Source organism: Rhizobium croatiense (assembly GCF_019793465.1).
GTDB classification, from domain to species: Bacteria; Pseudomonadota; Alphaproteobacteria; order Rhizobiales; family Rhizobiaceae; genus Rhizobium; species Rhizobium croatiense.
Genome location: NZ_JAILYJ010000016.1, coordinates 1 through 56,952, shown reverse-complemented (window position 1 = coordinate 56,952; position 56,952 = coordinate 1). Strand labels below are relative to the sequence as shown.

At 61.6% G+C, this 56,952-nt stretch carries 55 protein-coding genes, 2 pseudogenes and 1 riboswitch (1 of these 58 only partly in view); of the genes and pseudogenes, 15 read left to right on the top strand and 42 right to left on the bottom strand.

Going from position 1 to position 56,952, the window contains the following annotated elements:
• The 7 genes from fdhF to soxR all read right to left on the bottom strand — a co-directional run.
• Positions 1–1,961, bottom strand: the 5' portion of a protein-coding gene (gene fdhF, locus K6M89_RS23475; RefSeq protein WP_222141174.1) for a formate dehydrogenase subunit alpha. The gene continues 919 nt to the left of window position 1, outside the view; the window shows 1,961 of its 2,880 coding nt (coding positions 1–1,961); it begins with the start codon at positions 1,959–1,961; the stop codon falls past the left edge of the window.
• A gap of 63 nt (positions 1,962–2,024) precedes the next feature.
• Entirely contained in the window at positions 2,025–3,581 is a 1,557-nt protein-coding gene (locus K6M89_RS23470) for a formate dehydrogenase beta subunit (RefSeq protein WP_222141173.1), read from the bottom strand.
• Entirely contained in the window at positions 3,578–4,057 is a 480-nt protein-coding gene (locus tag K6M89_RS23465; protein WP_097580631.1) for a formate dehydrogenase subunit gamma, read from the bottom strand. The genes K6M89_RS23470 and K6M89_RS23465 overlap by 4 nt, the downstream gene beginning before the upstream one ends.
• 132 nt (positions 4,058–4,189) lie before the next feature.
• Positions 4,190–5,083: a LysR family transcriptional regulator gene (locus K6M89_RS23460; RefSeq protein WP_012485454.1), complete on the bottom strand. Its 894-nt coding sequence runs from the start codon at positions 5,081–5,083 to the stop codon at positions 4,190–4,192.
• Between the two features lie 79 nt (positions 5,084–5,162).
• Positions 5,163–5,504, bottom strand: a complete 342-nt coding sequence (locus tag K6M89_RS23455) for an ArsR/SmtB family transcription factor (protein ID WP_222141172.1) — start codon at positions 5,502–5,504, stop codon at positions 5,163–5,165.
• Between the two features lie 102 nt (positions 5,505–5,606).
• Positions 5,607–6,377, bottom strand: a complete 771-nt coding sequence (locus tag K6M89_RS23450; protein WP_097580699.1) for an SDR family NAD(P)-dependent oxidoreductase — start codon at positions 6,375–6,377, stop codon at positions 5,607–5,609.
• 121 nt (positions 6,378–6,498) lie between these two features.
• Positions 6,499–6,969 (bottom strand): redox-sensitive transcriptional activator SoxR, encoded by a 471-nt coding sequence (gene soxR / locus K6M89_RS23445; protein ID WP_222141171.1) that lies wholly within the window; start codon positions 6,967–6,969, stop codon positions 6,499–6,501.
• A 332-nt stretch (positions 6,970–7,301) separates the two neighbouring features.
• Positions 7,302–7,415: riboswitch (TPP riboswitch) on the top strand.
• A gap of 208 nt (positions 7,416–7,623) precedes the next feature.
• Here soxR and K6M89_RS23440 point away from each other — a divergent pair.
• From K6M89_RS23440 to K6M89_RS23420, 5 genes and pseudogenes are all read left to right on the top strand, one after another.
• Positions 7,624–8,430 (top strand): ABC transporter permease, encoded by an 807-nt coding sequence (locus tag K6M89_RS23440; protein ID WP_097580698.1) that lies wholly within the window; start codon positions 7,624–7,626, stop codon positions 8,428–8,430.
• Positions 8,427–9,238 (top strand): annotated as a pseudogene (locus K6M89_RS23435) (ABC transporter ATP-binding protein). The gene K6M89_RS23440 and the pseudogene K6M89_RS23435 overlap by 4 nt, the downstream one beginning before the upstream one ends.
• Positions 9,239–9,306: 68 nt before the next feature.
• Positions 9,307–10,317 (top strand): ABC transporter substrate-binding protein, encoded by a 1,011-nt coding sequence (locus K6M89_RS23430; protein ID WP_222141169.1) that lies wholly within the window; start codon positions 9,307–9,309, stop codon positions 10,315–10,317.
• Positions 10,318–10,406: 89 nt separating this feature from the next.
• Positions 10,407–11,627, top strand: coding sequence for an acyltransferase family protein (locus tag K6M89_RS23425; protein WP_222141168.1), 1,221 nt, complete (start codon positions 10,407–10,409; stop codon positions 11,625–11,627).
• A gap of 167 nt (positions 11,628–11,794) precedes the next feature.
• Positions 11,795–12,532: a sugar transferase gene (locus K6M89_RS23420; protein ID WP_222141167.1), complete on the top strand. Its 738-nt coding sequence runs from the start codon at positions 11,795–11,797 to the stop codon at positions 12,530–12,532.
• A 240-nt stretch (positions 12,533–12,772) separates the two neighbouring features.
• Here K6M89_RS23420 and K6M89_RS23415 read toward each other — a convergent pair whose 3' ends face one another.
• The 8 genes from K6M89_RS23415 to K6M89_RS23380 form a co-directional block, all read right to left on the bottom strand.
• Positions 12,773–13,180: a F0F1 ATP synthase subunit epsilon gene (locus K6M89_RS23415; RefSeq protein ID WP_010053653.1), complete on the bottom strand. Its 408-nt coding sequence runs from the start codon at positions 13,178–13,180 to the stop codon at positions 12,773–12,775.
• Entirely contained in the window at positions 13,180–13,419 is a 240-nt protein-coding gene (locus tag K6M89_RS23410) for a hypothetical protein (protein WP_222141166.1), read from the bottom strand. Before K6M89_RS23410 ends, K6M89_RS23415 begins: the two co-directional genes overlap by 1 nt.
• Positions 13,419–14,846, bottom strand: coding sequence for a F0F1 ATP synthase subunit beta (gene atpD / locus K6M89_RS23405; RefSeq protein WP_097605967.1), 1,428 nt, complete (start codon positions 14,844–14,846; stop codon positions 13,419–13,421). Before atpD ends, K6M89_RS23410 begins: the two co-directional genes overlap by 1 nt.
• A gap of 22 nt (positions 14,847–14,868) precedes the next feature.
• Positions 14,869–15,753 carry a F0F1 ATP synthase subunit gamma gene (locus K6M89_RS23400; protein ID WP_222141165.1) on the bottom strand — a complete coding sequence of 295 codons (885 nt, stop codon included), beginning with the start codon at positions 15,751–15,753 and terminating at the stop codon, positions 14,869–14,871.
• A 28-nt stretch (positions 15,754–15,781) separates the two neighbouring features.
• A complete protein-coding gene (gene atpA, locus K6M89_RS23395) occupies positions 15,782–17,311 on the bottom strand; it encodes a F0F1 ATP synthase subunit alpha (protein WP_222141164.1) in 1,530 nt (509 codons plus the stop codon).
• Positions 17,311–17,877 carry a F0F1 ATP synthase subunit delta gene (locus tag K6M89_RS23390; RefSeq protein WP_222141239.1) on the bottom strand — a complete coding sequence of 189 codons (567 nt, stop codon included), beginning with the start codon at positions 17,875–17,877 and terminating at the stop codon, positions 17,311–17,313. The genes atpA and K6M89_RS23390 overlap by 1 nt, the downstream gene beginning before the upstream one ends.
• 254 nt (positions 17,878–18,131) lie before the next feature.
• Entirely contained in the window at positions 18,132–18,521 is a 390-nt protein-coding gene (locus K6M89_RS23385; protein ID WP_222141163.1) for an AGROH133_08824 family phage infection protein, read from the bottom strand.
• A gap of 79 nt (positions 18,522–18,600) precedes the next feature.
• Positions 18,601–20,817: a primosomal protein N' gene (locus K6M89_RS23380; RefSeq protein ID WP_222141162.1), complete on the bottom strand. Its 2,217-nt coding sequence runs from the start codon at positions 20,815–20,817 to the stop codon at positions 18,601–18,603.
• Positions 20,818–21,004: 187 nt separating this feature from the next.
• Here K6M89_RS23380 and K6M89_RS23375 point away from each other — a divergent pair, with 187 nt between their 5' ends.
• Genes K6M89_RS23375 through K6M89_RS31900 form a run of 3 tightly spaced genes read left to right on the top strand, consistent with a single transcriptional unit; the run spans position 21,005 to position 22,255 of the window.
• Positions 21,005–21,937 (top strand): dihydrodipicolinate synthase family protein, encoded by a 933-nt coding sequence (locus tag K6M89_RS23375; RefSeq protein WP_222141161.1) that lies wholly within the window; start codon positions 21,005–21,007, stop codon positions 21,935–21,937.
• Complete coding sequence (locus tag K6M89_RS31905; RefSeq protein ID WP_246642642.1) at positions 21,930–22,073, top strand: hypothetical protein; 144 nt, start codon at positions 21,930–21,932, stop codon at positions 22,071–22,073. The genes K6M89_RS23375 and K6M89_RS31905 overlap by 8 nt, the downstream gene beginning before the upstream one ends.
• A gap of 23 nt (positions 22,074–22,096) precedes the next feature.
• Positions 22,097–22,255, top strand: coding sequence for a GMC oxidoreductase (locus K6M89_RS31900; protein WP_245443125.1), 159 nt, complete (start codon positions 22,097–22,099; stop codon positions 22,253–22,255).
• Positions 22,256–22,276: 21 nt separating this feature from the next.
• Here the strand turns inward: K6M89_RS31900 and K6M89_RS23365 are convergent.
• Both K6M89_RS23365 and K6M89_RS23360 read right to left on the bottom strand, forming a co-directional pair.
• Positions 22,277–22,752, bottom strand: a pseudogene (locus K6M89_RS23365) (GNAT family N-acetyltransferase).
• Positions 22,753–22,835: 83 nt separating this feature from the next.
• Positions 22,836–23,786, bottom strand: coding sequence for a lysophospholipid acyltransferase family protein (locus K6M89_RS23360; protein WP_097580618.1), 951 nt, complete (start codon positions 23,784–23,786; stop codon positions 22,836–22,838).
• A gap of 139 nt (positions 23,787–23,925) precedes the next feature.
• Between K6M89_RS23360 and K6M89_RS23355 the strand changes: the two genes are divergently transcribed.
• The gene (locus K6M89_RS23355) at positions 23,926–24,861 is read left to right on the top strand and encodes a tyrosine recombinase XerC (RefSeq protein WP_222141160.1); all 936 of its coding nucleotides are present in this window, start codon (positions 23,926–23,928) and stop codon (positions 24,859–24,861) included.
• Between the two features lie 161 nt (positions 24,862–25,022).
• Positions 25,023–26,099 (top strand): TraB/GumN family protein, encoded by a 1,077-nt coding sequence (locus K6M89_RS23350; protein WP_222141159.1) that lies wholly within the window; start codon positions 25,023–25,025, stop codon positions 26,097–26,099.
• A gap of 99 nt (positions 26,100–26,198) precedes the next feature.
• Here the strand turns inward: K6M89_RS23350 and K6M89_RS23345 are convergent, their stop codons facing one another.
• From K6M89_RS23345 to K6M89_RS23320, 6 genes are all read right to left on the bottom strand, one after another.
• A complete protein-coding gene (locus K6M89_RS23345) occupies positions 26,199–26,945 on the bottom strand; it encodes a ribonuclease activity regulator RraA (RefSeq protein ID WP_097580615.1) in 747 nt (248 codons plus the stop codon).
• A gap of 20 nt (positions 26,946–26,965) precedes the next feature.
• Complete coding sequence (locus K6M89_RS23340) at positions 26,966–28,129, bottom strand: mandelate racemase/muconate lactonizing enzyme family protein (protein WP_222141158.1); 1,164 nt, start codon at positions 28,127–28,129, stop codon at positions 26,966–26,968.
• A gap of 33 nt (positions 28,130–28,162) precedes the next feature.
• The gene (locus tag K6M89_RS23335; protein ID WP_222141157.1) at positions 28,163–29,260 is read right to left on the bottom strand and encodes an ABC transporter ATP-binding protein; all 1,098 of its coding nucleotides are present in this window, start codon (positions 29,258–29,260) and stop codon (positions 28,163–28,165) included.
• An 11-nt stretch (positions 29,261–29,271) separates the two neighbouring features.
• Positions 29,272–30,162: a carbohydrate ABC transporter permease gene (locus K6M89_RS23330; protein WP_222141156.1), complete on the bottom strand. Its 891-nt coding sequence runs from the start codon at positions 30,160–30,162 to the stop codon at positions 29,272–29,274.
• Entirely contained in the window at positions 30,159–31,118 is a 960-nt protein-coding gene (locus K6M89_RS23325; RefSeq protein WP_222141155.1) for a carbohydrate ABC transporter permease, read from the bottom strand. Before K6M89_RS23325 ends, K6M89_RS23330 begins: the two co-directional genes overlap by 4 nt.
• Before the next feature lie 73 nt (positions 31,119–31,191).
• The gene (locus K6M89_RS23320) at positions 31,192–32,670 is read right to left on the bottom strand and encodes an ABC transporter substrate-binding protein (protein ID WP_222141154.1); all 1,479 of its coding nucleotides are present in this window, start codon (positions 32,668–32,670) and stop codon (positions 31,192–31,194) included.
• 208 nt (positions 32,671–32,878) lie between these two features.
• On the opposite strand from K6M89_RS23320, the gene K6M89_RS23315 reads away from it, so the two are divergent.
• The 4 genes from K6M89_RS23315 (at position 32,879) to K6M89_RS23300 (ending at position 37,451) form a co-directional block, all read left to right on the top strand.
• Positions 32,879–33,589, top strand: coding sequence for a GntR family transcriptional regulator (locus K6M89_RS23315; protein ID WP_222141153.1), 711 nt, complete (start codon positions 32,879–32,881; stop codon positions 33,587–33,589).
• A 54-nt stretch (positions 33,590–33,643) separates the two neighbouring features.
• On the top strand, positions 33,644–34,810 hold the full coding sequence (locus K6M89_RS23310; RefSeq protein ID WP_222141152.1) for a mandelate racemase/muconate lactonizing enzyme family protein: 1,167 nt from the start codon (positions 33,644–33,646) through the stop codon (positions 34,808–34,810).
• A gap of 62 nt (positions 34,811–34,872) precedes the next feature.
• Complete coding sequence (locus K6M89_RS23305; protein ID WP_222141151.1) at positions 34,873–36,234, top strand: mandelate racemase/muconate lactonizing enzyme family protein; 1,362 nt, start codon at positions 34,873–34,875, stop codon at positions 36,232–36,234.
• Positions 36,235–36,251: 17 nt separating this feature from the next.
• The gene (locus tag K6M89_RS23300) at positions 36,252–37,451 is read left to right on the top strand and encodes a mandelate racemase/muconate lactonizing enzyme family protein (RefSeq protein WP_222141150.1); all 1,200 of its coding nucleotides are present in this window, start codon (positions 36,252–36,254) and stop codon (positions 37,449–37,451) included.
• A 104-nt stretch (positions 37,452–37,555) separates the two neighbouring features.
• Here K6M89_RS23300 and lpdA read toward each other — a convergent pair whose 3' ends face one another.
• The 18 genes from lpdA to sdhC all read right to left on the bottom strand — a co-directional run bounded on the left by lpdA (position 37,556) and on the right by sdhC (position 55,558).
• A complete protein-coding gene (gene lpdA, locus K6M89_RS23295; protein WP_222141149.1) occupies positions 37,556–38,962 on the bottom strand; it encodes a dihydrolipoyl dehydrogenase in 1,407 nt (468 codons plus the stop codon).
• Between the two features lie 26 nt (positions 38,963–38,988).
• Complete coding sequence (locus K6M89_RS23290; RefSeq protein ID WP_222141148.1) at positions 38,989–39,291, bottom strand: hypothetical protein; 303 nt, start codon at positions 39,289–39,291, stop codon at positions 38,989–38,991.
• A 20-nt stretch (positions 39,292–39,311) separates the two neighbouring features.
• Positions 39,312–40,064: an SDR family oxidoreductase gene (locus K6M89_RS23285; protein WP_097580605.1), complete on the bottom strand. Its 753-nt coding sequence runs from the start codon at positions 40,062–40,064 to the stop codon at positions 39,312–39,314.
• Positions 40,061–40,591, bottom strand: coding sequence for a hypothetical protein (locus tag K6M89_RS23280; protein WP_222141147.1), 531 nt, complete (start codon positions 40,589–40,591; stop codon positions 40,061–40,063). Before K6M89_RS23280 ends, K6M89_RS23285 begins: the two co-directional genes overlap by 4 nt.
• Positions 40,588–41,337 carry a DUF4241 domain-containing protein gene (locus K6M89_RS23275; RefSeq protein ID WP_222141146.1) on the bottom strand — a complete coding sequence of 250 codons (750 nt, stop codon included), beginning with the start codon at positions 41,335–41,337 and terminating at the stop codon, positions 40,588–40,590. The genes K6M89_RS23280 and K6M89_RS23275 overlap by 4 nt, the downstream gene beginning before the upstream one ends.
• An 11-nt stretch (positions 41,338–41,348) precedes the next feature.
• A complete protein-coding gene (odhB, locus tag K6M89_RS23270; RefSeq protein ID WP_097580602.1) occupies positions 41,349–42,611 on the bottom strand; it encodes a 2-oxoglutarate dehydrogenase complex dihydrolipoyllysine-residue succinyltransferase in 1,263 nt (420 codons plus the stop codon).
• 40 nt (positions 42,612–42,651) lie between these two features.
• Complete coding sequence (locus K6M89_RS23265) at positions 42,652–42,960, bottom strand: YciI family protein (protein ID WP_039622629.1); 309 nt, start codon at positions 42,958–42,960, stop codon at positions 42,652–42,654.
• A 15-nt stretch (positions 42,961–42,975) separates the two neighbouring features.
• Positions 42,976–45,960 carry a 2-oxoglutarate dehydrogenase E1 component gene (locus K6M89_RS23260; protein ID WP_222141145.1) on the bottom strand — a complete coding sequence of 995 codons (2,985 nt, stop codon included), beginning with the start codon at positions 45,958–45,960 and terminating at the stop codon, positions 42,976–42,978.
• A 170-nt stretch (positions 45,961–46,130) separates the two neighbouring features.
• Positions 46,131–47,033 (bottom strand): succinate--CoA ligase subunit alpha, encoded by a 903-nt coding sequence (gene sucD / locus K6M89_RS23255; protein WP_038691746.1) that lies wholly within the window; start codon positions 47,031–47,033, stop codon positions 46,131–46,133.
• 18 nt (positions 47,034–47,051) lie between these two features.
• The gene (gene sucC / locus K6M89_RS23250) at positions 47,052–48,245 is read right to left on the bottom strand and encodes an ADP-forming succinate--CoA ligase subunit beta (protein ID WP_097580601.1); all 1,194 of its coding nucleotides are present in this window, start codon (positions 48,243–48,245) and stop codon (positions 47,052–47,054) included.
• A gap of 34 nt (positions 48,246–48,279) precedes the next feature.
• Positions 48,280–49,242 carry a malate dehydrogenase gene (gene mdh / locus K6M89_RS23245; RefSeq protein ID WP_010034465.1) on the bottom strand — a complete coding sequence of 321 codons (963 nt, stop codon included), beginning with the start codon at positions 49,240–49,242 and terminating at the stop codon, positions 48,280–48,282.
• Between the two features lie 174 nt (positions 49,243–49,416).
• On the bottom strand, positions 49,417–50,580 hold the full coding sequence (gene zapE, locus K6M89_RS23240) for a cell division protein ZapE (protein ID WP_222141144.1): 1,164 nt from the start codon (positions 50,578–50,580) through the stop codon (positions 49,417–49,419).
• A 63-nt stretch (positions 50,581–50,643) separates the two neighbouring features.
• Positions 50,644–51,162: a protease inhibitor Inh/omp19 family protein gene (locus tag K6M89_RS23235; RefSeq protein ID WP_097580599.1), complete on the bottom strand. Its 519-nt coding sequence runs from the start codon at positions 51,160–51,162 to the stop codon at positions 50,644–50,646.
• A gap of 138 nt (positions 51,163–51,300) precedes the next feature.
• Positions 51,301–52,119 (bottom strand): nucleotidyltransferase domain-containing protein, encoded by an 819-nt coding sequence (locus K6M89_RS23230; RefSeq protein WP_313141257.1) that lies wholly within the window; start codon positions 52,117–52,119, stop codon positions 51,301–51,303.
• A 5-nt stretch (positions 52,120–52,124) separates the two neighbouring features.
• Positions 52,125–52,904, bottom strand: coding sequence for a succinate dehydrogenase iron-sulfur subunit (locus K6M89_RS23225; protein ID WP_088677571.1), 780 nt, complete (start codon positions 52,902–52,904; stop codon positions 52,125–52,127).
• A gap of 18 nt (positions 52,905–52,922) precedes the next feature.
• Positions 52,923–54,764, bottom strand: a complete 1,842-nt coding sequence (sdhA, locus tag K6M89_RS23220) for a succinate dehydrogenase flavoprotein subunit (protein ID WP_097580598.1) — start codon at positions 54,762–54,764, stop codon at positions 52,923–52,925.
• Positions 54,765–54,771: 7 nt separating this feature from the next.
• The gene (sdhD, locus tag K6M89_RS23215; RefSeq protein WP_097580597.1) at positions 54,772–55,152 is read right to left on the bottom strand and encodes a succinate dehydrogenase, hydrophobic membrane anchor protein; all 381 of its coding nucleotides are present in this window, start codon (positions 55,150–55,152) and stop codon (positions 54,772–54,774) included.
• 10 nt (positions 55,153–55,162) lie between these two features.
• A complete protein-coding gene (gene sdhC, locus K6M89_RS23210) occupies positions 55,163–55,558 on the bottom strand; it encodes a succinate dehydrogenase, cytochrome b556 subunit (RefSeq protein WP_097580596.1) in 396 nt (131 codons plus the stop codon).
• Positions 55,559–55,973: 415 nt separating this feature from the next.
• On the opposite strand from sdhC, the gene K6M89_RS23205 reads away from it, so the two are divergent.
• Complete coding sequence (locus K6M89_RS23205; protein ID WP_222141143.1) at positions 55,974–56,480, top strand: hypothetical protein; 507 nt, start codon at positions 55,974–55,976, stop codon at positions 56,478–56,480.
• Here K6M89_RS23205 and K6M89_RS23200 read toward each other — a convergent pair.
• The coding region (locus tag K6M89_RS23200; RefSeq protein WP_222141142.1) for a class I SAM-dependent methyltransferase at positions 56,477–56,952 on the bottom strand (476 nt) is incomplete at its 5' end. The two genes, K6M89_RS23205 and K6M89_RS23200, sit on opposite strands and share 4 nt — an antisense overlap.

The window sequence follows — 56,952 nt, the reverse complement described above, 5'->3', positions numbered from 1 at the left end:
TCCTCACCCTGGACATAGAGGCCCTTGAAGGAGCCGTCGACCGCCGCATCCAGCATGTTGGGAATGCGCAGGCCCGGCTCGTTGTCGAGCTTCACACCCCAGAGCTTTTCGAAGATGTCGCGTGTCGCATCGTCGGAAATATGCCGGTAGCCCGGCAGCTCGTGCGGGAAGGAGCCCATGTCGCAGGAGCCTTGCACGTTGTTCTGGCCGCGCAGCGGATTCACGCCGACGCCGGGACGGCCGATATTGCCGGTCGCCATCGCCAGATTGGCGATCGCGATGACGGTGGTCGAACCCTGGCTGTGTTCGGTGACGCCGAGACCGTAATAGATCGCGCCGTTGCCGCCCTTGGCATAGAGCCTTGCCGCGCCGCGCAGGTCCGCCGCCGGAACGCCGGTGAAAATCTCGGTCTCTTCGGGGCTGTGCGCCGGTTCGGCGACGAAGGCCGCCCAGTCCTCGAATTCCGACCAGTCGCAGCGCTCGCGGATGAAGGTCTCGTCATAGAGGCCTTCGGTGACGATCACATGTGCAAGCGCCGTCATGACGGCCACATTGGTGCCGGGCTGCAGCGGCAGGTGGTAGGAAGCCTCGATATGCGGCGATCGCACGATATCGGTGCGGCGCGGATCGATGACGATGAGCTTGGCCCCCTGGCGCAGCCGCTTCTTCAGCCGCGAAGCGAACACCGGATGGCCATCGGTCGGGTTGGCGCCGATGATGACGACGACATCGGACTGTTCGACGCTGTCGAAATTCTGCGTGCCGGCCGAGGTGCCGAATGTCTGGCCGAGGCCGTAGCCGGTCGGCGAATGGCAGACGCGGGCGCAGGTATCGACGTTGTTGTTGCCGAAACCGGCGCGGACCAGCTTCTGCACCAGATAGGTTTCCTCATTGGTGCAGCGCGACGAGGTGATGCCGCCGATCGCCTCGCGGCCATACTGGTACTGGATGCGGCGAAACTCCGACGCCACACGCGCGAAGGCCTCGTCCCAACTCACCTCGCGCCAGGGATCGCTGACCTTTTCGCGAATCATCGGGTTGAGGATGCGATCCTTATGGTTGGAATAGCCGTAAGCGAAGCGACCCTTGACGCAGGAATGGCCGCGATTGGCCTGGCCGTCCTTCCAGGGCACCATGCGCACCAGCTCCTCGCCGCGCATTTCCGCCTTGAAGGAACAGCCGACGCCACAATAGGCGCAGGTGGTGATGGCCGAATGCTCGGGCTGGCCGATCGCAATCACCGACTTCTCGGTCAGTGTCGCCGTCGGGCAGGCCTGGACGCAGGCGCCGCAGGAGACGCATTCGGAATCGATGAAGGCTTCATGCGCACCCGATGACACCTTGGAGCCGAAACCGCGCCCCTCGATCGTCAGCGCGAAGGTGCCCTGCACCTCCTCGCAGGCGCGCACGCAGCGCGAACAGACGATGCACTTGGAGGGGTCAAAGGTGAAATAGGGATTGGACTCGTCCTTCGGCGTCCATTTCAGATTGATCTCGCCATTGTTGCGCGCCCTGACATGGTTGTCGCCGTCATAGCCGTAGCGCACGTCGCGCAGGCCGACTGCGCCTGCCATGTCCTGCAATTCGCAATCGCCGTTGGCAGCACAGGTCAGACAGTCAAGCGGGTGGTCGGAAATATAGAGTTCCATCACGCCGCGACGGACATCCTTCAGCCGATCCGTCTGCGTGCGTACCACCATGTTGGCCGCCACCGGCGTCGTGCAGGAGGCGGGCAGGCCGGCGCGGCCCTCGATCTCGACGAGACAGAGCCGGCAGGAGCCGAAGGCATCCATCATGTCGCTGGCGCAGAGCTTCGGCACGGTGGTGCCGGCCTCCATCGAGGCGCGCATGACGGACGTGCCCTCCGGCACGCTGATCTGCTGCCCGTCGATGGTCAGCGTCACCATGGTTTCCGATTTCGAAGCGGGAGTGCCGTAGTCGATTTCATGGATGAGAGACATGGTCGGCCTCCTGTATGGACGTGGAAATGAGCAATTGGGAGGAAGTTAACGAGTGGATAGTCATCACTCAGCCGCCTCCGCGATCGGCGCCGGCGAAAAATCCTCCGGGAAATGCGTCATCGCGCTCATGACGGGATAGGGCGTGAAACCGCCGAGCGCGCAGAGCGAGCCGAATTTCATCGTATTGCAGAGATCGGCCAGCAGCGCCCGGTTCTTCTCCGGCTCGATGCCATGGGCGATCTTATCGGCCGTCTCGACGCCGCGCGTCGAGCCGATGCGGCAAGGCGTGCACTTGCCGCAGCTTTCGACGGCGCAGAATTCCATGGCGAAACGCGCCTGCTTCAGCATATCGGCGGTGTCGTCGAAGACGACGATGCCGGCATGGCCGATCAGCCCGTCCCGGGCGGCGAAGGATTCGTAATCGAACGGCGTGTCGAACAGGGCCCGCGGGAAATAGGCCCCGAGCGGCCCGCCGACCTGCACGGCCTTGACCGGCCGTCCCGTCGCCGTACCGCCGCCGATCCTGTCGACGATATCGCCGAGCGAAAGACCGAAGGCTGTTTCGTAAAGACCGCCATATCTGATATTGCCGGCGATCTGCAGAGGGATGGTGCCGCGCGAGCGGCCCATGCCGAAATCGCGATAGAAGGCGGCTCCCTTCTCCATGATCACGGGCACGGAGGCGAGCGAGATCACGTTGTTGATGACGGTCGGACAGTCGAACAGTCCCTTATGCGCCGGCAGCGGCGGCTTGGCGCGCACGACGCCGCGCTTGCCTTCGAGGCTGTTTAAAAGCGCCGTCTCCTCGCCGCAGACATAGGCGCCGGCGCCGGTGCGCACTTCGATATCGAAGGCGCGGCCCGAGCCGAGCACCGACCGGCCGAGGATCCCGGCCTGCCGCGCGATGCCGACGGCCTCGCTCATCGCAGCGATCGCATGCGGATATTCCGACCGCGTGTAGACGAATCCCTTCGTGGCGCCGGTCGCAAGTCCTGATATCGCCATGCCTTCGATCAGCACGAAGGGATCGCCCTCCATGATCATCCGGTCGGCAAAGGTGCCGCTGTCGCCCTCATCGGCATTGCAGACGATATATTTGCGGTCGCCGGCCGCATCGAGAACGGTCTTCCACTTGATGCCTGTGGGGAAACCCGCGCCGCCGCGTCCACGCAGGCCGGAATCGGTGACTTCCTTGACGATTTCGGCAGGCGCCATCGAAACGGCGCGGCGGAGGCCGGCAAGGCCGCCATGCGCCTCGTAATCCGAAAGCGAGAGCGGATCGATGACGCCGCAGCGGGCGAAGGTCAGGCGGGTCTGTTGCTTCAGGAACGGGAGGTCTTCAACCTCCCCGAGACAGAGCGGGTGATCGCCGCCATTGACGATCCCGGCGTCGAAAAGACCGGACACATCCTTTGCCTTCACCGGTCCGTAGCCGATGCGCTTGCCGGCAAGCTCGACCTCGACCAGCGGCTCCAGCCAGAACATTCCGCGCGAGCCGTTGCGCACGATCTCGGCATCGAGGCCGCGGGCGACGATCTCCTGGGCAATCGCCTTTGCCACCTTTTCGGCCCCGAGCGCCAGCGCAGCGGCATCGCGCGGAACATATATCTTGACTGTCATCGGCGCGCCTCCGCAACGAGTTCCGTCGCCATCTGATCGTCGACCCGACCATACACCTCGCCGTCGAGCATCGCCGACGGGCCGCAGGCGCAGAGCCCGAGGCAGTAGACCGCCTCCAGCGTCACGCTGCCGTCGAGCGTCGTCTGGTGAAAATCGATGCCGAGCAGCGCCTTGATGCGCTCAGCCAGCGCGTCGCCGCCCATCGACTGACAGGCCTCGGCGCGACAGAGCTTCAGCACATGCCGCCCGGCGGGGTGGTCGCGATAATCGTGATAAAAGCTCATCACGCCATGCACCTCGGCGCGCGAAAGGTTCAGTTCCTCCGCGATCACGGGCAGCGCTTGCTGCGGCACATAACCGAATTCCTGCTGAACTTGATGCAGAATGGGAAGCAGCGGCCCTTCAAGGAAACGAAGGTCGGCGACAATGGAACGCGTGCGCGCTGCGATATCGCCTTCGGCGATATGAATGGTCATAAGGCAGCCCTCCCAGCCGCTGGCTCGTTGCGGAATGGCGCCCTCCCCAGCTGAGGCCATCCCACACACAGCATCTCAAGGAAGCCGGCGACGATCAATAAAGCTATCTTGTGGATTGATAGGTTTTTCCTATCAGAGCTCTTCATCCCGCACGAGCACGCGCGCTTCATGCAACAAGGCCGACACGAGCGGCGTGAAGGGCTCGCGATAGGGCGCGACCAGGCCGACCAGATGGTGGGCCTCGGGTTCAACGATCGGAATCATGCGGATTTCTATTGGGAATCCAAATGATTTTGCGACGTTGCGCGGCATGATGCTTGCCCAGCGCCCGGTTCGGACATGCGAGAACAGCACGATCATCGAGTTGGATTCGAGGGTTGGATGCACGGTGGCGCCGGCTTCCGTCAGGTGCCGGTTGATGATGCGTCGGTTCTGCATGTCGGCAGTCAATAGACAAAGCCGAAGATCGCCGACCTCCTTCCAGGTCACGCTGTCGCGATCAGACAGCGGGCTACCCGCAGCCGTGATCAGATGATAGCGCTCGGCATAGAGGGGAACACTGGTGACACGGCCGAGCGGCTCATTTTCAAGATAGGTGATACCGGCGTCGATCTCGAGATTTTCGAGCATGCTCAGCACCTGCAGCGAATTGCGCGAGACGATCGAGAAGGTCACGCCCGGATGTCGTTCCTGAAAGGGCGTGGTGATGCGCGACAGCATGGCGAGCGCCGTCGGAATGGCGGCGAGTCGAATGTGGCCGGAAAGACCGCGCCGCGCCGCGCGCATTTCCTCGCGCATGGTGCGGGCATCGCCGACGATGCGCCGCGCCCATTCGAGCACGCGCTGCCCCTCCGGCGTCAGCCCCTGAAACCGCGACCCGCGCTGCACCAGCATGACGCCCAGCTGATCCTCCAGCTGGCGGATGGCGGCCGAGAGCGTCGGCTGCGAAATCCCGCATTCCTCCGCAGCGCGGCCGAAATGCTTTTCATTGGCAAGGGCGATGAAGAATTCCAGCTTGTCGATCATCCGGTCTCCCGACCCGGCATGATATCATCCGGATCCAGCCCATTTTCTGCGCGGCAGCCGCCGCGCGACCCGACATGCTTTAACCGCTTTCGGCAGCCGGAAAAAGATCGAACAGCGATTCGAGGAAGGCAAGCACGCTAAGATTGCCGATGCTGTAATAGACCAGCCTGCCCTGACGGCGCGTATTGACCAGCCCTTCGAGCCTCAGACGCGCGAGTTGCTGCGAGACCATTGCCTGTTGTATGCCGAGAATACTCTCGATTTCACCCACTGTCCGCTCCTCATTCGCGAGGATGCAGAGGATTAGAAGTCGGCTCTGATGCGACAATGCCTTCAGCAGATCGCTCGCTTCATGGGCTTTTGCAGCGAGTTTGTGCAATTCCTGGCCGGTCATCCCCGGCTCCGGTTTAGGCAACGGCATTCGGCATCTCGGAAGGGAAGCAAAAGGTAGATCAGCACAGTAGCATATTCGCACAAGCGAATTCGTCAAATGTGATGAAATGCCAAAAAAGGTCCAAGTAAATCAGCAGATAAGCTGACCGCCGTTGATCTCGAGGACCTGGCCCGTAATGTATCCGGAGAGCGAAGAAGCCGCCAGGAACAGATAGGCGGGAGCGCAATCCTCAGCCGTGCCGAGCCGTTGCAGGGGAATGGATTTTCGCGTCTGCTCCAGCTTTTCGCGGGAGGAATAGCGCTCATGGAAATCCGTCTCGATCGTTCCCGGCGAGACGCAATTTACCCGGATGCCATCCGGTGCCAGCTCACGGGCAAGCGCCTTGGAATAGGTGGAAACGAAGGCTTTCGAGGCCGAATAGACCGAAGAACCGGGACTGCCGCCGGTCAGCGCTGAAATCGAAACCGTGTTGACGATGGCCGCGCCTTCGGCCGCCTTCAATGCCGGCAACAGCGCCCGGGTCAGCGCCACCACCGACGTCTGGTTCAGCCGTACGATCGCTTCATAATCTGCGTCGGTCAGCGTCGCAGCCGGAAAACGGCCGAGCATGGTGCCGGCATTATTGACGAGCACATGCACCTTGTCGAAGAAGGCGAGAGCGTCCTCTGCAAATTGCGCAGCGCCGCCGACGGCGGTGAAATCGGCGTTCAGCAACAGCGCCCGTCTTTCCGATTCAGCCGTCAGCAGGAAATCCGGCAGATCCCGTCCCGGTTTGCGCCCGGTATGGACGATCACCTTCGCGCCGCAGTCCAGGAACTGCCGGGCCACCTCGAGGCCGATGCCCCGCCCGGCGCCGGTGACGACGACATTGCGATTTTCGAATAGTCTCGGATGGAACACGAAGCCGTCCTCCTCGCGGACGATGCCGCCGGTTGCGTCATTCGCCCTTAACATATGAGCGCGCCTTCCGAAAGAAAGGCACGCATCGATCTTTCCGCCGCAGGCGAGAGCTCCGGGAGGCTCAGCTTTCGTTCCCGCTCTCCAGAAGCCGCGCACCCGGCCCTTCCTCGCCAAGCCGATCGCAGGGATTGCGCAAGGGACAGCTTTCGATCGACAGACAGCCGCAGCCGATGCAGCCGGTCAGACGGTCTCGCAGCAGGCTGAGCCGTCTGATTCGCTCGTCGAGTTCATTCTTCCAGCGCGCCGACAGTGTCTGCCAGTCGGCGACCGTCGGCGTGCGCCCCTGCGGCAGGGAGGCAAAGGCCGTCTGGATTTCCGAAAGCGGAATACCGACACGTTGCGCCACCTTGATGATGCCGAGCCGGCGAAGCACGTCACGTCCGTAACGCCGCTGATTGCCGCGCGTGCGGATGCTGGAGATCAGCCCCTTGGCCTCATAGAAATGCAATGCCGAGACGGCAAGACCGCTGCGTTCCGCCACTTCGCCGACCGTCAAAAGCCTGCCGATCGGCGTAACGGTGATCGTATCCATCGCCTCTTGACCTCAATATTGGTTGAGGTTTTATAACGCCTGCTCCCCCGGGCGTAAAGCCCAGCTGCAGGAAGGAGCAACAGTGAGATCACCCGGTCGATAACCGACTGAAATCATGGCGCCGGCATTTGCCATCCTCGCCACGACCGCGTCCTGCCGATATAGCCGCCTGAGACGAGCTCGGGTTCCGTTCCCGGCAGGTACGGAACCTTGGAAAACACCCGGGCAGGACTCCGCCCGGGTGTTTTTTCGCGTCCGCGGTTCCGTTCCGGCCGGACGGACGGGTGTGTGATTTTGCGGTTGCGGTAACAAAACCCCGATGATAGTTTTCGCTGAAATAACAGGGGAGCTCCGTGTCGCCGGGGCTGAGATGAGAAGCGCAAGCCTCCGGACCCTTCAAAGCTGATCTGGGTAATGCCAGCGGAGCGAGGTTCAGATGTTTTCCGGCGCACAAGTGTCACCCTTTCCGATATCCGGCAGTCTTGCCGGCACCATTCCCGATGTCTTCGACAGGTTTGCGCATCTGCGGCGCCGCGCGGCTTTTCAAGCGTGCAAAGGGGGCCGCGGCACTTTGAATCGCTGCATGATTTTATCGTTGGATCGGTTCCGATCTGAAGAAGCATGCAGCCGGACGAAAGCCTGAAATCGACGCTGATGACATCGCCACCACCATCGGATTCGCGTCTTGCCGCGCTCGGTGCCGCCCTATACCGGGCGATCCCCGCCCTGCTCGCCGGTTTTGCCTTTCTGGCCGCATGGGAACTTTATGTCGATCTCTCCGGCATCAAACCGTCCATCCTGCCGGCGCCTTCGCGCATCCTGACCCAGGGCTGGCTGAACCGCGAAGCGTTGATATCAAACACCTGGCCGACGCTCGGCGCCACACTCGGCGGCTTCGCCCTGTCGCTCGCCTTCGCTTTCGTCTCGTCGATCCTGATGGATTTCATGCCCTTCATGCGCCGGGCATTGCTGCCGATCTTCATTGCCAGCCAGACCCTTCCGCTGGTGGCGATCGCGCCCCTCGTCGTCCTCTGGTTCGGTTTCGGCCTGCTGCCGAAGATATTGCTGGTAGCGCTCGTCACCTTCTTTCCGCTGCTCGTCGCTTTGCTGCAGGGTTATGAGGCGACCGACCGCGACATCGCTGAGCTCTTGAACTCGATGAAGGCAAGCCGCTGGCGCATTTTCCGCCTGGCCCGGCTTCCCTCCTCGCTGCCCTATTTCTTCGCCGGCCTCAGGATCTCGATCACCTATGCCGTCGTCGGCGCGATCTTTGCCGAATATGCGGGAGCGGCGCGCGGCCTCGGCATCTATATCCTCAACGCCAAGAACAATTTCCGGCCGGATCTCGTCCTCGCCGCCGTCGTCGTCAGCGCCGTGCTGACGCTCTGCCTCTTCGGAGTGACGCTGATGATCGAGCGCCTCGTCATGCCCTGGCAACCGTCCGGGGAGCGCCGCCGATGACCGATGAACTGGTCGAACTGCGCAAGATTTCGAAATCCTTCGACGGCATGCAGGTGCTCGGCGACATTTCGCTCGCTGTCGCAAGCGGCGAGTTCGTCTCGATCGTCGGCCCCTCCGGCTCCGGAAAATCGACGGTGCTCCGATTGCTGACCCAGGCGCTTCGACCCGATTCAGGCACCTTGCTCTTCAAGGGCGCCCCGCTGGAACAGGCGCCGCATTCCTTTGCCTTCATGCCGCAACGCGATGCGCTGATGCCCTGGCGCCGGATCATCGACAATGCCGCCCTCGGCCTGGAGGTGGGCGGCATGAGCCGTCGCGCCGCCCGCGCCACCGTGGTGCCGCTGTTCGAGCATTTCGGCCTTGCCGGCTTTGAACACCATTATCCCGCCGAACTCTCCGGTGGCATGCGCCAGCGCGCTGCGCTGTTGCGCACCGTCGTCCAGAGCCAGGACATGCTGCTGCTCGACGAGCCTTTCGGCGCGCTGGACGCGCTGACACGCACGCAAATCCAGGAATGGCTGCAGGGCATGTGGACGCAACATCGCTGGACGGCCTTGTTGATCACCCACGATGTTCGCGAGGCGGTGTTCCTCTCCGACCGGATCTACGTGCTATCGGCCCGCCCGGCGCGTATCATCCGCCAATTCCGCGTTCCCCTGCCCCGCCCGAGAAGCATCGCCGATCTCGGCTCGCCGGCGGCCCAGGCGATCGAGACCGAAATCCTGCAAACCCTGCTTCATCCGCTAGAACAGGATGATTTTAAGCCGGTCGGCCCAAATCAGAATCCTGTTCCAATTTAAAGAGTTAGAGCATGATGTCGCCGAAAGACCGCTCACACTTTTCGGCATCATGCTCTAGAGACCTGAGGAGGTCACCATGCTGCTTCTCACCCGTCGACAGACGATCCTCGCCGCCCTCGCGACAAGCCTCGCCGGCCGCACCGCCCTCGCCCAGTCAGCGCCGGCAAAGGTTCGCATTGCGCTCGACTGGACGCCCAACACCAACCATATCGGCATCTATGTCGCCAAGGCGAAGGGCTTCTATGCCGCCGCCGGCCTCGACGTCGAAATTCTACCCTTTACCGACACCAGCGCCGGCACGCTGGTGTCGAACGGGGTCGCCGATTTCGGCATCAGCAGCGAGATCGAGGCCATGACGCAGCGCGCCGGCGGCGGTGACGTCAAGATGGTCTACGGCGTCGTCCAGACCGAAACCGCGCGTCTGATCTATAAGGCCGGACGCGACGACATCAAGAGCCCTAAAGATCTCGACGGCAAGACCTATGGCGGCTTCGGCGGCACCTGGGAGAGCGCGCTGATCTCCGCGATGATCCGCAATGACGGCGGCACGGGCGACGTCAAGACCGTCACCCTCGGCACCTCCGCCTACGAGGCGCTGGACAATGGCTCGATCGATTTCACGCTGGAGATCTACACCTGGGAAGGCATCGCCGCCGAGCTGGAAAACCGCAAGCTCGGCCGCTTCCACTATTCCGATTATGGCATTCCCGACGAGCAGACGACCGTCATCGTTTCCAGCGACGCCTATCTCGCGGTGAGTCGGGAACACGCCCGCGCCTTCATCCAGGCCACGCGCCAGGGTTATGCCTATTCCGTCGACCATCCTGACGAAGCCTGCGACCTGCTGATTTCCAACAGCAATGGCGCACTGATGAATACGGAACTGGTAAAAGCGTCCCAGAAGGCATTGATCGACGGGCATTTCCTCAAATCCGAGGCCGGCGTGATCGGCACAATCGACCCGGCGAAGGCCGATGCCATCGGCGCCTTCCTGCTCGAGAACGGCATCCTGGTCGATGCGAATGGCGCAGCACTCAAGGAGAAGCCGGACTTTTCCACCTATTATACCAACGAACTCCTCGGCTGAACCCGCCCCGGCCTTGCCCGAGGCGGCGTTCCGCGGCAAGTTTCGGATCGGGACGGTTTGAGCCGGATCGGGCAGGTGGGGAATGAGACATGCGACCACAGGAGAAACTGGCCGGAGCGGACTTTCTGCGCGCGACGGCCTGCCTGCTGGTGCTTGCTCATCATCTCGTGCTCCGGCTGGATATGCGCCGAATTCCCGATGAATTGGCGTCGACGGCGCACATCCTCCGCTTCGGCAATTTCGGCGTCGCCATTTTCTTCGTGCTCAGCGGCTTTCTTCTGGCCCGTCCCTTCTGGCGCGCGCTCGATGCCGGCAGCGACATGCCGAGCCTCGGGAGCTACGCCATCCGCAGGGCAGCGCGCATTGCCCCCGGCTTCTGGGTCGCCGCCACCGTCAGCTTCGTTGTCAGCCTGACGCTGCTTGCCGTGCCGCTGACACCGGAGCTTGCGCTGCGCTACGTTTCCGGACTGCTGTTCATGAGCCAATGGCATTGGCGCACGTTTTTCCCTGTCGAAGCCGACGGACCGCTCTGGTCCATCCCCTTCGAGGTCACCAGCTATGTGCTCCTGCCGGCCTGTTTTCTCCTGCTGTTTCGCCTGCCGCGGCTGCGGCAGCGCCGGTTGCTGGCCCGTTCCGCCTGGCTCTGCGTCATTGCCGTCGTCCTCATTGCCCATCTGGCAATCCTGAGGCTCTTTGCGCTCGACGACATCGGGCGCGGCTGGGCCTATGGCCTGCAGGGCGGGGCGAAGGAATGGATGCCCAACTACAATCCGATCGGCTTCTTCGCGGTCTTCGCGCTCGGCGCGCTTGCCGCCGGCATCGACGTCATGCTGCCTGCAAGGCGTTCCTTCTGGTTCGATGCCGCAGCGCTTCTCGCTTTTTCCATTGCCGGCTACCGCCTCGCCATATCGCCCGGCGGTTCGGCAGAGGCGTACGGGTGGCTCGACATACCCTACGGATTTCCGGTCTTTCCGCTGGCGATCGCAACCGCACTCGTATCGCTCTGCCATTCGCATCGCCTGGGCAGGCTGCTCGACAACGCTCTCGTGCGCTACGTCGCCAAGATTTCGTTCGGCATTTATATCTGGCAGGAGATCATCCTGACATTGATCCAGAGGCTCGACCCCGGTTCGTTCGGCGCCTCCTCGGACAATGTCGTCACCGGTTGGCTGCAATCCTGCGGGCTGACGATGGCGCTCGTCCTTCTGGTGGCAAGTCTGAGCTATCACCTGCTGGAACGACCGGCGATCGACTTGGGAAACCGTCTGACATCGCACTCACCCGATCGGGCTACTCCTTTTAAAGTATAATTTCGTTTCCACTTCAACTACAGGCATTAAGGTTAACAGGGAATACTCCCATTTTTGGTGTCTTTAGGGTTAGCAATTTCTTATTTATCCCGATGACAAACCTTACGTGAGCATGTATTTGTCTCCCTACAGTTCAGTATTGCATCTAAACTTACGGGCCTTGCGTAATGAATGCTTTTACTTCGAAGACGAATTCACGCTTCGATCCGTCTCAGCGTCAGACCAAAATCAGGACCCTGGTCATAGCGAACTCCAACATTCGCCAGCCGGAGAGCTTTTCCAATGGCGAAGGAAAGGCGGCGCTGCGACTGGCCGTGAAACGGCTGATCGACATCGTCATCTCGGTCAACGCCCTCCTCGTGCTGGCGCCGCTTTTTCTGGCCATCGCGCTTTTCATCAAGCTTGACGATGGCGGTCCGGTGTTCTTCCGGCAGATTCGCTGGGGGCTGAACGGACGGAAGATCAACGTCTTCAAATTCCGCTCGATGCGGGCGGAAGCTTGCGATCCCAGCGGCGTCCAGCAGACCGTCAAGGGCGACGCCAGGATGACCCGCATCGGCGCAATGCTCCGCAGGACCAACATCGACGAACTGCCGCAGCTGCTGAACGTCCTCAAGGGCGAGATGTCGCTGGTCGGCCCACGCTGCCATGCCATCAACATGCGCGCAGCCGGCAGGCTCTACGAGGAAGTGGTGCCGAACTACCACCATCGACACATCATGCGCCCCGGCATCACCGGCCTCGCGCAAACACGCGGCTGGCGCGGCCCGACGACAAGGTCGCTGGAAGCCCGGGCCCGCATCGCCTGTGATATCTATTATGTCAGGAATTTCAGCCTGCTGCTCGACCTGAAGATCCTGTTCAAGACACTGATCATCGAGCTGCGAGGCGGCACCGGCTTCTGAGACGCTGCGGCAAAGCTGCGGCCGCATAATCCGTCAGCAGCGCAGGCCGCTCCGAAAGATTGTAGCGCGCTTTTGGAGTTTTCCCTGAGCTGATTGAAGCCGTCTGTTTTCTCAACCGAAACAGCCGGCCGCGTTCGTTTGAAGCCGCACGACAACGCTGTTTTCCGTATCCAAGGAAGAAGCCAGACACAAAAAAAGCGGCCATTGAGGCCGCCTTTCAATGAAGCTGTCGTTACCCGGTCAGTCCTGCTGGACGATGCCGCGCAGATGCGTCAGTTCCATGATGAAATGCTCGAGCTTCGACTTGTGCTCGTGCAGTTCGGCATGTTCGAGCTCCTTGCGGGCAGCCTCGATACGACGGGTCAGCTCGTCCTTATGGAGTTCCTCGACCGGAACGGCGGATTCGGCAAGCAAAGTGCAGCCTGTCGGCAGGATATCGGCAAAACCGCCAAACACCACGTAGTCCTGCTTCTTGCCGGAAGCCGAACGCACGCTCACCACACCGGGCTTGATGGTCGTCATCGTCGGCGCGTGGTGCGCCATGACGGTCATCTCGCCCTCGGTCGCGGGAATGACGACCTCGGTCACCATCTCCGACAAGAGCAGACGCTCCGGCGAAACGAGCTCAAAGTTGAAATTGTCAGCCATCAGTGACTTACCTTCTCGGCTATGGCTTTTGCATCTTGCAATATGGTCCCGCAGAACGGGCAGTGCAGTATCGCCTGGTCGAGATATCCGAGGCCTTCCTCGGTCTGAACCAGCCCGACGACCATCATGACCACGCCGTTATCGGCACGATAGACGGTCGGCGCGGCCGGTTCCGGAAGTTCCGCCACGACCCCTTTCAGCGAGTCGCAGCAGAATATCTCGTCCTGAGCATCGCTCATTAAGCGGCAGCGAGCTTCTTGGCCTTTTCGACAGCTTCGTCCATCGAACCGACCATGTAGAAGGCGGCTTCCGGCAGGTGGTCGTATTCGCCGTTGACGAGACCCTTGAAACCCTTGATCGTGTCTTCGAGGGCGACGAGCTTGCCCGGCGAACCGGTGAAGACTTCGGCGACGAAGAACGGCTGCGACAGGAAGCGCTCGATCTTGCGGGCGCGGGCAACGGCGATCTTGTCCTCTTCGGACAGTTCGTCCATGCCAAGGATGGCGATGATATCCTGCAGGGCCTTGTAGCGCTGCAGCGTCGACTGAACCTTACGGGCAACTTCGTAATGCTCTTCGCCGACGACCATCGGGTCGAGCATGCGCGAGGTGGAGTCGAGCGGATCGACGGCCGGGTAGATGCCCTTTTCCGCGATCGAGCGCGACAGAACCGTCGTCGCGTCAAGGTGAGCGAACGAGGTTGCCGGCGCCGGGTCGGTCAAGTCGTCGGCCGGAACATAGATGGCCTGAACCGAGGTGATCGAGCCGGTCGTCGTCGTGGTGATGCGCTCCTGCATCTGGCCCATGTCGGTTGCGAGCGTGGGCTGATAGCCGACGGCCGAAGGAATACGGCCGAGCAGAGCCGACACTTCAGAACCGGCCTGCGTGAAGCGGAAGATGTTATCGACGAAGAACAGAACGTCCTGGCCCTGGTCGCGGAAGTGTTCGGCGACCGTCAGGCCGGTCAGGGCAACGCGGGCGCGGGCACCCGGCGGCTCGTTCATCTGACCGTAAACGAGCGCAGCCTTCGAGCCTTCGCCACCGCCATGCTTGTTGACGTTCGATTCGATCATTTCATGGTAAAGGTCGTTGCCTTCGCGGGTGCGTTCACCGACGCCGGCGAAAACCGAGTAACCACCATGCGCCTTGGCGACGTTGTTGATCAGTTCCATGATCAGAACGGTCTTGCCGACGCCGGCACCGCCGAAGAGGCCGATCTTGCCACCGCGTGCATACGGGGCGAGAAGGTCGACGACTTTGATGCCGGTAACGAGGATCTGCGCTTCCGTCGACTGGTCGACATAGGCAGGCGCATCCTGGTGGATGGCGCGCTTGTGAGCGGTGACCAGCGGACCTGCTTCGTCGACCGGCTCGCCGATGACGTTCATGATACGGCCGAGCGTCTCGTTGCCGACGGGAACCATGATCGGAGCGCCGGTATCGGTAACCAGCTGGCCGCGAACGAGACCTTCGCTTGAGTCCATGGCGATCGTGCGAACTTCGTTTTCACCCAGATGCTGGGCGACTTCGAGAACCAGACGGTTGCCGTTGTTGTCGGTTTCGAGCGCGTTCAAAATCGCCGGCAGTTCGCCTTCGAAAGCAACGTCGACGACGGCGCCGATAACCTGGGTGACTTTGCCGACAGAGCGGGTAGCTGCCTCAGCCATATTCTTACCCTCTTTCCCTAACTCAGAGCGCTTCCGCGCCCGAAATGATTTCAATCAGTTCCTTGGTGATCTGAGCCTGACGCTGACGGTTGTAGCTCAGTGTCAGTTTGTTGATCATCTCACCAGCATTGCGCGTCGCATTGTCCATGGCGCTCATCTTGGCGCCCATCTCGCCTGCGACGTTCTCGAGGAGCGCGCGGAAGATCTGGACGGAGATGTTGCGCGGGATCAGATCGCCGAGGATCGACGCCGGATCCGGCTCGTATTCGTAGACGGCGCCGGCATGGGCGGCATCTTCGGCAGCGGCTTCCGGAGCCTTGGCCGGGATGAGCTGCTGCGCGGTCGGAACCTGGCTGATCACCGACTTGAACTCGGAGTAGAACAGCGTGCAGACGTCGAACTCACCGGCCGAAAACATCTCGATGATGCGCTTGCCGATCTGGTCGGCATTTTCGAAACCGATCTTCTTGACGTCGCGCAGTTCCTTGCGCTCGACGATCAGAGGCGCGAATTCGCGGCGAAGGATGTCGTAACCCTTCTTGCCGACGGTGAAGATCTTCACCGTCTTGCCCTCGGCAAGCAGCTTGCGGACATGATCGCGCGCAAAGCGGGCGATCTGCGAATTGAAGCCGCCGCAAAGACCGCGCTCGGCCGTGCAGACCACCAGCAGATGGACCTTGTCCTGGCCGGTGCCGGTCATCAGCGCCGGTGCGCCATCCGCATCGGTAACGGCCTTGGCGATATTCGCCAGAACCGCACCCATGCGCTGCGAATAGGGCCGGGCGGCCTCGGCCGCCTCCTGCGCACGCCGAAGCTTCGCCGCGGCGACCATTTTCATCGCCTTGGTGATCTTCTGCGTCGCCTTGACGGAGGCGATCCGGTTTTTCAGATCCTTAAGTGAAGGCATCCGTGATCCGTCCTAACTTAGGGCCTGATTACGAGAAAGACTTTGCGAAGCTATCGAGAGCAGCGGTGAGCTTGCCCTTGGTATCGTCGCTGATTGCCTTTTCCGTGCGGATCGCGTCGAGGATGGCGGAGCCTTCCGAACGCAGATAGGAGAGGAAGCCCTGCTCGAACTTGCCGACCGAAGCGACCGGCAGTTTGTCGAGATAGCCGTTGACACCGGCGAAGATCACGGCGACCTGCTCTTCCGTCTTCAGCGGCGAGAACTGCGGCTGCTTCAGGAGTTCGGTCAGACGTGCGCCGCGGTTCAAGAGGCGCTGCGTCGCAGCGTCGAGGTCGGAACCGAACTGGGCGAAGGCGGCCATTTCGCGATACTGGGCGAGCTCGCCCTTGATCGAGCCGGCAACCTGCTTCATCGCCTTGATCTGCGCCGACGAACCGACGCGGGAAACCGACAGACCGACGTTAACGGCCGGACGGATACCCTGATAGAACAGGTCGGTTTCAAGGAAGATCTGGCCGTCGGTGATCGAGATCACGTTGGTCGGAATGAAGGCCGACACGTCGTTGCCCTGCGTTTCGATGACCGGCAGAGCCGTCAGCGAGCCGGCGCCCTTGTCGTCGTTCATCTTCGCGGCACGCTCGAGCAGGCGCGAATGCAGGTAGAAAACGTCACCCGGATAGGCTTCGCGGCCCGGCGGGCGGCGCAGCAGCAGCGACATCTGGCGGTAGGACACGGCCTGCTTGGACAGGTCGTCATAGCCGATCAGCGCATGCATCCCGTTGTCGCGGAAATATTCGCCCATGGCGCAGCCGGCAAACGGAGCCAGGAACTGCATCGGCGCCGGGTCGGAAGCCGTGGCGGCAACGATGATCGAGTACTTCAGTGCGCCGCGCTCTTCGAGAACCTTGACGAACTGGGCAACGGTGGAGCGCTTCTGGCCGACGGCGACGTAGACGCAGTAAAGCTTCTCGCCTTCCGGACCGATCTCATGAATGGCCTTCTGGTTGAGGAAGGCATCGAGCAGGATGGCGGTCTTGCCGGTCTGGCGGTCGCCGATGACGAGCTCGCGCTGGCCGCGGCCGACCGGGATCAGCGCATCGATGGCCTTGAGGCCGGTCGACATCGGCTCATGAACCGACTTGCGCGGAATGATGCCGGGCGCTTTGACGTCGACGCGCGAACGGCGGGTCGCATTGATCGGGCCCTTGCCGTCGATCGGATTGCCGAGCGCGTCGACGACGCGGCCGAGCAGTTCCGGACCGACCGGAACGTCGACGATGGCGCCGGTCCGCTTGACGGTGTCGCCTTCCTTGATGTCGCGGTCGGAGCCGAAAATAACGACACCGACGTTGTCGGATTCAAGGTTCAGGGCCATGCCGCGGATGCCGCCGGGGAACTCGACCATTTCACCAGCCTGGACATTGTCCAGGCCGTAAACGCGAGCGATACCGTCACCGACGGAGAGAACCTGGCCGACTTCCGAGACCTCTGCCTCTTTGCCGAAATTTTTGATCTGGTCTTTGAGAATTGCGGAAATTTCCGCGGCGCGGATATCCATCAGCCAACCTCTTTCAATGCGAGCTTAAGGGTAGAGAGTTTGGTACGAAGAGACGTATCAATCTGACGGGACCCGACCTTCACGATCAGACCACCAAGAATTGACGGATCAACCGTGACTGATATCGTCACGTCTTTGCCGGTGACGCTCTTGAGTGCCGCCTTCAATTCGGTTTCCTGCGCCTGGGAGAGCGCATGCGCCGAGGTAACCTCGGCGGAGATTTCACCGCGATGATTCGCGGCGATGAGGCGGAAGGCCCTGATCATGCCCGGCAGGGCAAACAGGCGGCGGTTGCGCGCCACGACCTTCAGAAAATTGGCGAAGAAGCCGCTGATGCCGGCCCTTTCGCTGATGGCGGCAATCGCCTTCAGCTGGTCCTCAGCGGAAAAAACCGGGCTTGCGACGAAGCGCTTCAGTTCGGCGCTCTCATCCAGCATCGCCTGAAAACGGTCGAGATCGGCGGTGACGCTATCGACGGCGCCCTGTTCGAGCGCCAGCTCGAAAAGCGACGAGGCATAGCGCTCGGCAACACCAGAAGTAAGCTGGGACGTGTCTGCCACTGGCACAAATTTCCCTGATTTCAATCCAAAATCCGGCTCTCGGCGGGCGCCGAACCTATGATCTTGAATTCGTTTTGATTTCCCCCAGAAATCACAAGAGAAGCCTCTTGCTTCTTCCGAAATTCGGGGTCCGTCTAACATAGGATGTTCGGACTCGCAACACGCGTAATGCCCGAATACGCCTTTCACATGAATTTCTGTTCGCAAAATTGCGCAATGGCCTGAAGGCGGGCCGCGCAAGCCGCCATCGGCGGCGAAAATTATGCCTGGAAGAAGCCGAAAACATACAGCAGCGGCAGTGCCGCGATAATCGCCTGCACAACCAGAAGTAAACAGTTGAGGACAGTACTCCCCTTATCTGATAGGATGGAGACGATGCGGGCAAACGCAGCCATGGCGAATGCCGCGCCGAAGGCGGTATAAATCAGCGGCTGAGCCAGCACGATGGCACCGAGGCCAAGACCGAGATAGAAGCCACCCATCGATCGGATCTCGCTGAAACCTTCACGCCGCTCGCCGCGCGGCGCCAGGCCGAGGACCCTCATCGCAAGACCCGGCGCAAACATGATGACGAGGCCGGCAAAGGCCGTAAAGGCGGCTGCGCCGAAGGCAAGCTGCTCACCAAATTCCGTCGGAAACTCAAATTCCATGCCTCGACCCCAAATCATCCGCTGATTCTGCGTTTATGCCATGATCGGCCACATCCTGAAACGCGGAGCGCGGAACGATCTACAGAAAGCTCTGCGGATCGATGTCGAGCTGCACCTGCACCGATCCGCGCTCCTTCGGCGATTGCGACAGCATCGCCCGCAGGAAGCCCTGCATGTCGGAGTTGCGCCGACCGTGCACCAGAAGCCGGAAGCGGTGGCGGCCGCGCACCAGCGCAAGCGGCGCCTCCGCCGGGCCGAGCACCGAGATTCCGGACACCTGGGGTGCGGCGTTGCGCATGCCGCGCGCATGGTTTTCGGCGTCGTGGCGGGTTTCAGCCGAGACAATGATCGAGGCTAGTCGCCCGAAGGGAGGCAGTGCCGCGCGTTCGCGCTCGGTGATCTCACGCTCGTAAAAGGCATCGGAATCGCCCGATACAATCGCTTGCATCACGGGGTGCTGCGGCTGGTAGGTCTGCAGCAGCCCATGGCTCTTGAGCCCGGTGCGCCCGGCCCGGCCGGTCACCTGCGACAGAAGCTGGAAGGTGCGCTCGGCGGCGCGCGGATCGCCATTGGCGAGGCCGAGATCGGCGTCGATGATGCCGACCAGCGTCATCAGCGGAAAATTATGGCCCTTGGCGACGAGCTGGGTGCCGATGACGATATCGGCCTCGCCCTTGGCGATGGCATCGAGCTCCAGCCGCAGCCGCTTCACCCCGCCCATGATATCCGAGGAAAGAACGATCGTCCGCGCATCGGGGAAATGCCGCTCCACCTCTTCGGCGATCCGTTCGACGCCGGGTCCGCAGGCAACCAGATGGTCGAGCGTGCCGCATTCCGGGCATGCTTCCGGCGTGCGCTCGGCATGGCCGCATTGATGGCACTGCAACTGCTTGCGGAAACGATGCTCGACCAGCCAGCTTGAACATTGCGGGCATTGGAAGCGGTGGCCGCAGACCCGGCAGAGCGTCAGCGGCGCATAACCGCGCCGGTTGAGAAAGAGCAGCGCCTGTTCGCGCCGCTCCACCGTCTTGCCGATCGCCCGGATCAGCACCGGCGAGAGGAATCCGCCCCGCTCCGGCGCGTGCCTGCGCATATCGATGAGATGCAGGTCCGGCAGCGCCGCATCGCCGAAGCGCGTCGGCAGATGCACGGTGCTGTAGCGCCCGTTCTGGCCGTTGACCTGGCTTTCGACCGATGGCGTCGCCGACACCAGGACAACCGGAAAATCGCCGATACGGCCGCGCACCACGGCCATGTCGCGGGCATTGTAGAAGACGCGATCCTCCTGCTTGTAGGCGGGATCGTGCTCCTCGTCGACGATGATGAGGCCGAGATCCTCGAAAGGCAGGAAGAGCGCCGAGCGGGCGCCGGCCACGACGCGCACTTCGCCGGTCACCGCCTGGCGCCAGACCTTTTCGCGCATGCGCGGGGCGAGGTCGGAATGCCATTCGGCGGGCTTTGCCCCGAAGCGATCCTGAAAACGCTCCATGAAACTGGCCGTCAGCGCGATCTCCGGCAGCAGGATCAGCACCTGCCTGCCACGTTTCAGCGTCTCGGCGATCGCCTCGAAATAGACTTCGGTCTTGCCGGAGCCGGTGACGCCGTCGATCAGCGATACGGAAAATTCGCTCTTGCGAACGTCGGAGACGATCTCTGCGGCCGCCTCTTTCTGCGGCCCTTCGAGGCGCGCGGCGGCAAAGTCGGGATCCGGCATCGCCACGACCGGCGGCGGCGGCAGGAATATCGTCTCGAAGAGGCCGAGCGTGATCAGCCCATCGACGACGCTGGTCGAAACACCCGCCGCATGCGCCAGGCCGCTGCGTGTCCAGGACAGGCCGTCAGAAGCGGTCTCGAGCACTCGGGCGCGCGCCGGCGTCAGCCGCTCCGGTTCGCCGCCGACGAACTTCAGCCCCTCGACCATCGGCTCCGGCTCGAAGGCGTTCGGCGCCCTCAGCGCCATGCGCGCGACGAGGCCGGGTGGGGAGAGTGTATAGGCCGCCACCCAGTCGATGAAATCCCGCATCTCCCTGGAAAGCGGCGGGCAGTCGAAGACATGGCTGATCGGACGGAGCTTCTTCGGATCGACGCCATCCTCGCCGCCGTCCCAGACGACGCCGATCACCTGTCGCGGCCCAAGCGGCACCTGCACGACCGAGCCGGGCTCGACCGTCATGCCCTCCGGCACCGAGTAGGAATAAGGTTTCGGCGCCGGCATCGGCACCAGCACCGGAACCGTTCGGTTCAGGGGCGGTGCTTCGAACAGCGCGCCAAAGAGATCGGACGAATCTGTGCTCATCGGGCGAGACCATGCCCGCAAATCAACGGAATTGGAACCGCAAAGACGAGGGCGCTGCATCGGGCGGAAATGCGGATGACGGCGCCTTGCCGAGAGTGGCGGCGCCCTCACGAAATGGTTGCCCGGCAAGCGATTGGCCGCATAGATTGCCTGACGATGTGTTCGACCGCTGAATCGGAGAGTAGGAATGGCCAGACTGACCGCGGATGCCAGGGGCGTCTATGTGATCGCCGTAACGCCCTTTGCCGATGACGGCGCCCTCGATCTCGAAAGCATCGACAGCATGGTCGATTTCTACGAAGGCGCTGGCGTCACCGGCCTGACGGTGCTGGGCCAACTCGGCGAAGCGCCGAAGCTGACCGCCGCGGAATCGCGCGCCGTGGTCGAGCGCGTGTTGCAACGCCTTGACGGGCGCCTGCCGGTGGTCGTTGGCGTGTCGGCGCCCGGACTTGCTCCGATGCGCGAGCTTGCCAAGACCGTCATGGGCGAAGGTGCAGCCGGCGTCATGGTCGCGCCGCCCTGGACCGTCAAGACCGACGACCAGGTTTTCGCCTTCTACCAGTCGGTTGGGGAGACCTTGGAAGACACGCCCTTCGTGCTGCAGGACTACCCGCTCACCACCAATGTGACGATCGCGCCCGCCGTCATCGAGCGCATCGTCAGGGAGGTGCCCAATTGCGTCATGCTCAAGCATGAGGACTGGCCGGGCCCGTCGAAAATCACCGCGCTTCGCGCCGCCAGCGACAAGGGCGGAATGCGGCGCATCTCCATCCTCTGCGGCAATGGCGGGCTTTTCCTGCCGGAGGAAATGGGCCGCGGCGCCGACGGCGCCATGACCGGCTTTTGTTATCCGGAAATGATGGTCGGCGTCGTCGAAGCCTATGCCGCCGGAAATCCCGATCGCGCCCACGAGATCTTCGACGCCTATCTGCCGCTCGCCCGCTATGAACAGCAGCAGGGCATCGGTCTCGCCTGCCGCAAATACGTCCTTGCCAAGCGCGGTGTTATCAGATCCGCCACCCTGCGCAAACCGGGCGCCAGGCTGTCGGCGTTCGACATTGCCGATGTCGACCGGCTTTTGGCCCGCCAGGCCATCCGCCTCAAGGAGATCAGTGCATGACGCCGAACAGACGGAACCTTTCAAGAGTAAGATCGCCGAGGAGATCCTGCCGGGACAATCGCTTCAGGACGAGGCGTCGCTCGTAAAATTCGCCGGCCAGACGGTCAAGACGAACTACCATCTTTCGGCAGCCTGAGGATGGGGCCGGAGACCGATCCCATGTCGGTGGTCGACGGCAGGCTGCGGGTGCGCGGCGTCGACGGGCTGAGGGTGATCGATTGCTCTATCATTCCCTTTATCCCGTCAGGCAACACTAACGCACCGGCGATGGCGATCGGATCGAAGGCGGCGAGCATGATTGCCGAGGACTATCGATAATGCGGCAGCGACTTCGCCCCGCTATCTGACCTTGCCATCTGACCCCAGGCCATTTCGACCGGGTCCATGCAGCTCGAGAATGTGGCTGTAGCCATCCTGGCTGACGGGCTGAAATCCGAGCGACTCCCAGAATTTCGCCGCGCCGTCGTTTCCGGCATGGACGGTCACGAAACTGCAGAAGCGCCTTACGTGCTCCAGCAAAGCCAGCGCCAGCGCACGGCCGATACCACGACCGCGCATTGCCGAATGAACATAGAAGCGCCGCATCCGCAACGCTCCGAGCAGGGCGGCTTCTGCGCTCATACCGCCAACGCCGACGAGCGCCTCGCCGATATAGGCGCCAAGCAGCCTTTCGCCATCGCCCTCGAAGCGGAGCGTGCCGACCGACCATTCGTCGAAAGGCGAGCGATATGCAGATAGCCTTCCCGTCCAGCCTCGGCCTCGAGATTGGCGAGCTCTTGCGGCAATCGATCGTGCAGCACGCGGATATCAATCATAAAGTGTCAGCGGTTTTACGGGAGCGACATGCGTAACAAAGACCTGAAGCCCAGGGAGCGAATCGGAAAGATCGCGACGCGCTTTAGGCTGCCGGAACCGGAATCTCCCGCCGCACCGGCGCTTCCGGCTGCCCAACCGGAATAAACGTCGCGTCGCCGTCGCTGGCCATATCGTGCACGGTGTGTTTCTCCAGCGCCTTCGTCACCTCGTTGAGATCGCCGTCGAGATGTTCTGCCGGAATGAGATTGCCGATCACGAAATCGAAACGGTCGCCGCGCTTGTTCAACAGTTCATGAAAGACCGTCATGTCGCGGAGTTCCGTCGACCATTTCGCCAGCCAGTAGAACAGGCCGGAATTGCGCGCCGTCATGTGGACGGGAAGGATCGGCAGATTGTATTTTCGCGCCAACCCGACCGCCGACGTCTTCCATGGGCGCTCATTCAGCCGGCCGTTCGCCCAATAGGCAATACGGCCTGATGGAAAGAGCACCGTCGCCTTGCCTTCCCGCACCGCGTGGTTCGTCAATTGCAGCGTCTCGCGCGCCTTGAGCTTGCTCTTGTGCTCCTCCCGCCACTCGACCGGGATGACCATCTCGGCGAAACGCGGATTGACGCGGATCGCATCGCGATTGGCAAAGAACATCATGTCGGGCCGGCGCGTTTTCAGGAGGTCGAATACGGCGACACCATCGGCAATGCCGGTCGGATGGTTACTGACGAGGATGAAGCCGCCTGTATCGGGGATGCGCTCGCCATTGGCGATGCCGATATCGAGCTTCAGCACACCGCTCAGATATTCGAACGACTGGAAGCCCGGCATCTTGGCAACCGCGTTGGCGAATTCGATCGCCTTGTTGTAGCGCAGAAGCGTGTAGAGGAACGGCCGCATGACGGGCCAGAGCGGATTTTTGACGATCCTCTGGCCGCGTTCGGCAATCAGCGTATCGACGATATGACCGGGCTTTCCCTGTGAAACAAGAGCGATCGCTTCCGCGAGTTGTCCGAAAGCCGTCATGGAATCGCGCCGTGCCATGAAAGATCCTGTCTATGGGGTATAAAGCTATCGCAGTAGAATATGATCTAGGGATGACAAGGTTTGGCCGGCATTAGCAATTCCATAACCGTTCCTGCTTCAAATTGGCGGACTTGAAGGCAAATTCAAGGCCAGCGACGTGAATGAACTGCTTGTTATCGCCGACCCGCGCCTGATGGCAGAACGCGCCGCGTGGCTGGAAAACCTCGCTCGTGAACGCCGTCTTTCCGAGCATACGCTCGATGCTTATGAGCGCGACACCCGCCAGTTTCTGACCTTCCTGACCGGCCATCTCGCCGGCCCGGTGACGCTTGGCGACATCCGGGAATTGCGCCCTGCCGACTTCCGCGCCTTTCTTGCCGCGCGGCGCAAGCAGGGCTCCGGCGCCCGTTCGCTCGGGCGCAACCTGGCCGGCCTACGCTCACTGTTGCGCCATCTCGAAAAGAAGGGCCTGGTCAATGCCGCGGGTGCTGCTGCGATCCGCTCACCGAAACAGCCGAAGTCGCTACCCAAGCCGCTGTCGGACACGCAGGCGATCACCGTCGTCAGCAACGAAGCACAGCTGCATGACGAGCCTTGGATCGCCGCGCGCGATGCGGCGGTCATGACGCTGCTCTACGGCTGCGGCCTGCGCATCTCCGAGGCCCTGGATCTCGTTCCTGCCGACCTGCCGACGGGGGCGGCGACGCTGCGCATCACCGGCAAGGGCAACAAGACGCGGCTGGTTCCGCTGCTGCCCGTTGTGTTCGACGCGGTCGAGAGATATCGCGCGCTCTGCCCCTATCATCTCGAAAGCGGCGCGCCGCTGTTTCGCGGCGCCCGCGGCGGCAAGCTGCAGGCGGCGATCATCCAGCGCTCCATGCAGAAGCTGCGCAGCGCCTTCGGCCTGCCGGAGACGGCAACACCCCATGCGCTTCGCCACTCATTCGCCACCCACCTGCTTGCCGGCGGCGGCGATCTGCGCACCATCCAGGAACTGCTCGGCCATGCCAGCCTCTCGACGACGCAAGTCTATACCGGCGTCGATGCGTCGCGCCTGCTGGAGGTGTATGATCGGGCCCATCCGCGCGCTTGATGCATGGTTGTGACAGCGGCACGCCGCCTATCGGCAAGCTCAGCGCCCATGAATCTGACCTAATGCGATGCGCTAAGTTTTCGTTAACGCATTCTCTTAAAGGATTATGCGCAAGCCGAGCGTAGAGCATGAAGTATAGGGCATGTGACCGGAACATCATCATGACGACATCAATCGGCCGCCGAACCTCTTTCCTCGCAGCATCCGGCAACCTGCTGCTCTGGGTGATTGCAGCCTTCCACATGCTGCTTCTTGCGGCGCTGTTCGTCGCCTTCCTGGCGGCACGGCCGGCGTCGGCCGAAGACGGTGCCTGCACCGGCCGCAATCTGATGATCGATCTGCAGCAGAGCGACCCCACCCGCTACGCCGAGGCGGTCCAGGAAGCCGAGGCCGTGCCGAACGGCAAGGGCATCTTCTGGAAGATCGAAAAAGCAGGGCTTGCGCCGTCATGGCTGCTCGGCAGCATGCATGTCACCGATCCCCGCGTGCTGGCCCTGCCGCCGCGCGCCAAGGCAGCCCACGACGCCGCCGATACGATCATCATCGAATCCGACGAAATCCTCGATGAACGCAAGGCGACCGCCGCCCTGCTTGCGCGGCCGGAGCTGACGATGTTCACCGACGGCACGACGATCGACAAGCTGCTGTCTGCCGAGGATTACAAGCGGCTGAAAGCCGGCCTCAAGAAGCGCGGCATCCCGCTCAGCGCCGTCTCCCGCATGCGGCCATGGATGATCTCGAGCGCCGTCGCGCTTCCGGCCTGCGAACTCACCCGCAAGGCCAGGGGCGTGCAGTTCCTCGACCAGAAGATCGCCACCGACGCCGTTGTTCATGGCAAGCAGGTCAAGGGACTGGAGACGCTTGCCGAACAGATCCAAGCCATGGCCGACCTGCCGGTCGAATTCCATATGAAGTCGCTGATCGAGACGCTGGAACTCGGCGACAAGATGAGCGACGTCGTCGAAACGATGACCGATCTCTACCTCTCCGGCGATATCGGCCTGACGATGCCGATGCTGAAGACCGTGACGCAGGCTAATGCAGACCAGGCCGGCGACTACGCCGCCTTCGAGCAGCGCGTCATCCTCGATCGCAACAAGGTGATGGCCGAGCGCGCCGCCCCCATTCTCGAAGGCGGCAACGTCTTCATGGCCGTCGGCGCCCTGCACCTGCCCGGCCAGGACGGCCTCATCGAACTGCTGCGCAGGCAGGGTTTTACGGTGACTGCCGTAAACTGAGCCGACTAGGCCAGCCGAGCGTCACCCGCCGCAGCATATTGACCGTCGTCAAATGTTCATCTCTGCGATTCACACAACTGGCCTAAGGGTAATCCGTGGCTAAGTTGTTCCCAAACGGTTTGTTTTGCGCCACTCTTCATATTCTCCGCGGGCATCGTCATGCAGCGGATAGTAGCGCTGCAACGATCCGCCCTCCATAAGCTTCACTCGCGAGAACTCCTCCCAATCGTGATGCTTTTGCGCTTCTTCGATCACCTTCGAGGCGATTGCGACTGGAAGCACCACCACCCCATCATCGTCGGCCACGATGATGTCTCCGGGGATTACCGTGACACCGCCGCAGGCAATCGGAACGTTGACAGCATTGGGATAGATGCCGGTCTGCACGTGATAGTTGGGCGTCCAGCCGCGCAGCCATAGAGGGAGATCTAGCTTCTCGACATTGGGCCGATCGCGCATGCACCCATCGATCACGATGCCAGCGCCGCCTCTGCCCTTGAAATATGTCGACATCATATCGCCGAAGACACCCGAGCTCATGTCACCGCGCGCGTCGACCACAACCACATCGCCTTCCCGCACGTGATAAAGCACATGGCGGTGTAACTGCGTCTCAGGATCTGCATATTCCCCCTCGGTGAAGAGATCCGGCCGCTGCGGCAAGAATTGAAGCGTGAGGGCTGGCCCGACGATCGACTTCCCATGATTCTGCGGCACTGGACCGACCATGTGCGGATTGCGGAAGCCCATGTGGCCAAGCGTGCCGGAAACCGTCGCGGCGCCGATTTCCCTCAGTGCTTCGATCAGCTCTTTGGGCGGTCGCGTAATGTCGGGCGTATGCGTCATTTTGGGCTCCGGTTAATGAACTACCAGTTTGTGACAGAACCGTCGCGGCGTTTCAGGTGAGGCGCTTCCCAGAACCGGAAGCTCTCCGCCCTGATAGCCTCCTCGTTGACCTCGACGCCGAGCCCCGGCAGATCGCTGACCGGATAGTCGGGGCCGTCGAGCCGTGGTTGCACGGGGAAGAAGTCGGAATTATCGAAGCCCAGCTTTGCCTCGGGCGCCCTGGTCTCGAGCCAAGCGAAATTCGGCACCGCGGCGGCGAGATGGATGGTCGCGGCCGTGCAGACTGGGCCGAGAGGGTTGTGCGGCATCAGGTCTACATAGTGCGCCTCGCTCCAACCAGCGACCTTCATCGCTTCGGTGAGCCCGCCAACATTGCAAACATCGAGCCGGTTGAACTGATGGATGCCACGCTCGATGTAGGGCAGGAATTGCCACTTGCTGGCAAATTCCTCGCCGATGGCGAACGGGATGTCGGTCATGGTGCGCAGGGATTCGTAGGCCTCAGGCGTCTCGTCTCGTATCGGCTCCTCGAGGAAATCGAGCACACCGCGGCCGAGCTTGTTGCAGAAGCTCGCCGCCTCTGCCACCGACAGCCGATGATGGTAATCGAGGCCGAGGACGACGTCGTCGCCCAGCGCCTCGCGCGCCTTGTTCAGCATAGTTGCGGTAGCGCCGATCGACTCCCGCGGCTCAAAGATCTCCTTGCTGCTTTGCCCGATGGGGAAGAAGCGGATTGCCTGCCACCCTTGCGCGCGTAGTTCGCGGGCTCGTTCGATGGCAACTTCGCCCTCGGCCTCATCACCGGTCGAGGCGAAGGTAGGAATGCGGTCGCGCTGCTTGCCCCCCAGCAGTTCGTAGGCCGGCACCCCTAGCGCTTTTCCCTTGATGTCGTGAAGGGCAATGTCGATGGCGGAAATCGCCGCCTGCAGAACGCGCCCGCCTTCGAAGTACTGGCTGCGGTAAACTTCTTGCCAGATCCGACCAATCTGCATCGGATCGTGGCCGATGAGAAACTCGCGATAATGCTCGATCGCGCCGGCTACGGCCTTCTCGCGACCGCTCAAACCGCTTTCGCCCCAGCCGAAGATGCCGCTGTCGGTCTCGACCTTGACCAACATCTGGTTGCGCGTTCCGACCCATACTGCATAGGGTTTGATCGCCGTGATTTTGAGCTTCGTAGTCATTCACGCCCTCGTTTTACACGCATCCGCGTGGTCTTAGTTGGCCTTGAGGGCCATTTCCGTTTCGGCGTCGAATAGATGCATCCGCTCCTGATCGAACTCTAGCCAAACCTGTTCATCAGGCGCGACGGCTATGGTCGGCGGCACGCTGACATTGACGATGGCGCCGGACAGGAACGCCTGTACGAAGGTGACGTCTCCGGTCGGCTCCACCGTGTAGGCCTTCGCAGGGATGCTTCCAGGCGTCGCCCTCTTGTGCAGCTTGATCGTCGAGTGACGTGCGCCGAGCACGACTTTCCTGGTTGTTGCCCTCTCGACCTTCCGGGCGTTGGTTGGCGAGAGCTCGAGGTGCCAGCCCTCCGCGCTGGTCAACACCGTGTTGCCGCCTGCCATCGATGCCTCCAGCGGGACAAGGCTCATCGCCGGACTGCCGACGAAGCTGGCGACAAACATGTTCACTGGATGAGCAAAAACCTGCGCCGGTGAATCGTACTGTTGCAGATAGCCGCCGTTCATCACCGCCATCCTGTCGGCCATGGTGACCGCTTCGAGCTGATCGTGCGTCACATAGATGATCGTCGCCTTGAGGTCCTGGTGGAAACGCTTGATTTCCGACCGCATCTGCACGCGCAGCTTTGCGTCGAGATTGGAGAGTGGTTCATCCATCAGGAATACCGCCGGATCGCGAACGAGGGCGCGGCCCAGCGCCACCCGCTGCTGTTGCCCGCCCGAAAGTTCGCGTGGCTTGCGCTCGAGCAGCTGCGTCATGTCGAGCACGCGCGCCGCTTCCTTGACCTTCTTGTCGATCTCGTCTTTTGGCAGTTTGCGCATCTGCAGCGGGAACGCCAGGTTTTTATAGACCGATTTCTGCGGATAGAGCGCGTAGTTCTGGAACACCATTGCGATGTCCCGGTCCTTGGGGTCGAGGTCGTTGACCACCCGGTCGCCGATCACGATGTCGCCAGATGTGATGGGGATGAGCCCCGCCACAAGGTTGAGCGTGGTTGTCTTGCCGCAGCCTGAAGGGCCGACGAGCGCAACGAATTCGCCGTCGTTGACCGTCAGCGAAACATTGTTGACAGCTTTGAAGCTGCCATAGGTCTTGACCAGATCTTTGAGGACCACATGGGCCACCGGCAACTCCCCTAGTGCTTGACTGCGCCCTCCGTAAGGGCGCGTACGAAGTATCGTTGCAGGACGAGGAACAGGACCACGACGGGCACGCTCATCATGAAGCTGGCCGCCATCAGGCCTGGAAAGTCCGTTGTATTTTCCGAGAAGAAGCGCTGGATGCCGACCGGCAGCGTCAACTGCTCGTTCTTGGAGAGGAAGGTGTAGGCGTAGATGTACTCATTCCACGCGCCAATGAAGGAATAGATCGCCGTGGCGATGATTCCTGGCGCCGAGAGCGGCATTACGATCAGGAAAAAGGCCTGGAACCGCGTTGCCCCATCGATGCGCGCCGCCTGCTCGAGTTGCACGGGGATGTTGTCGTAGAACCCCTTGAGGAGCCAGATTGCCAGCGGCAGGCCGAATGTGAGGTAGGTGAGGACGAGCGACCCATGCGTGTTCACCAGCCCGACCGCGCGCATCAGAATAAAGAGCGGCACAAGAAAGATCACTGCCGGGAACATGTTCCGAAGCAAGACGGCGAAGAACAGAAAGTTGCGGCCCGGGAAGGTGAATCGTGAAAATGCGTAGGCCGCAGGAACTGCCACGATCACCGAAAGGATGGTCGTGGCGGTGGAGACGAAAAGGCTGTTCCAGAAGAAGCGCAAGAAGTCCTGGCCGACGCTGTTTTGCGGATCGAGCAGCTTTTGGTAGCTGGCGAGGGTGGGTTGATCCGGCCACCATTGCGGCGGGAATTGCATGGCCGCGAAACCGGACTTGATCGAGGTGATCAGCATCCAGATCATCGGTAATGCGGTGTAAAGCAGCATGAACACCAGGAAGATACGTCCGCCCCATCGCCATCCGTCGATGCGCATACGGCGACGGGCGTGGGCACGATGAGCAGTCTCGGCATTCGTGCTCATTGGCTCCCGTCCTTCCGCTCGTTACCGTTCAGCGCACGGACGTAGAAGTAGCCGAGCGACATCAGGATCAGGAACAGCAGCACCGAATAGGCTGATGCCACCCCCCAGCGCTGGCGGCCGAAGGCGAGTTCATAAATGTGGGTGATCCAGATATGCGATGCGTTCGACGGCCCGCCGCCGGTCATGATCCAGGGGATGATGAAAGAATTGAAGTTGGCCACTGCCAACAGAAGGATCGTCACCGTCGAGACGTTTCTCAAGTGCGGAAAGGTGACGTGCCAGAACCGCTGCCATGCATTGGCTCCGTCGACTTTTGCGGCGCGCAGCAACTGGTCGGGTACCGTCTGCAGGCCGGCCATCATCATGATCATGGCAAACGGGAACTCCCGCCAAATATTGACGACGATCAGCGAGGGCAGCACTGTGCTGACGCTGTCGATGAAATTCGGCGGTCGGTCTGCCCATCCGAGGCCAACCAGCACCGCGCCTATGATCCCAAAGTCGGAATGGTAGATCCACTTCCAGATATAGGACGCTGCGACCGCGCTGATGACCCAGGGAATGATCAAGATGGCGCGCATGATGCCTCGGCCGACAAATTCACGATGAAGAGCCAGGGCGCAGGCAAAGCCAAGGACAAATGCGATCAAAGTGGACGCCAGTGTCCAGATGAGAGTGTTCGAGGTGACCTTCCAGAACACCGGACTTGTGAGAATTGCGGTGTAGTTGTCGAAGCCGACGAAGATCTTGTCCCGGAGCTGCAAGCCAGGCGGTGTATTAAAGAAGGACAGCTCGATCGTGTAGTAGATCGGATAGGCTATGACGATGAGCATCACGGCGAGCGCAGGCAGCACGTACGCGTAGTCAGCGCGATGCTCCCACGTCTTTCGCAGCGCGCCGGACCTATCGGGTTTTAGGCTTCGCCGAGCCTCGGCCCTGCCAGTCAAGATCGTCACTGTGCCGTGCCCTTATTCTTCGGAGAAAACCGGCTGCAATCGAGGCGCAGCCGGTCAGAGCGTCAGGCTTGGACTAGAGTCCGCCGTCCATCAGGTCTTCTACCTTCTTGGCTGCGTCGTCCGCCGCTTGGTCGACGGTCATGGCTCCGGTCAGGGCATTCTGCAGCATATCAGGGATGATGATGTTCATAATCTCGGGGGACTGTGGCAGTGCCGGGAAGGGGATACCGTATGGCAGCATCGAGGTCGTGACATCAAGGAACTTGATGCTGTCCAGACGTTCCTTCATCCATTTGGTCTTGAAGCCGTTAAGGTTTCCCGGATTCGAGCCGGCATAGGCCATCTTCAGCGACCATTCAGGGCTCGTCCACATGCAGATGATAGCCTTTGCAGCGGGCTCGTCTACCTTGCCGCCCTCGACATATTCGGGCTTCAGGATGTGAATATTGGAGCCGCCGAACACGACGGCACGCTTGCCGTCGGGTCCAGTTGGAATCAGGCCGTAGCGCATGTTGTCGATCACGGTCTGCGCCTTGTCCTTGTCGGTAGCCGTCGCCTTTTTCTGCAGGTCGAGCATGACGTTGTAGTCGGACGGATGCGAGATCATCATGCCGAGCTGGCCAGCGAGGAACAGAGGTTGGTTGTCGGCCTGCTGGTTGGTCAGCGCCGAAACCGGAACCGACTTGTCGCGAACATACATATCGTAGGAGGCTTGCAATGCCGCCTTGCTCTGCGGGCTATCGAGCTCGACCTCCTTATAGGTCGGGTTGGCGGTCGCTTCGTCGAAGACGCCGCCGCCATAGGCCCACAGCTGCGGCATGAAGCGGTACGGCGTATTGCCGGCATTCTTGCGAGCCACGAGGCCATAGCCGGCAACACCGAGCTTGTCGTGGATCTGCTTGGAATACTTGACGACGTCGTCCCAGGTTGCCGGAGCCTTGTCCGGATCGAGGCCTGCACGCTTGAAGATGTCTGCGTTCCAGATGAACGCCATCGTCTCGTTGTTAGTTGGAATGCCGAAGGTCTCCCCCTCCCAGCTTACAGCCTTCATTGCGCCGGGCCAGAAATCCTCGGTCGAATATCCTACGTCCTCGGGTTTGAGCGGCTGCAAATAGCCCTTCGCGGCGAACTCGGTACCACCCAGGATTTGCAGGCGAACCGCCATGGGCGCTGCATTGCCAAGGAGCGCGGTCCGGAACTTGTCCAGCAGGTCATTGTAGGTGAGGGCTTGTTCCTCAAGCTGGATGTTTGGATAGGTTTTGCGGAAGGTCTCGAAGAAGTCCTTGTAATACTGGCGCAGGAGGTCGGGGTCACCCTCAAACACCCCCTGATACCAGAAAGTCAGTCGCCCCTTATAGTCAAGCGGGGTGACCTTGCCGCAATCGGCCGCCGTGTCAAAATCCTGTGTGCCAGCAATGGAGCGCACATATTGCGGCGACCACTTGCTCAGGTCGACCGGCGCTCCCAGCGCCGACGCGGACATCAACGATACTATCAAAGCAGTGGAAACAGTGCCGCGCAGGACGGCACTACCGAGTGAAATCCTCGTCATAGGTATCCTCCAGGTTCTCCCCATGCCGCTCTGCTTCGAGGCGAGCGGTCTTTACTCATTGGCTGCGGGACGTTTTCAGCCAATGTATCTCTTTGGACAGATCATACGTTTTCAGATCGTAGATTGCCTGTCAACTAGCGAAATCGTACATTGTTTACGCAAATCTCGCGTGATATCCAGGAAATACATGTACTGATTGGGGACAGCTTTGGCCGAAACAAGCGATTTTAAAGCACAGCCACCCGAAGGGATCGACGCCATCGGGGCCTCCAGCGAGGGCGCGTCGCTCTATCAACTGATCAGGGACGACATCATCGAAGGGCGGCTTGCTGCCAACGAACGGCTTGTGGTCACCGATCTCGCCCGGCGCCACGGCACCTCTACCAACCCCGTACGCGAGGCTCTGCAACTGTTGCGCGGGGAAGGCTTTGTCATCTTCGTTCCCAACCGCGGAGCGCGCGTCCGGCCCATAGATCAGGATTTTGTTCGGGATATCTACGAAATAGGAGTCTTGATCGAGCCGGCACTGACGCGATGGTTCGTGAATATGGCTACCGTCGAGGACATTGCTGAACTCGAACGCATCCAAGGCTTGATTGAAGAAAACGACTTCGCCGACACGTTCAGGCACAGCGAGCTGGACACCGCTTTTCACACCGTAATGTACCAAAGGCACTACAACCGCCATGCCGCCGAGCTTTGGTGGAAGCATCGCGAAGTGCTTCGAGCCGTGAGCCGGCGTTTCAACTTCACGCTCGCCCGGCGTGCCGCGATCCTTAGCGAGCATCGCGAGCTCATCGCGCATGTAAAAGCGGGAAATGCAAACGAGGCAGGTGAACTCATTGCACGCCATGTCGAGGGCTCCGGCCGGCACATCCTTGAAAACATGCGTGCGCGTAACGCCGCTCGGGCAGGATAGAATACCTGGCCCGGAATATCGCTATGCCGACCACCTCAGATAAGGGCAGTTGAGATGAAAATCACCAGCGTTCGGCCGTGGCTGATCAAGTCCGATGCTTCTTATTGGGGAGAGTTTCTGTTCGTCGAAGTAACGACCGATGAGGAGGTGAGCGGCTGGGGAGAGATCACCACCACGACGAGGCTCGCCAATCGCGCCCTCTGCACGATCCTGAGGCAGATCGGTGCCGCTGTGACAGGCGAGGACCCGGCGCGTATCGAGTATCTGTGGCACAAGATATTCCGCAGCTTCACCTACATGGGCAGTCGCGGGGCCGCGGTCGAATGCGTGAGCGCCATTGACATAGCTCTCTGGGATATCCAAGGCAAAGTCTTGGGTAAGCCGATTTACGAGCTGTTGGGCGGGCCGGTACGCGATGAAATTGCGCTCTACACCCACCCCAACCAGGCTAAATTTACCAGCAACGAGGCTGTTGTCCGCGAAATTCGAGACATCGTCAAGTCCGGCCACACTGCGCTCAAGTTCGATCCTTTCCCCCAACAAGGCCGCACCGCCGACGGACAGCCTCGCGAACAGCGCGACGGCTACCTCGATGGCAGCATGACCCGCAAGGATGAGCGCGAAGCCGCCGAACTCACAGCTCTGATCCGCGAAACGGCGGGCTCCGATGTCGACATCCTCATCGATGCGCATGGCCGCTTCGACGTTCCCACCGCCATTCGCCTTTGTCGGAGCCTCGAGGAAGCCGGTCAGATCGACTGGTTCGAGGAGCCCTGTCCACCGGAGAGCCTCAATGCGCTTAGACAGGTCCGTGAAAAGGTCAGCGCCGCTATCTCGTGGGGCGAGCGCGGCCATACGAAATGGGATTTCGTGGCGGTGCTCGAAAACAGACTAGCTGATTACATCATGCCTGATGTCACATGGACCGGCGGCATTACCGAACTCAAGAAGATTTCTGCCCTATGCGAAGCCTACTACATTCCCGTCTCGCCGCATGACGCCGCAGGGCCGATCAACGTGGTTGCGGGAGCGCAGGTGATGATGACCGTTCCCAATTTCTACAAACTCGAAACGTCGGAGTGGAACCTCGGCAAATACGATCACCTCATCGACAGGCCACTCGATGTCTCGAACGGCAGCCTCAAGCTTACGCCCAAGCCTGGTCTCGGCGTTGAAATGAACCGCGACTACCTTCAAGACCATGAGATAGAGCTGGACTAATAACACTGCATGCCGCCCATCGCGGGCGGCGGCGAGCCCGCCCGCCGAAATGAGGAAAAATCATGCCAGAGGCATATGGAGCCGACCAGGCGCTCAATCGGGTGAACACGCATTCCAAACCGTCCGACCTTCGCATAACCGACATGCGGGTAGCCGAAATTGTCGGCGCGCCGTTCACCTCAGTGCTGCTCAAGATTTACACCAACCAGGGCATTGTCGGGCTTGGCGAGGTCCGCGACGGCGCCAGCGCCACCTATGCCCTCATGCTGAAGAGCCGGCTGCTCGGCGAGAACCCTTGCAACATCGATCGACTGTTTCGCCGGATCAAGCAGTTCGGCGGGCACGGCCGGCAAGGCGGCGGCGTATCGGCGGTTGAAATCGCATTGTGGGATCTTGCCGGCAAGGCCTATGGGGTCCCCATCTACCAGATGCTCGGCGGCCGTTTTCGCGAGAAAGTGCGTATCTACTGCGATACCGACGCAACCGTGCCGAGCGGCACCGAGACCGGTAAGCGTCTCAAGCAGCGCATGGAACTCGGCTTCACTTTCCTCAAGATGGACTTGGGACTGATGCAGATCGCGGACGTTCCCGGTGCGGTCGTGTTTCCTGCGGGCTCACTTGAAGGATACTGCCATCCTCCCGATCGCGGGCCACTCAAGACTATTGAAGAGCGCCTTGTCCGCAACGCTGCCTATGATTTGCATAACGTCCAGCATCCGTTTACCGGCCTTCACTTTTCCGACAAGGGCCTCGATCTGCTCGAACAATACATCGCCGAGGTTCGTGAGGTCATCGGCATGGATGTGCCGCTCGCAATCGACCATATCGGCCATATCTCGATGCAAAACGGCATCCGCCTTGCCAGGCGAATTGAAAAATACGTGCCAGCCTGGCTCGAGGATGTGATCCCGTGGCAGTATACCGATCAATACCGACAACTGCAGGATGCCACCACAGTGCCGATCTGCACTGGCGAGGACATATACCTCAAGGAAGGCTTCGAGCCTCTGCTCAAGAGCGGCGGCGTCTCCGTTATCCACCCGGACCTGCTCACCAGCGGGGGCATCCTCGAGACCAAGAAGATCGGCGACATGGCGCAGGACCATGGTGTCGCCATGGCCATCCACATGGCAGAAAGTCCAATCGCAGCAATGGCCGCGGCACATGTCGCGACCGCGACTGAAAACTTCATGGCGCTCGAATACCACTCTGTCGACGTCGACTGGTGGGACGATATCGTCACCGGCCTTCCCAAGCCACTGGTGAAGGACGGCTTTGTTACTGTTCCCGACAAGCCGGGCCTGGGGATTGACGACGTCGTCGACGAGGTGATCTTGCAGCATCTGCAGCCGGGTGTCACCGGCATCTGGCTGCCTACGGATCACTGGGACGATGAGTATTCCTGGGACCGCACCTGGAGCTGAGGCGAAAAGGAACGAAGATGAAGATCACCGATCTCCGCTGCGCCGTCATCGGCAGACATCCGATCGTCCGCATCGTCACGGACGAGGGCCTCTATGGCTTGGGCGAAGTCGAATTCACCAAGACCTACCTTAAGCCCTGGGTGCTGCATTTCCGCGAGGCGCTGATCGGCGAGGACCCGACCGACGTCGAAAGCGTAATGTTGAAAATCCGTCAACGCGGCTCTTTCAAGCCGTACGGCGCGGCGGTCAGCGCGATCGAGCATGCGCTGTGGGACATTGCTGGCAAGGCCGCGGGCGTGCCCGCTTATAAGCTGCTCGGCGGCAAGGTGCGGGACAAGGTGCGCGTCTACAATGGTTCGATTCGCCGGAAACGTACGGGCGACCGGCCGGAAGATTACGCCGCCGACGTCAAATGGATGATGGAGCAGCCGCAGAACTTCTTCATGGTCAAGCAAGGAATCTCCTTCCACTCCAACATGAAGGACACTTTCGAGGACTTCCACTACGGCGTGACGCAGAAGAAGGCCGGCTATCACGGTGCCATGGATCAGGGCATGATCAGCGAGCGCGGTTTCAATCATATGCTCGACTGCGTGATCGCGATGAAGGAAGTGCTGGGCGACAAAGTCAGCCTGGCGCTCGACTGCGGGCCGGGCTGGATGCTACCCGATGCGATCAAGTTCGCTCGCGCGGTCGAGAAGTACAATCTGATGTGGCTCGAGGACATGCTGACTGGCGACTACGTGCCGTGGGTCAATCCGCAGGCCTATCGGGAACTGACGACCTCCACCTCGACGCCAATCCACACTGGTGAGCAGATCTACCTCAGGCACAACTTCAAGGAACTGATCGAGACGCAGGCGGTCCGCGTCATCGGCCCCGATCCAGCCGACGTTGGCGGTATTGCAGAGCTCAAATGGGTCGCCGAGCACGCCTACATGCACTCGATCCTGATGGCACCGCACGGCACCGCCAACGGCCTGCTCGGCCTCGGCGCATTGATCAATGTCTGCGCCACCTTGCCGGCAAATTTCATCGCCTTCGAATACCCGAGCGCCTCTGATCCGTGGTGGGAGGATCTGATAATCGGATTGCCGCCGCAGATCGTGAAGGACAGCATGGTGGACCTATTGGAAGCGCCGGGGCTGGGCCTCGACATCGACGCTGAAGGGGCAAGGAAGTATCTCAGGGATGAGGATGCGGATTTTTTCGAATGAACCCCTCTCCGCCTGTCGCGGCCAGCCTGTCGGGGGCCAGTTAATAGAACCAAAACAGCCGCCTGCCTCGCGGCAAGCGGCTGTTTGCTTTGTGACGATCAAGATTACATATGGATCGGCTTGAAGAAGGTCGCGAGCGCAGCTTCCTTGACCGCTTCCGACATCGTCGGATGCGCGTGGCAGCTGCGGCCGAGATCTTCGGACGAACCGCCGAACTCCATCAGCACGGCGATCTCGTGGATCATCTCGCCGGCGCCGAAGCCGACGATATGGCCGCCGAGCACGCGGTCGGTGTCCTTGTCGGCGAGGATCTTGACGAAGCCGTCGGTCGCCAGCATCGCGCGGGCGCGGCCGTTCGCCGTGAACGGGAACTTGCCGACCTTGTAGGCGATACCCGCCGCCTTCAGCTCTTCCTCGGTCTTGCCGACCGAGGCGATCTCGGGCTGCGTGTAAACGACGCTCGGAATGACATCGTAGTTCACATGGCCATGCTGCCCGGCGAGGATTTCGGCAAGCGCCACACCCTCGTCTTCCGCCTTGTGCGCCAGCATCGGGCCCTTGACCACGTCACCGATCGCATAGATGCCGGCGACATTGGTCTTGAAGTGACCGTCGATCTCGACGCGGCCGCGATTGTCGAGCGCAACGCCGGCCTCTTCGAGGCCGAGACCTGCCGTATAAGGCTTGCGGCCGGTCGCGATCAGCACGACCTCGGCGTCGAGCGTCACCTTATCGCCGCCCTTGACCGGCTCGAAGGTGACCTTGGCGTCCTTCTCACCCTTTTCGACGCCGGTGACCTTGGCGCCGAGATGGAAATCGATACCCTGCTTGGCAAGCATGCGCTGGAACTGTTTGGAGACCTCGCCGTCCATGCCGCCGAGGATGGTGTCGAGATATTCGACGACCGTGACCTTGGCGCCAAGGCGCGACCAGACCGAGCCCAACTCGAGGCCGATGACGCCGCCGCCGACGACGATCAGCGTTTCCGGCACCTTTTCCAGCGCGATGCCGCCGGTGGAGGAAATGATGGTCTTTTCATCGATCTCGACCGGCACGCCGGGAATGCCGGCGACATCCGAGCCGGTGGCGATGACGATGTTCTTGCCTTCGATCTCCTGCACCTGGCCGTCGTCGGCGGTGACGGCAACCTTGCCGGCCGAGACGATCTTGCCGGTGCCCTGGAAGGCGTCGATCTTGTTCTTCTTGAAGAGGAAGGCGACGCCGTCGACATTCGACTTCACCGTCGCATCCTTGTGCGCCATCATATTGGCGAGGTTCAGCGTCGGCGCCGAAACGTCGATGCCGAGCGCGCTCATACCGTGGCCGGCCTGATGGAACATTTCGGAGGCATGCAGCAAAGCCTTCGACGGGATGCAGCCGACGTTCAGGCAGGTGCCGCCATAGGTCGCGCGCTTTTCGACGACGGCGACCTTGAGGCCGAGTTGGGCTGCCTTGACGGCGCAGACATAGCCGCCCGGGCCGGTTCCGATAACGATCACATCGTAAGACATTGCTTCTTTCCCTTTGGATTTTTCAATTAATCGGCTGCGCGCGACAGCGCGAGGCGGAAGCCGAAGCCGACGAATGCCGCTCCGGTGATGCGGTTGGACCATTTGCCGCTGGCGATGAAGCGGTCACGGATCGTCTTGACCGTGAAGAAATAGGAAACGCCGGCAAACCAGGCGCCTAGCGCCGTCGCCATGCCGAGCCCAGTCATGCTGGCGGAGCGGCGCCCATGCACGATGCTCTGGCGCAGGATGACAGCGAAATCGGCGCCCGGCACGACGATGAAGATCAAGAAGACGGCCATCAGGCCGAGGAATTCGACGATGTAGCTCATGGTGATTTCGCTCTGTCCTTCTAACGGCCGCCGCTCACATTGAGGATCGATCCGGTGACATAGGACGCCGACGGTGAAAGCAGATAGAGGATTGCATCCGCCACCTCCTCCGGCATGCCGGCCCGTTGCATGGGGACCGATGGCGCCATTTCGCGCGCCCGGTCCGGCAACCCACCGGATGCATGGAGATCGGTTTCGATGATGCCGGGCCTGACGGCATTGACGCGAATTCCTTCCGCGGCGACCTCGCGCGCAAGTCCGATGGTGAAGGTGTCGATCGCCGCTTTCGATGCCGCATAATCGACATACTGCGTCGCCGAACCGAGGACTGCCGCCATCGAGGAGACGTTGACGATGGCCCCGCCCTGTCCACTATATCGGCGCGACATGCGGCGCACGGCCTCGGCGGCGCAGAGTATCGAGCCGGTCACATTGACGCGCAGCATGCGCTCGATCCGCTCGACCGACATCTCGTCGACCCGCTGCGGATAGTCGACGATGCCGGCATTGTTGACCAGTCCGTCGAGCCGTCCGAACTGACGATCAACCGCCGAAAACATCGCGGCGATATCGGCAGCATTGCCGACATCACCCGGGATCGCGACGGCTTCGCCACCGCTTTCGGTAATCGCCGCAACAACGGCATCCGCCGCTTGGCGGTTGGCGGCGTAATTCACCCCGACACGCCAGCCCTGGCGCGCGGCAAGGCGGCAGACGGCGGCGCCGATGCCCCGGCTTCCGCCGGTCACGAGAACAACAGGTGTATCGCTCATGTCGCACACTCCTTGAATGTCAGCACGTCCCACGGCGCCACGGAAGCCTTGCCCTCGCCCCAGGCACTGGATTCGCGAATGGCGGGACCAAGGCCGGGGAGCACCAGCTTTTCGGCGGCCCCGGCGCCCTCCGGCTGCAGATTGTCGATCTCGCCCTCGGCATCCATGCCGTAGACGGCGCCCTGCCAGACCGTGCAGGCGTCGAGATCGGCGCCGGTCACATCGCCCTCCGGACAGTTGAACATCAGGATGCCGATGGCGCGCACCGGATCCTCCGACGGCATGACATAGCCTTCCATGACGACGGATGTCTTGAGCGCGCTCACCTTGAACTGGTTGCTGGCGGCAGCCGAGGGAGAATTGAGCGGCGCGAAGCGCAGTTCATAGGCGCCGTCACGGTCGGTGTAGACGGCCTGCTCCTGTTTGCAATCGATAGCGAACGCGGCAACCGGAATGGCGAAAAATGCGGCGGCTGCAATCGCAGCCACGCCCTTCCGTCCTGCCATGATCCCGATCGTCCCGCTCATTGCACCTCCGGCTCTCGCCGTCCGTCGGCATTCTCGATCACACCAAAATCCGTCAACAGCGCCAGCGGGCGGCCATCCTTGTCGAGGCCCCAGAAGACGGGATAGAAACCATCGCCCCAGCCGCTCCAGAACACCGCGACATTGCCCTTCTTGCCGGCAATCGGCCGGTGCAGCGCATAATGCCCCTTGTTGGCATCGAGGTCCGAGGCCAGCACGTCGTCGTAATAATTGATGTCGGCGTCCGGCTTCTGCGCTTGGACCTGCGCTTCGCGCTCTTCGATCAACGCCAGCGTATCGGCATCCGTATAGCAGCCGAGACCGGCGTCGACGGGGTAGCCGAAGAACTCGTCGTCCTTCAGCGTCGCTACGTCTTGTCCGGGCAGGACAGCAAGCTCCCAATGATCCGGCTTACCCTCGGCAAACCGCATGCTGGCGGCGGCGATCCGCCCGAACGCCTGGTAGAGCGTCACCGGATAGTCGCCCGGCGCAACCGTCCTGGCGAGTGCTGGCCGATCGGGCTGGGCGAGCGGGTCGGCGGCGACGATGCGCCCCGAGGTCAGCTCGACATTGCCCATATGGATCACGTTGATCGACCGTCCGGAGAGTTCGCCGTCACCGAGTGTCACCAGCTCGAAATTGCTGCTTGCCTTGCTGACGTCCCAGCCGGCCGCCGATGCGGAAACCGGGACATGCGCGGCGGCAGCGCAAATAACAAGGCGCGCCGCTCGCATGATCCGGTTCCGCATGGAAAAGCTCCTTAGAGATCGAGAACCAGGCGTTCCGGATCTTCCAGGCTTTCCTTGACGCGCACGAGGAAGGTGACCGCTTCCTTGCCGTCGACGATGCGGTGATCGTAGGAAAGCGCCAGATACATCATCGGACGGATGACCACCTGGCCGCCGATTGCAACCGGCCGCTCCTGGATCTTGTGCATGCCGAGAATGCCGGACTGCGGTGCGTTGAGGATCGGCGAGGACATCAGCGAGCCGTAAACCCCACCATTGGTGATGGTGAAGGTGCCGCCCTGCATATCGGCCATGGAGAGCGAACCGTCGCGGGCTGCCTTGGCAAGACGGCCGAGGTCCTTCTCGATTTCGGCGATCGACATCTGGTCGGCATCGCGGATGACGGGAACAACGAGGCCCTTGTCGGTGCCGACGGCCATGCCGACGTGGCAGTAGTTCTTGTAGATGACGTCGGTGCCGTCGATCTCGGCATTGACCGCCGGCAGTTCCTTCAGCGCATGCGTCACCGCCTTGGTGAAGAAGCCCATGAAGCCGAGCTTGACGCCGTGCTTCTTCTCGAAAATGTCCTTGTACTTGTTGCGCAGGTCCATGACCGCCTTCATGTCCACCTCGTTATAGGTGGTCAGCATGGCGGCGGTGTTCTGCGCATCCTTGAGGCGCTTGGCGATCGTCTGGCGCAGGCGCGTCATCTTCACGCGCTCTTCGCGCGAGGCGTCCTCGACCGTCGACGGGCCGCGCGCTGCGGCGGGCGCTGCCGCCGGGGCTGCCGGAGCGGAAATGCCCTTGGCGACGGCGGCAATGACATCACCCTTCAGCACCTGGCCGCGCTTGCCGCTGCCGTCGATCTGATCGGCGGAAAGGTTGCTTTCGGCCAGCATCTTCGCGGCCGCCGGGGCCGGCGGCATGGTGGAGACGGAAGCGCTCGACGATGATGCCGCCGCAGCGGCAACCGGCGCCGGCTGAGCGGGAGCCGCCGGCGCTGGCTGGGCAGGAGCGGCGGCCGGTGCAGCAGCGGCCGGCGCGGCGGCAGCGACGGCACCTTCGGCAATCTGGCCGAGCAGCGCGCCGAGGCCGACCGTCTCGCCGGCGGCGACGACGATTTCCGAAAGCGTGCCGGAGGTTGGTGCCGGAACTTCGATGGTCACCTTGTCGGTTTCAAGCTCGAGAATCGGCTCGTCGGCCTTGATGGCGTCGCCGACCTTCTTGAACCAGGTGCCGACGGTTGCCTCGCTGACGGATTCACCGAGAGTTGGAACGCGGATTTCTGTGGCCATTGTTCAGATCCTGATTTCGTGTGTGTTCGTTTTAAGCGTTTCAGACGGCGGGCGGCCGCAAGATGATCGAGGGCATCGGCAGGATATCGAAACGGAAACCGAATCCGGAAGCGATGATCGGGTCGCCGTCGGCAAGCGCCTGGGCCGCTGCCTGATCCTCGACTTCGACGACCGCCATGCCGAAGGCGCCTGCACCCTCGAACACCGGACCGACGACGACCGCCGATCCCGCAAGGGCGTGCCGATGCCAGTATTCGACATGGCGTTTCATCGCCGCCATTTCCTCCCCGGTTCCGTCATGCGGAAAAGTGGGGCGCGGCGGCAGCAGTCTCAAAAAGAAATAAGCCATTACGCCCCCCTTGATTTAACCGCCCAATGCATCCTCGAGGAATGCGGCGAGCTGTGACAGATGCTTCGACATCAGGCCCGTCGCCGGCGAGGCGGCAGCCGGACGGCCGGTATAGCGGACGCGCTGGTACTTCGCATCGATATGGGCAAGCACCCATTCGAGGAAGGGGTCGATGAACGACCATGCGCCCATGTTCTTCGGCTCTTCCTGGCACCAGACCATTTCGGCGTTGCGGAAGCGCGACAGCTCGTTGATCAGCGCCTTTGCCGGGAACGGATAGAGCTGTTCGACGCGCAGCAGATAGACGTCGTCGATACCGCGCTTTTCACGCTCTTCGAGAAGATCGTAATAGACCTTGCCGGAGCACATGACGACGCGGCGGATCTTGTTGTCCTTCTGCAGCTTGATCGGGCCGTCCTTGATCACTTCGGCATCGTCCCAGAGCAGGCGATGGAAGGCGGATTCACCGGCCATTTCGGCCAGCGTCGAGACCGCCCGCTTGTGGCGCAGCAGCGACTTCGGCGTCATCAGGATCAGCGGCTTGCGGAAGTCGCGCTTCAGCTGCCGGCGCAGGATGTGGAAGTAGTTCGCCGGCGTCGTGACATTGGCGACCTGCATATTGTCTTCCGCGCAAAGCTGCAGGAAACGCTCGAGGCGGGCCGAGGAGTGTTCCGGACCCTGGCCTTCATAGCCGTGCGGCAGCAGGCAGACGAGCCCCGACATGCGCAGCCATTTGCGTTCGCCCGACGAGATGAACTGGTCGAAGACCACCTGCGCGCCGTTGGCGAAATCGCCGAACTGCGCTTCCCAGAGCGTCAACGCATTCGGGCGGGCAAGCGAATAGCCGTATTCGAAGCCGAGCACGGCCTCTTCCGAAAGCATCGAGTTGATGACTTCGTAGCGCGCCTGCGTCGGCGAAAGATTGGCGAGCGGAATGTAACGCTCCTCGGTCTCCTGATCGTAGAGAACCGAGTGGCGCTGCGAGAAGGTGCCGCGCTCGCAATCCTGGCCGGACAGGCGGATCTTGTGGCCTTCGAGGCAGAGTGCGCCGAAGGAGAGCGCTTCGGCCATCGCCCAGTCGATGCCCTCGCCGGTGGCGATCATGTTGGCCCGGTTTTCCATGAAGCGCTGGATCGTGCGGTGGGCATTGAAGCCGGCCGGGATCTCCGACAGTTTGCGGCCGATCTCCTTCAGCGTCTTCATCGGCACCGCGGTCTTGCCGCGCCGCTGCTCGTCGGCATTGTCGGCGGTGCGCAGGCCCGACCACTCGCCATCCAGCCAGTCGGCCTTGTTCGGCTTGTAGCTCTGGCCGGCATCGAACTCCTGCTCGAGATGCGCACGCCAGTCGGCCTTCATCTTTTCAACTTCGCCATCCGTGAGCAGGCCTTCGCGAACGAGACGATCTGCGTAAAGCTGCAGCACCGTCTTGTGGGCACGGATGACCTTGTACATCTTCGGCTGGGTGAAGGACGGCTCATCGCCTTCGTTGTGGCCGTAGCGGCGATAGCAGAACATGTCGAGCACGACAGGCTTGTGGAACTTCATGCGGAATTCGGTCGCGATCTTGGCCGCATAGACCACGGCTTCCGGGTCGTCGCCGTTGACGTGCAGGATCGGCGCCTCGATCATCTTGGCGACGTCCGACGGATATGGCGACGAGCGCGAAAAGGCCGGGTTCGTGGTGAAACCGATCTGGTTGTTGATGATGACGTGCATGGTGCCGGCGACACGGTGGCCGCGCAGACCGGACAGGCCGAGAATTTCGGCGATGACGCCCTGGCCAGCGAAGGCCGCGTCGCCGTGGATCAGTAGCGGCAGCACCTTGGAGCGTTCAGACAGCGGAATTATATCGCCTTCCCATACCGTCGCGCTCATGTCCTGCTTGGCGCGAGCCTTGCCCATGACGACCGGATCGACGATTTCGAGATGCGACGGATTTGCCGTCAGCGAGACGTGCACCTTGTTGCCGTCGAATTCGCGGTCGGAGGACGCGCCCAGATGGTACTTCACGTCGCCGGAACCTTCGACTTCGTCGGGCGCATAGGAACCGCCCTTGAACTCGTGGAAGATGGCGCGATGCGGCTTGCCCATCACCTGGGAGAGCACGTTCAGACGGCCGCGATGGGCCATGCCGAACACCGCTTCCTTGAGGCCGAGATGGCCGCCGCGCTTCAGGATCTGTTCCAGTGCGGGGATCAGCGATTCACCGCCGTCGAGACCGAAGCGCTTGGTGCCCTTGAACTTGACGTCGAGAAACTGCTCGTACCCTTCGGCTTCGATGAGCTTGGCAAGGATCGCCTTCTTGCCTTCGGCCGAGAAGGCGACGCCCTTGTCGGGCCCTTCGATGCGCTCCTGAATCCATGCCTTTTCCTCGGGATTGGAGATATGCATGAATTCGACGCCGAGCGTCGAGCAGTAGGTGCGCTCGAGGATCTCGATCATCTCGCGGATGGTCGCGTATTCCAGGCCGAGCACGTTGTCGATGAAGATCTTGCGATCATAATCGGCTGATGTGAAACCGTAATTTTCCGGCGACAGCTCATGATAATCGTCGACGGTAGCGGCGATGCCGAGTGGATCGAGCTTGGCGTGCAGATGGCCGCGCATGCGATAGGCGCGGATCATCATGATGGCGCGCACCGAATCGCGGGTCGCCTGCAGCACGTCGGTGGTATCAGTGGGCTTGCCGGCGGCTTCGGCCTTCGCCTTCACCTTGGTTTCGATCGCCTTCTCGACGATGCCCCAATTGCCGTCGAGCGCCGACACCAGGTCGCCGCCGGCCGCCAGCGGCCAGTTCTTCTTGCGCCAGGAAGCTCCCTTGGCCGCCTTCTTCACATCGGCAGGATCGTCTTCCAGTGCCTTGAAGAAGGCGCGCCATTGGTCATCGACCGATGCCGGATCCTCTTCGTAGCGCGCATAGAGCTGCTCGATATAGGCCGCGTTGGCGCCATCCAGAAACGAGGTGATCTGAAACTGCTCGTTGGCTTCTTGCCGTGCCATGGTGATATGCGGACGCTTCCGTCCGCCTCCTGACTTTGATGAATTTGCCGGCTTCGTCACCGGCTGCCGCATTCCGATTGCCGCCTGTCCGCGGCGCATCTGCTGGTCTCGTGCTGTCACACCGGGCGGAAACGCAGATGCCGTTCTTCCGCCCGGTCTATATGGCTGGCTTAGCCCTTGAGGACTTCAACCAAGGTCTTGCCGAGGCGGGCCGGAGACGGCGAGACGCGAATGCCTGCCGATTCCATCGCCGCGATCTTCGATTCCGCATCGCCCTTGCCGCCGGATACCACGGCGCCGGCATGGCCCATGGTGCGGCCCTTCGGCGCCGTGCGGCCGGCGATGAAGCCGGCCATCGGCTTCTTGCGGCCCTTCTTGGCTTCGTCCTTGAGGAACTGCGCAGCGTCTTCTTCTGCCGAGCCGCCGATTTCACCGATCATGATGATCGACTGGGTGGCTTCGTCGGCCAGGAACATTTCGAGCACGTCGATGAACTCGGTGCCCTTGACCGGGTCGCCGCCGATGCCGACGGCCGTCGTCTGGCCGAGGCCTTCGTTGGAAGTCTGGAACACCGCTTCATAGGTCAGCGTGCCCGAGCGGGAGACGATGCCGACCGAACCCTTGCGGAAGATCGAACCCGGCATGATGCCGATCTTGCATTCTTCCGGCGTCAGAATACCCGGGCAGTTGGGGCCGAGCAGGCGCGACTTGGAGCGGTCGAGGCGCGCCTTGACGCGCACCATGTCCATGACGGGAATGCCCTCGGTGATGCAGGTGATGAACGGGATTTCGGCGTCGATCGCCTCGATGATGGCGTCGGCCGCACCGGCCGGCGGAACATAGATCACGGTCGCGTCGGCACCGGTCTTTTCCTTGCCTTCGGCAACGGTCGCGAAAATCGGCAGGCTTTCGCCCTTTGCGCCGGTCCAGGTTTCGCCGCCCTTCTTCGGGTGGATGCCGCCAACCATCTGCGTGCCGTAATAGGCAAGCGCCTGTTCGGTGTGGAAGGTTCCGGTCTTGCCGGTCAGACCCTGAACGAGGATCTTGGTGTCTTTATTGACGAGAATAGACATTCTTTCCGATCCTTCAAATTAGCCGTTGATCGCCGCGACGATCTTCTTAGCCGCATCGTCCAAGTCGTCAGCCGCCGTGATCGCGAGACCCGACTCGTTCAGGATCTTCTTGCCGAGCTCGACATTGGTGCCTTCAAGGCGCACGACGAGCGGAACCTTGAGGCCGACTTCCTTGACCGCGGCAATGACGCCCTCGGCGATGACGTCGCACTTCATGATGCCGCCGAAGATGTTGACGAGAATGCCCTCGACCTTGGGATCGGCAGTGATGATCTTGAAGGCCGCCGCGACCTTCTCCTTGCCGGCGCCGCCGCCGACGTCGCAGAAGTTGGCCGGCTCCTTGCCGTAGAGCTTGATGATGTCCATCGTCGCCATGGCAAGGCCCGCGCCGTTGACCATGCAGCCGATATTGCCGTCAAGCGCGACATAGGCGAGGTCCCACTTGGAAGCCTCGATTTCCTTGGCGTCCTCTTCGGTCTCGTCGCGCAGCGTCCTGACGTCGTCGTGGCGGAAGAGTGCGTTGCCGTCGAACGACATCTTGGCGTCGAGAACGCGCAGGTGGCCATCCTTCATGACGATCAGCGGATTGACCTCGAGCAGCGCCATGTCCTTCTCGTTGAAGGCCTTGTAGAGCGCCGGGAAGAGCGACTTGGCGTCTGCTGCAGCGGCACCCTCGAGCGCCAGCGCCTTGGAGATCGCTGCGACGTCGGCAGCCGTCACGCCGGCCTCCGGATCGATGGCGATCGTCTGGATCTTTTCGGGCGTGTCATGGGCGACAGCTTCGATGTCCATGCCGCCTTCGGTGGAAACGACGAAGGCCACGCGGCCGACCGAGCGGTCGACCAGCAGCGAGCAATAGAGCTCGCGAGCGATGTCGGCGCCGTCCTCGATATAGAGGCGGTTGACCTGCTTGCCGGCTTCGCCGGTCTGCGCCGTCACCAGCGTATTGCCGAGCATTTCCTTTGCGTGGGCGACCACTTCGTCGATCGACTTGGCGAGACGCACGCCGCCTTTGGCTTCCGGCGACAGTTCCTTGAACTTGCCCTTGCCGCGGCCACCGGCATGGATCTGGCTCTTGACCACATAGAGCGGGCCGGGAAGCGACTTGGCGGCAGCCTCGGCCTCTTCAACCTTGAGGACAGCCACACCCTCGGCAACCGGTGCGCCATAGCCCTTCAGCAGAGCCTTGGCCTGATATTCATGAATGTTCATGGGTTTATCCCTGTTTCGATGACTTCGGCGCCGACTACTTGAGGGCAGGCGCGATGTTGATGCAGGCTTCGCAAAGACCGGCGACGGCGCCGACGGACTTGTCGAAGGCTTCCTTCTCGGTCTTGTTGAGGTCGATCTCGATGACGCGCTCGACGCCGCCGGCGCCGATGACGGTGGGAACGCCGACATACATGTCCTTGACGCCGTACTGGCCGGTGAGATGGGCAGCGCAGGGCAGAACGCGCTTCTTGTCCTTGAGGTAGGATTCGGCCATCTCGATCGCCGAGGCGGCCGGCGCATAGTAGGCCGAGCCGGTCTTCAGCAGGCCGACGATTTCGGCGCCGCCGTCACGGGTGCGCTGGATGATCTCTTCCAGGCGCTCCTTGGTGACCCAGCCCATGGTGACGAGATCGGTGAGGGGGATGCCGCCGACCGTCGAATAGCGGGCGAGCGGCACCATCGTGTCGCCGTGACCGCCGAGAACGAAGGCCGTCACGTCCTGAACGGAGACGTTGAATTCTTTGGCGAGGAAGAGGCGGAAACGCGAGGAGTCGAGAACGCCGGCCATGCCGACGACCTTGTTGGCCGGAAGGCCGGAAAACTTCTGCAGCGCCCAGACCATGGCGTCGAGCGGGTTGGTGATGCAGATGACGAAGGCGTTCGGCGCATACTTCTTGATGCCGGCGCCGACCTGCTCCATGACCTTGAGGTTGATGCCGAGAAGATCGTCGCGGCTCATGCCCGGCTTGCGCGGAACGCCGGCGGTGACGATGCAGACGTCAGCGCCTTCGATGGCGGAATAGTCGCTGGCGCCGGTCAGATTGGCGTCGAAGCCTTCGACCGGGGAGGACTGTGCGATATCGAGGCCCTTGCCCTGGGGAATGCCGTCGGCAATGTCGAAGAGGACGATATCGCCCAGTTCCTTCAGGCCGGCGAGATGCGCCAGCGTGCCACCAATCATGCCAGAACCAATGAGTGCGATCTTGTTACGCGCCATTTCGCTGTTTCCTTTGCGATCAAATTCGTCGAACGACGCTGAGGCACCGCTCAATGACGCAATCGCATAGACCCAAAGCCCAAAAATGGCAATCCATTAATTTTGATGTAGCGTTTTCAATCGTTTAGATACTAAAATTCTTACGTAAACGTAAGAAAGTTTGTCACTATATTGTTACTCGGCGGCGCGTTTGTCATGGTGCATCGCAAGATATTCAGCGCTGCGCATTTCGAAGAGACGCGACGCCGTGCGGTCGAATTCGAAGCCTTCGGTGCCCCGACGGGCGACGAGCAGGTCCTCCGGCATCGCCGCCGCCGATATATAAAGCCGTACGGCATGATCGTAGAACGTATCGACCAGAATGATGAAGCGCTTGATCTGGTTCCGTTTTTCTGGTCCGAGCAAGGGGACGTGATCGACGAAGACGATATCGAAGCGTTTGGCGATGGCCAGGAAGTCGGCAGCACCGAGCGGCTTCTCGCAAAGATCGGCGAAAGAGAATCGCGCCATGCGGTCGGCGGCGAGCGGCACATGGATGGCGCGCCCCTTCATCGGAATATCGAGTGGCTGCGCCTTGCGCCCATGCAGCGCCTGCGTCCAGGACGCCTCCATCGCCATGTCGTTATGTTCGTTGATCGGCACGAGATAGACCGGCTGGCTGTTCAGCTTCTCCATCCGGTAATCGGTCGGGGAATCCAGGGTGACGACATCGACATGCTGCCTGAGCAGCGCGACGAAGGGCAGGAACAGGCCGCGGTTGAGACCGTCCTTGTAGAGATTGTCCGGCTCGACATTCGACGTCGCGACCAGCACGCATCCCCGCGCGAAGAGTTCGGAGAACAGCCGCGACAGGATCATCGCGTCGGCAATGTCGGTGACGGTGAATTCATCGAAGCAGAGCAGTTCTGCTTCCTCGTAAAGGGCTGCGGCGACCGGCGGCATCGGATCGGCCTGCTTCGTCTCGCCGTTCTTGAGCTTCAGCCGGTGCGCCGCGATACGGTTGTGCACATCCGCCATGAATTCATGGAAATGCGCCCGCCGCTTCTTCCGGCACGGCGCCATCGAGAAGAACATGTCCATCAGCATGGTCTTGCCGCGTCCGACGCTGCCGTGGATATAAAGCCCCTTGATGCCGCCTACGGCTTTCTTCTTCGAGGCGAACAGCCAGCCGAGCGCGCTCGACTTCGCCGCCGGTCGCTGCTGCTTCAGCCCGGCGAGCACCCGATCCAGGCTTTTGGCCACATCCATCTGGGCGGAATCGACCTGCAAAGCACCGGAAATCGTCAGCGATTTAAGCTGTTCGCAGACGCTGAGCGCATAATCTGGCATTGGCTGCATAAGGGCATGTCCGCCTGTCGGTCATCGGCGGGGCGCCGCCGGATCGTTTACCGCGCCGGTTAATTACCGGCTGAGGCTGATCGGCTGACCGGTATTCGTCTGACCCTGGAAGCGGTTGTCGGCCGTCTTGTAGACGCTGCCGATCTGGTTGCCCGAACGGTCCTTGAGCAGCACCTGCTTGCCTGCGACTTCCCAGGAGCCCATCGCCGTCAACTCGCCGACGCAGCCGCGCGTGCCGCCGCGCGACCCGCTGCCGAGATTGGTCAGCGTCAGGAACATGTCGCAGCTGCCGTTGACGCGCCAATTTCCGACCATCGATTCCTTCGTGACATCGAGCGCATTCGCGGCGACCGCGCCCGGCTGGGCACCCGGCATCGGCGATGTCGACGCCGGCGCGGCCGGGAACTGCGAGCTGCCGGTCGGCGGCGGAAGCTGTCCGCCCTGCACAGAGGGAACCGGCTGCGCCGTCAGCGGCGCCGGCGCGGCGCTGGGAGAGTTGGAGCTGTAATCATATGCCGTACGCTGACAACCGGCTAGCGCGAGAGCCACCACCAGACCTGTCATCGCATATCGCAACTGCATCATCATACTCCTGAAATTCGGCTGTCGCCGCAGAGAAACGGGCTTGAGACAAGATCCGATTATCGTAATTCGCTTTGGTTAATCAAGTCGGGCGGCAAAAATCGCCCGTGACAACAACTAACCGAAAAACGATACAGTTCAACTATCCCGCTGCAAAACTTCCTGCACATAGAATTTGTCAGCAAGGTGTTGCGCGCGCTGATCTCTGTCCGGATCCTTGTCGAACTCCCGCAATAACTGCGAATAACGCTCGAACGAACTCTCCAGAAAGGATCGCACCAGCACTGGCGGCTGACCTTCCCCCATTTCGCGCGTCTGTTTCTTGACATGCACGAGATCAAGTATCGCCGTTCGAACATCGGGAGCGATCGAGACCGCCTCCAGGCACTCCAGCATATTCATCGGCGGCAGCGCGCGAAACGAGCGCTGCCGCATCCATTCGAGCGCGACGGCCGGGCGCACGGTGTAAAGCAGCTTCTTCAGCTTGATCGCCCCCTCGCCCTGGCTCTGAAAATGCTGCCGCATGAGCCCGACATAATGGGCAGCGACCTTTTCCGGCACCATGATGAGATCAAGCAGCGCGCCGAGACGCGAGCGAAAACCCGCCTCCTCTTCGTACGCGATCGGCGATTTCAGCCATTCGACCACCACCGCGTTTCCCTTGAGGGCAAGCAGCAGCGCCTTTCGCAGATCCCAGCCACCGGTATCGATATCGCCAACGATCGGAAACTCGATGACATCGCGCACCGAAGCAAGCGCAAGATGATGTTCGACGGGACGAATATAGACGAAACGGCAGTCATAATCGCTGTCGGGAGACGGAAACCCCCAGGCGCGGCTGCCGCTTTCGATTGCAAAACCGATACGGATGCCCTGCTCGCGGACCGAGGCGAGCCGTGACCTGATCTCTCTGACGGCTTCTGGATCGAAGCCGTCTATTCCGCCATCGGCATGCACGGCGATCAGACCCGGCGCTCGACCATCATCTTCTTGATTTCGGCGATGGCCTTGGCCGGATTGAGGCCCTTGGGGCAGGTCTGCGCGCAATTCATGATCGTGTGGCAGCGATAAAGACGGAACGGATCCTCGAGATTGTCGAGGCGTTCGCCGGTCGCCTCGTCTCTGGAATCGATCAGCCAGCGATAGGCCTGCAGCAGGACGGCCGGGCCGAGATAACGGTCGCCGTTCCACCAGTAGCTCGGACAGGAGGTCGAGCAGCAGGCGCAGAGGATGCATTCATAGAGGCCGTCGAGCTTCTGCCGGTCCTCATGGCTCTGCTTCCATTCCTTGGCCGGCGCCGGCGACACCGTCTTCAGCCAGGGCTCGATCGAACGATGCTGGGCGTAGAAGTTGGTGAGATCCGGAACCAGATCCTTGACGACCGGCAAGTGCGGCAGCGGGTAGATTTTCACCGCGCCCTTGATATCGTCGAGACCCTTGGTGCAGGCCAGCGTGTTCGTGCCATCGATATTCATCGCGCAGGAGCCGCAGATGCCCTCGCGACAGGACCGGCGCAGCGTCAGCGTCGGGTCGATCTTGTTCTTGATATAGAGCAGGCCGTCGAGCACCATCGGGCCGCAATCGTCGACATCGATGTAAAAGGTGTCGATCGACGGGTTCTGTCCGTCATCCGGGCTCCAGCGGTAGACCCGGAACTCGCGGGTGTTCGTCGCACCCGCCGGCTTCGGCCAGACCTTGCCTTCGCGCATCTGAGAATTCTTGGGGAGAGCGAGTTCAACCATACCAGGTTCCTCTTGAAATCAGTAGACGCGGGCTTTCGGCTCGATCTTGTGCGGATCGATGCCTTCCGCGATCAGGTCGGTGTGAACCGGTCGGTAATCGAGCTTGACGTCGCCTGCCTCGTTGACCCAGGCAAGCGTATGCTTGCGCCAGTTGACGTCGTCGCGGCCGGCAAATGCGCCCTCGGTATAATCCTCACGGGCATGCGAGCCGCGGCTTTCCTTGCGGGCCTCGGCGCCGTAGATCGTCGTGATGGCGTTGGCCATCAGATTCTGCAGCTCCAGCGTCTCCACCAGATCGGAGTTCCAGACCATCGAGCGGTCGGTGACCTTGATGTCGCGCATTTCCTGCCAGATCGCCGAGATGCGCCGGCAACCGGATTCCAGCGATTCCTGGGTGCGGAAGACGGCGGCGTCTTCCTGCATGGCGCGCTGCATCTTCTCGCGCAGGTCAGCCGTCGGCGTGCCGCCGCCGGCGTAGCGCAGACCGTCGAAGCGGTCCATGATCTTGTCGCAGGCGGCGATATTGAGATGCGGGATCGGCGCTGCGCGGTCGATGACCTCGCCGGCGCGGATCGCAGCGGCGCGGCCGAAGACCACGAGGTCGATCAGCGAGTTGGAGCCGAGACGGTTGGCGCCGTGCACCGAGGCGCAGCCTGCCTCGCCCACCGCCATCAGGCCGGGGATGATCCGCTCCGGATTGGCACCGTCGGCGTTCAGCACCTCGCCCCAATAATTCGTCGGAATGCCGCCCATATTGTAGTGGACGGTCGGCAGGACCGGGATTGGCTCGCGCGTGACGTCGACGCCGGCGAAGATCTTTGCGCTCTCGGAAATGCCCGGCAGCCGCTCGTGCAGCACGGCCGGGTCAAGATGGTCGAGATGCAGGAAGATGTGATCCTTGTTCTTGCCGACGCCGCGGCCTTCGCGGATCTCCAGCGTCATGCAGCGCGAAACCACGTCGCGCGAGGCAAGGTCCTTGGCCGACGGCGCATAACGCTCCATGAAGCGTTCGCCCTCGGAGTTGACGAGGTAGCCGCCTTCGCCGCGTGCGCCCTCGGTGATCAGACAGCCCGAACCGTAGATGCCGGTCGGGTGGAACTGCACGAATTCCATGTCCTGCAGCGGCAGGCCGGCGCGTGCCACCATACCGCCGCCGTCGCCGGTGCAGGTATGGGCAGAGGTCGCCGAGAAATAGGCGCGGCCGTAGCCGCCGGTCGCCAGCACCACCATCTTGGCGGCGAAGCGATGGATCGTGCCGTCATCAAGGCACCAGGCGACGACGCCGGTGCAGCGGCTGCCGTCTTCCGACATGATCAGGTCGAGCGCGAAATATTCGATGAAGAATTCGGCGTTGTGGCGCAGCGACTGGCCGTAGAGCGTGTGCAGGATGGCGTGGCCGGTCCGGTCGGCCACGGCGCAGGTGCGCTGCACCGGCGGGCCTTCGCCGTAATTCTGCATATGGCCGCCGAACGGACGCTGATAGATCTTGCCTTCCTCGTTGCGTGAGAACGGCACGCCGTAATGTTCGAGCTCATAGACCGCCTTCGGCGCTTCCATGGTCAGATATTGCATGGCGTCGACGTCGCCGAGCCAGTCGGAGCCCTTGACGGTGTCGTAGAGGTGCCATTGCCAGCTGTCGGGCGTCATGTTGCGCAGCGAGGCGGCGATGCCGCCCTGCGCCGCAACCGTGTGCGAGCGGGTCGGAAACACCTTGGTGATGCAGGCCGTGCGGAAACCCTGCTCGGCCATGCCGAGCGTGGCGCGCAAGCCGGCGCCGCCGGCGCCGACGACGATCACGTCATAGGAGTGGTCGACATAATTGTAGGCCTTGCCGTTCTGGGCGGGTGAAGTCGGTGCCATATCGAGCTTATCCTACGAATGCTATTTTCAGAATGGCGAAGAGACAGAGGCCGGCAATCACGATCGCGAAAAAGGTGTTCAGCATCAGCAGAGCGATCTTGCCGAACTCGCCTTGCACGTAATCTTCGATGATGACCTGCATGCCGAGCTTCATATGGATGACGCCTGAGATCACCATCAAGCCCATGACGACGGCGACGAAGGGGTTCGACAGGGCGCGAACCACATCCGCATAGGGGGCGCCGGCATAGGCGATCATGAAGATGACGAAGAATAGGATCAGCGGAATATTGGAGACGGCGGTCAGCCGCTGACGCCAGAAATGGCTCGTGCCTTCCTTGGCGGAGCCGAGCCCGCGAACCTTGCCGAGGGGGGTGCGCATATCCATGAGAGGACCTTCAGAAGCGAATGAGGAAGCCGATCACCCAGACCAGCACGGTCAGACAGAGCGACCCGATGATGTTGGCGATGGCAAGCTTGGTCGAGACTTCCTTCTCGAAGCCGTAACCGAGATCCCACATGAGATGGCGCAAACCGCCGAGCATGTGGTGCAGCAATGCCCAGGTGTAGCCGAGCAGCACGAGCTTGCCGAGAAGGCTGCCGAGCACCCAGTTGGCCCAGTCGTAGGAACTCTGGCCGCTTGCCGCCGCGATCAGCCACCAGGCGACGAGCAGCGTGCCGACATAGAGCGCCCCACCGGTAATGCGGTGGACGATGGACATGACCATGGTGGGAATAAGTTTGTAGACTTGCAAATGCGGCGACAAGGGCCGGTTATTTGTCACGTTCGCCATCAGAACCTCGCGGCGGCTTCTCTGCGCTCCCGGATTTCGGAGCATGCTCAGTCAACCACACGAATGACAAAGTTCTCTGTGTGCGTTGCATCAATTGCGACGTTTACTCACCGGAAAGCCCGACGACAAGCACAATCGCTGTCTGCTTTTAATTTAATCGATTCGGGTTACCGCTAAGTTTGCGGGTGAGAGCAGTTTCAGAAAAGCTGAGACGCGGTTTTGCGCCCGGAATTGCGTAAGAACAAAAGGTTAGAGCCTATCTGCGCTTCGACGAAAGCTGAACCGCGCCAACGAAACTGGTCTTTCGGCTCAATATTTACGCCGTGCTTCCCGGGCGCATGGACAAGCAGCGGCTTTTGGCGCAATCTGGCATTAACGATTTGTTAACGATCGAGATTTCCGGAGGCCGGCATCCATGTTTCGCAGTCCGTCTGCAGTCGCCCTGCTTGCACTCGCCGCGCTTGTCGCCTTGCCTGCCGCCGCCGGCGAGCGCCGTCTCGATCATCGCTTCGCCGATCATCGATTCCTTGGCCACCGCCACGCCTTGCACAACGGATTGTTTCTCGGCCAACGCCTCGGCTGGCGCGATCGCGGCATCCGGTTCGATAGCACCCATGTTCGCCGGCACGGCAGGGAGCGGATGCCGTTCCTGAAGCAGTTTTCGTCCCCGGCGACAAATCGCGTCGCCCGCAGCAGCCTAACCATCATCGCGCCGCAGCCGCCCGGCGGCGACAGCGGCGATACCTATGCCGGCTCCTATGCTTATCAGATCGATGGCGGGACTTATGTCGGCGGCAATGGCTACGGGTATTATCCCTCAGCCTGGCCGGTGCCGCTGGCGCCGAAAGCGAAGGTCATCGACGTCGCTGTCCAGGACGATCCCTGCAGCTACGAGGCCAATGTCTGCGTGATCCGGCCTTAAGATATTGAGCCGAAGCGCCAGACCGTCGTCGTCTTGATTTCGCTGTCCTCCAGCGCCCGCGTCACCGGCACCTGATAGGCTGTGCAGAATTCCAGCTGCTCCCGTGGCAGATAGCTTCTCCCGGGATCGCCGACCAGAACCAATATGCCTTCCGCCGTCAGCCTCGTCAGCCAGGGAACGAGCGCATCGGCGAAGGCACGGTCGTAGAAGACGTCGCCGGCAAGCACGATATCGGCGTCAATATCCTGTCCGATGAGGTCGGCGCCGGTAAATTCGAGAAAAACGCCGTTGGCCTTGGCGTTCAGCCGGATCGCCGTCTCCGCCCAGGGATCGATATCGGCGGCCGTCACCTCACGCGCACCGGCCATGACAGCCGCAATGCCGACGAGGCCGGAGCCGCTGGCAAAATCCAGCACGCGCTTGCCGCGCACCATGTGTGGATGATCGAGGATGTAGCGCGCCAGTCCCTGCC

Bases quoted from the DNA above. Each gene is read 5' to 3' on its own strand.
- K6M89_RS23470 (WP_222141173.1), bottom strand. From the start codon at position 3,581: ATGACAGTCAAGATATATGTTCCGCGCGATGCCGCTGCGCTGGCGCTC.
- K6M89_RS23465 (WP_097580631.1), bottom strand. From the start codon at position 4,057: ATGACCATTCATATCGCCGAAGGCGATATCGCAGCGCGCACGCGTTCC.
- K6M89_RS23460 (WP_012485454.1), bottom strand. From the start codon at position 5,083: ATGATCGACAAGCTGGAATTCTTCATCGCCCTTGCCAATGAAAAGCAT.
- K6M89_RS23455 (WP_222141172.1), bottom strand. From the start codon at position 5,504: ATGCCGTTGCCTAAACCGGAGCCGGGGATGACCGGCCAGGAATTGCAC.
- soxR (WP_222141171.1), bottom strand. From the start codon at position 6,969: ATGGATACGATCACCGTTACGCCGATCGGCAGGCTTTTGACGGTCGGC.
- K6M89_RS23440 (WP_097580698.1), top strand. From the start codon at position 7,624: ATGACATCGCCACCACCATCGGATTCGCGTCTTGCCGCGCTCGGTGCC.
- K6M89_RS23430 (WP_222141169.1), top strand. From the start codon at position 9,307: ATGCTGCTTCTCACCCGTCGACAGACGATCCTCGCCGCCCTCGCGACA.
- K6M89_RS23425 (WP_222141168.1), top strand. From the start codon at position 10,407: ATGCGACCACAGGAGAAACTGGCCGGAGCGGACTTTCTGCGCGCGACG.
- K6M89_RS23420 (WP_222141167.1), top strand. From the start codon at position 11,795: ATGAATGCTTTTACTTCGAAGACGAATTCACGCTTCGATCCGTCTCAG.
- K6M89_RS23415 (WP_010053653.1), bottom strand. From the start codon at position 13,180: ATGGCTGACAATTTCAACTTTGAGCTCGTTTCGCCGGAGCGTCTGCTC.
- K6M89_RS23410 (WP_222141166.1), bottom strand. From the start codon at position 13,419: ATGAGCGATGCTCAGGACGAGATATTCTGCTGCGACTCGCTGAAAGGG.
- atpD (WP_097605967.1), bottom strand. From the start codon at position 14,846: ATGGCTGAGGCAGCTACCCGCTCTGTCGGCAAAGTCACCCAGGTTATC.
- K6M89_RS23400 (WP_222141165.1), bottom strand. From the start codon at position 15,753: ATGCCTTCACTTAAGGATCTGAAAAACCGGATCGCCTCCGTCAAGGCG.
- atpA (WP_222141164.1), bottom strand. From the start codon at position 17,311: ATGGATATCCGCGCCGCGGAAATTTCCGCAATTCTCAAAGACCAGATC.
- K6M89_RS23385 (WP_222141163.1), bottom strand. From the start codon at position 18,521: ATGGAATTTGAGTTTCCGACGGAATTTGGTGAGCAGCTTGCCTTCGGC.
- K6M89_RS23380 (WP_222141162.1), bottom strand. From the start codon at position 20,817: ATGAGCACAGATTCGTCCGATCTCTTTGGCGCGCTGTTCGAAGCACCG.
- K6M89_RS23375 (WP_222141161.1), top strand. From the start codon at position 21,005: ATGGCCAGACTGACCGCGGATGCCAGGGGCGTCTATGTGATCGCCGTA.
- K6M89_RS31900 (WP_245443125.1), top strand. From the start codon at position 22,097: ATGTCGGTGGTCGACGGCAGGCTGCGGGTGCGCGGCGTCGACGGGCTG.
- K6M89_RS23360 (WP_097580618.1), bottom strand. From the start codon at position 23,786: ATGGCACGGCGCGATTCCATGACGGCTTTCGGACAACTCGCGGAAGCG.
- K6M89_RS23350 (WP_222141159.1), top strand. From the start codon at position 25,023: ATGACGACATCAATCGGCCGCCGAACCTCTTTCCTCGCAGCATCCGGC.
- K6M89_RS23345 (WP_097580615.1), bottom strand. From the start codon at position 26,945: ATGACGCATACGCCCGACATTACGCGACCGCCCAAAGAGCTGATCGAA.
- K6M89_RS23340 (WP_222141158.1), bottom strand. From the start codon at position 28,129: ATGACTACGAAGCTCAAAATCACGGCGATCAAACCCTATGCAGTATGG.
- K6M89_RS23330 (WP_222141156.1), bottom strand. From the start codon at position 30,162: ATGAGCACGAATGCCGAGACTGCTCATCGTGCCCACGCCCGTCGCCGT.
- K6M89_RS23320 (WP_222141154.1), bottom strand. From the start codon at position 32,670: ATGACGAGGATTTCACTCGGTAGTGCCGTCCTGCGCGGCACTGTTTCC.
- K6M89_RS23310 (WP_222141152.1), top strand. From the start codon at position 33,644: ATGAAAATCACCAGCGTTCGGCCGTGGCTGATCAAGTCCGATGCTTCT.
- K6M89_RS23305 (WP_222141151.1), top strand. From the start codon at position 34,873: ATGCCAGAGGCATATGGAGCCGACCAGGCGCTCAATCGGGTGAACACG.
- K6M89_RS23300 (WP_222141150.1), top strand. From the start codon at position 36,252: ATGAAGATCACCGATCTCCGCTGCGCCGTCATCGGCAGACATCCGATC.
- lpdA (WP_222141149.1), bottom strand. From the start codon at position 38,962: ATGTCTTACGATGTGATCGTTATCGGAACCGGCCCGGGCGGCTATGTC.
- K6M89_RS23290 (WP_222141148.1), bottom strand. From the start codon at position 39,291: ATGAGCTACATCGTCGAATTCCTCGGCCTGATGGCCGTCTTCTTGATC.
- K6M89_RS23285 (WP_097580605.1), bottom strand. From the start codon at position 40,064: ATGAGCGATACACCTGTTGTTCTCGTGACCGGCGGAAGCCGGGGCATC.
- K6M89_RS23280 (WP_222141147.1), bottom strand. From the start codon at position 40,591: ATGAGCGGGACGATCGGGATCATGGCAGGACGGAAGGGCGTGGCTGCG.
- K6M89_RS23275 (WP_222141146.1), bottom strand. From the start codon at position 41,337: ATGCGGAACCGGATCATGCGAGCGGCGCGCCTTGTTATTTGCGCTGCC.
- odhB (WP_097580602.1), bottom strand. From the start codon at position 42,611: ATGGCCACAGAAATCCGCGTTCCAACTCTCGGTGAATCCGTCAGCGAG.
- K6M89_RS23265 (WP_039622629.1), bottom strand. From the start codon at position 42,960: ATGGCTTATTTCTTTTTGAGACTGCTGCCGCCGCGCCCCACTTTTCCG.
- K6M89_RS23260 (WP_222141145.1), bottom strand. From the start codon at position 45,960: ATGGCACGGCAAGAAGCCAACGAGCAGTTTCAGATCACCTCGTTTCTG.
- sucD (WP_038691746.1), bottom strand. From the start codon at position 47,033: ATGTCTATTCTCGTCAATAAAGACACCAAGATCCTCGTTCAGGGTCTG.
- sucC (WP_097580601.1), bottom strand. From the start codon at position 48,245: ATGAACATTCATGAATATCAGGCCAAGGCTCTGCTGAAGGGCTATGGC.
- mdh (WP_010034465.1), bottom strand. From the start codon at position 49,242: ATGGCGCGTAACAAGATCGCACTCATTGGTTCTGGCATGATTGGTGGC.
- zapE (WP_222141144.1), bottom strand. From the start codon at position 50,580: ATGCAGCCAATGCCAGATTATGCGCTCAGCGTCTGCGAACAGCTTAAA.
- K6M89_RS23235 (WP_097580599.1), bottom strand. From the start codon at position 51,162: ATGCAGTTGCGATATGCGATGACAGGTCTGGTGGTGGCTCTCGCGCTA.
- K6M89_RS23225 (WP_088677571.1), bottom strand. From the start codon at position 52,904: ATGGTTGAACTCGCTCTCCCCAAGAATTCTCAGATGCGCGAAGGCAAG.
- sdhA (WP_097580598.1), bottom strand. From the start codon at position 54,764: ATGGCACCGACTTCACCCGCCCAGAACGGCAAGGCCTACAATTATGTC.
- sdhD (WP_097580597.1), bottom strand. From the start codon at position 55,152: ATGGATATGCGCACCCCCCTCGGCAAGGTTCGCGGGCTCGGCTCCGCC.
- sdhC (WP_097580596.1), bottom strand. From the start codon at position 55,558: ATGGCGAACGTGACAAATAACCGGCCCTTGTCGCCGCATTTGCAAGTC.
- K6M89_RS23205 (WP_222141143.1), top strand. From the start codon at position 55,974: ATGTTTCGCAGTCCGTCTGCAGTCGCCCTGCTTGCACTCGCCGCGCTT.